This window comes from Vibrio sp. SCSIO 43009, assembly GCF_023716525.1.
GTDB lineage: Bacteria > Pseudomonadota > Gammaproteobacteria > Enterobacterales > Vibrionaceae > Vibrio > Vibrio alginolyticus.
The window spans coordinates 1,037,331-1,095,001 of sequence record NZ_CP071843.1; the positions used below are offsets into that span (position 1 = coordinate 1,037,331).

Consider the following 57,671-nt stretch of genomic DNA (forward strand, 5'->3'; position numbering starts at 1 on the left):
CCTTATGTGTTTGAAAGTTCTGGCGACCTAAAAAGGTAAACTCGTAACCATTCCACTTGTAAGCACTCGATAGCTCAAAGTGTCCCATATAGTCTTCGATATCCGGGTTATCATCACCTTTGGGATCATTAGGCGATGTCTTTTCATCTTCAGGTATACGCCACCAAGGCTGGATAGAAACCGCAAAATTGTCTTTTGCAAAGGTTAAGTTGGCATAGACACGGTTCCAACTGCGCGATAGCTCTTGTCTTTGGCCATTTGATTCATGCTCAATACCGAAACCCAGCCAAGTTGAGCCACCAAGCGGCTGCCAACTTGTAGGAGTGAAGTAAAACAGCTCAGGACGATAATTGGTTTCACGGAATGGACGAGATGCTGCACCCGTGTATACCTGCCAAAATGATTTAAGAGTCATTCCAAAAAACAGACCATCGCCATCAAACAACAAGTCATCATAGTTCATTGGTACTTTAAAACTGATTTGGAACTCCGCCTCTTCCTTACGCAGTTCATCGCCGTATTTGGTGTCGGCATACGCGCGTTTATTTACACGATCACTGTATGTAAACGGAAGAATATAGTTAACGCGATGCGCGACCAGACTAAACGGTTCGAACGCGTTTTCTCGTTCTGATTCCAAACGCTTGTCGACCAAACTTTCCTGAAGTTCTTCAGGCTCTTCAATTTCTGGATCAGCGGGCACTGTGCTGGTTACTGTGTCAAGCTCACACTGCGCGCGAATGCTCTTTATGGTTTCTTCACCTTTGCTTTGCTTTATTTTGTCTAGCAAACATAAATCATAAGCACTGGATGTTTCTCCCATCGCAACTGGCGCTGCCAATAAACTCAGTATTGATATCCCTGCCACTTTTGAAGCCATCTGAAACCCTTAATATTCTTTACGTCAAACCAGATAATTTTAGTTTTTCTTGGTAAACCGCTTGCCATTCTGACGTTAAGACAATGTTAAATGTCCGCCGACTTTACATCTTGGATAAATGCAACAGACTTTAGACATATCGGCCAACTATGAGCAAAGCGCAAAAAACAACCAAGAGTTGAGCATCATAGATAAAAACCACTCGTTTGCATGATGCTCATGTTCTCTATGCAAAATACTGGCTCGTAACTTTGATTGCAAACCCGGCTATGAATAAACCCAAACCATAACCCAAATGCGCCAATGTGCTAAGAAAACGGGCTTTCCAAGGTGTTGGGGTTTTACTCGCAGCAAAACCAAATCCTAGACAAGGTTGAATGACCAAAAATGGGAAGATCAACGTTATCACGCCTGTAATTAAGCTGGGCATTAGACTGGGCTCTACCAACCAATGATGACCAAAAACAGTAACGTGAGCCAAAGCGAAAGTAACGCCGATGGCATAATGCAAAAACCAGCCAAGTGACTTTTCTCCCGGCATCGCCTCTGACGCCATAATTGGCGCATGCATAAGCTTTCCTTGGGGCATGTACAAAACCCAGCGCGCAACCAACGCATAGTTTAATGAAGGAATACCAAACACTCTCCTTTGTAACCATGCCCATAAATCCATTATCAAAGTGGCACCAATCCCTATTAGCACCGCTTGCAATCCCATTAAAAGCAGCATTTTTCTCTCCTCATGTTTTTGATTTGTTAAGGTCTTAGTTGCATGCTACAACTTAAAGCCAACTTGAAGTCAATGGGGAATAATATGGATATTGCAGAAGTGGTTAGAAAATCAGGATTGCCGACTTCAACGCTCAGGTACTACGAACAGCTGGGGTTAATTCGCTCGATAGGAAGGAATGGATTGAGACGCCAATATTCACCAGAGGCACTCAATACACTCAATTTAATTAGTTTGGGGCGTATCGCTGGAATATCGCTTAACGAAATGGCAGAAATGTTGAATCAATCAGAAGTTTCAAAGCCATATATCGATCGTGACTTACTAACGAAAAAGGCACTTGAGATTGATGAGCAAATAAAACGTTTGAAAGCGGTGCGAGACAGCCTAAACCATGTCGCCTCCTGCCCTCATGAATCGCATATGGACTGCTCTTCATTTCAAAGGCTTATGAAGGTCGTAAAGCGTTATCTCCCCCAAAAACAGAGATAAACCGCTCTCACTACCGTCCTATTCTTGATTTAAAAGGAAGTAACTCGACATGGAGGGTTACTTCCTTTCATATTACTTAGCTTGCGATTTTACGTACTTCTTCACTTTTTTCATCGCCATTTTTTGCTTTAACGGTGAAAGGTAATCAATGAACAAGTTACCAGATAGGTGATCAATTTCGTGCTGCATCACAATCGCCAAGAACTCATCGCTCTCGATTGTAATCGGGTTGCCATCACGGTCTAGTGCAGAAACAACAACTGACGTGTAACGCTCTACATCTGCGTAGTACTCAGGAACAGAGAGGCATCCCTCTTGACCAAGTGCTTTGTTTTCTCCGCTCACCACTTCTGGGTTAACCAAGATTAAAGGATCATTGCGTTCGTCAGAGATATCGATGACAACAACCGCCTCTTTTCTGCCTACTTGGGTTGAAGCTAAACCGATACCATTGCCCGTTGCGTAAAGTGTTTCTAGCATATCGTCTATCAGCGTTTGTACTGTCGATACATCAGTGACTTTTTCTGCTTTTACTTTAAGCCTTGGGTCTGGAATGGAGAGAATTTCGAGGACTGCCATACTTACCTTTCATATCTATAAATCGTAATTCGTGGCGAATTATACACACGTTTCTCGATACATAAACCTGCTAAGCTATCTTGCGCACAAGGCATAAACCATTAACTCAAACGACAACACAATAAATGGGTTTGCCTTTTAAACAAAAAATCCTACAAACAGGAAACTAAAACGCCAGCACATTATGGCTGGCGTCTTGTCATGATCCTAATTGAATCGTTTGTTGTATTTTATCTACTGACTTTCCTTGGCTTTGAGTAACACTCTAATCGCCATTTTCTCACCACTTTTTAAAATTAAGTAGGCGATGCCAATCGTTATTAGCATTATGATAGCAATAAAAATACTTACCCCACCGAGCTCAGATAATAAATAAAACGGAGAAATATCTAACGACATTAAGATAAGAGAGAACACTACCAAACTTGCTAAAGTCCACAGTAAAACAGCATACCATCTTGTTTTTGATGGCATTACATCTCCAGTCTTGTAGCCGAAGTAATAACCAACACTCATGGCTGGGATTAACGTGCTAAGAAAGCCTGTACCACTCATTTCTATCCCAACAATATATTCAATGGCCAACAGCAATGCAGCCCAACAAACGGACGCCAGACACAACAGAGACGTAACAAGAAGTACCGATGGTGGCTGGTTTATTTCTGATTCTGAATAGTTACTTTTTAATTCCACTTTCATTTCCTTCCATTTATTTGAATAAAATAAGCGTTTTAGATCATGCTTCCGCTTGGACAACCTAGAGAAACAACACCGCCATAACTCGTTGTTGGTGTAGCTACCATGACTAAATCAACAGGAAGAAACACAACGTCCGTTGCTAACGACAAAGGAATGTCAATCAATGATAGTGGGTATAACGCGATAGAAGTAATATCAGCTCTTAAATAGCAAGGTTGTCGTGCGACTGATAACGCGGTGCCTGAAAACGGCTTTCCGTATCCGCCACCAGCATGCGCATCTATAGACGAACACCCCACCATTAAAGATGCTGACACCACAAGAAATACAACTTGTAGCTTTTTAAATAGTTTTATTTTCATTTAACCTAGATTCCAACTAACTATTATTTTTACAACTAAACCCTCTCTCAAATTGTATGTTCAATGAATTTACTCATATGGGCCAAGTGCAACCATGTTAATACGTTCTATGTATTAGAAACAATTCATTTATTTCCAATGACACTAGTGAGATCATGCGACGTGATTGGAATCTCACTTAAGTTTTCATGGATCTATCGCGCTGAAAATTGAATCCTCTACCTGTCATAGAATAAAAAGCCGTCAAAACCAGTTGGTTCTGACGGCTTTTTATTTTCTATTACACACTCGATTATTGTTGCAGATTCGCTGTGGCTTCTACTGCTTTGTAGAAGTCCAGCACTCTCTGTTTGAGGTTCGATTAAAACCCTATAAAACATTAAGCCGCAATATTAATTGAGTTGTTCTATATAGCGATTCAGCTCTACCGCATATGTTTTTTCATCAATCGCAGTGTCACCTATTTCTTCATCTAGAAATCCAAGTAGCATTTGTGCACCACCTTCACCATTATTTAACGCTTGCGTCAAGTAATAGGCTGAAAGCACCTTATTTTCAAGTAAACCACAGCCATCATCATACAAACATGATCCTAAATAAAATTGTGCACTAGCCAACCCATCATCAGCAGCCTCTGAGATTAAAGAAAAGCCCCGCTTAACATCCATGACTTTTGGCTCTTTCAGAAGGATTACCCCTAAAAGCTCTTTACTATGAACATCATCCACTTCGATAGCTTTGATCAATAAAGACTTTGCTCCTTGCACATCACCTTGTTCATAAAATTTATTTGCTTCGCTGTACAACTGCTCTGGAGCTTCTCGGGTCTTAGTTAGGAGGCTTTCTGTCGTTTTAGTTGCCTCAAACTTTGACGTAGTATCGTTACATGCCGTAACAAGGAGCACTACTAATAAAACGTTAACAATTCTCATGTTATTCCCATGTGCATTTGATAAACAAGACTGCTGTCGAGTATGAATCGTCATACTGACCGCTTACAATTTGAAACTTTGTATTGATAGGAGCTTTAGCACTAGCTTCACACATATTGGCAATTTGACCACGAACATAAGCACTCGAATCAAAGTTATACTTGTCTTCTTGAGAAATTATACTTGCTAATGAAACTCTAGATAGTTGAGGAGCTTTCCCATATTCCCTTTCAACTTTCAAATACTTCACATTAACAATCAAAATGCAGCCAGATGATTCTAGATTTGCATTGTGTACTCGATTAGCTAGTACTCTAACGTTTTGTCGGATAATATCAAAAAGAAGCATAGCTCTGCCTTTCTGTAATACCATCCCTAAGGCCATGGCTCTTCCACTATTTGCTTTCACTGCAGTAGAAGCTAGAGTTGACGACTGTATTAGAGCTAGAGACGAAAATTTACGTGAAGGAATAACAGCTTTGTTTTTCCAGTGCATTCGAACTGTTAACATACCAGACTTAACCGCCATGTTGCGATCTATCTGTTCCTTAAGCTTTTGTAACCTTTTCTCACCTGTAATATCATTTGGAAGCTTACGTAATGGTCCCGCAAGAGAAGTATCTTTTATGGTATTAACGGGAATTTTCTCATTATCTAATTTGCTTCTTAGTTCGACACAAGAGCTAAATAGTTTGTCAGCTGGATACATGTAATTAATGTAGTTTATTGATAACGGCGTATCTCTCTCGTGCGTTAGTATAGAAATAAATATACATAATGATTCTCTCAAAACCATCACTATGAACCGAATTGTATAAAGTTCCAAGCTCTAAGTTGTCCTAATTGTGAGATATACCCTAATCAATGAAAGTTAATTTATAGTTGGATATTTGTTAGAAAAAACTCAGCGGTCATTACAAATAAACATTCGTTAACTATATGTGTTGTCACCATTACATGTAAGATTATTAAAAATAAAGGCTAACCAGTTGGTTAGTCTTTATTGATATTACTGCTACAATTTTGCTTTGGCTTTTACGCGGACTTTAACTAACACATCACCATCGACCAACCTAAGGTCGAATATTGGTGAATGTCGCGCTGGTGACTCCATCACTTTGTGACGACAGCGATTTTACGTCTGCGCTAAAGTAATACGGATTAAGTGGCATTTTATTCTCTGCTGGTCGCGCGTAGTAAAGCTTGGCAGGCTGTTTTGCCATTTGTTGCGCGTACAAATACCCGACCAACGCATGTTCAAACTGGTGGTAACCATTTCCCCAATGGAACGCTTTGGTTGATTTAGGGCTTAGACCGACGCCTCCATATTGATGATCCACCCATGCATCCATAAAAGTGGGTAACGTGTATTGAAGCGTTTCTTTCATCGAACCATCAACAAGGGAAACTGTCATTGCCGCTTGATCGAGCTCTGCCCATTCCCAAGACGAGCTATAGTGCTTGTATGGTCTTGATTGCCAAGCAGGAATGCTCTCTTGCGTCCATTTACTCTGCCATTCTGGTGAGAAAAGCGCTTTGACTTGCTCAAAGTTTTGCTGGTATTGCGCTTGCTTAAGCGTGTGTTTCATTCCTTTAAAACCAAACTCTGTCCACTTTGAATTTTCCAACAACTGACCTGTCAGATACGTCATCCAATACGCCTTGATGGTGTGTCCAAAATCATTGTGTTTCGCATCTGGCATCATTACCGCTTTGTGGTGTATCGCGCCATAAAAGCGCTGCTCTTTGACGGAATGGTAGTTATCTATCATCACTTGCGTCAGCCATTGCAGATCTTGCTTCCACTTGGCTTGCGCTGGCGGTGGTAAAAGTGGCGCCGTTAACAACAGATAGCCATTGATCTGGTCAAGTTGAGCGACTAGCTCTTGCTGCTTCGAACTTTCCCCATCACCGTCTTTCAAAACCCAAGCCAGACCGCGAGCATCGCTTCGTCGGTATTGTTTAAATATAAACGCTTGCTGGTCGATAAGCGCTTGTTCGACCTTTGGATCTTGCGTCAAGTAGTAGTACATCGCCAAGCCCACCAAAGCGTAAGCTTGGTCTTGAGAAGTTCGCTGTTGCCACTCCATCCCCGGTTTTCCACTACGCGTAAAGCTCACGAAGCCGCCGTTTTTCTCATCTTGTAGATGATCAATCAGGTAATAAGCCCCTTTCTTTGCCAGCTCTAATGCTTGCTTGTCACCCGTAAGATGAAAAAGCACGCCATAAGCGTAAGTTTGGCGCGATTTCATGCGGGTGTATTCGCGATCGAAGTGCGGGCTAATCCACCCTTTGTTTAATTCTTCACACGGCTTTTGTGGGTCGAGAATGACACCGTTATCACAACGAAAAGTCGGAAAATTCCCCGCAGGTTGTCCATGCGCGCTTTCCATCATCCAATATGGGGCTAGGCCATTCGTCACATGGTTTAACCAATCATCCCCCGAAGGCAAGCCTACATCAGCAAAGCTGCTCATGCTCGTCGTTGCGAGCAATAAGGTAAGATATTTAAAAGACATAACACTCAATTAAGTTATTGAATTTTATCCAGTATAAATAACTCCCTTTACGCATATTGTTGTCGTGCTCACAATCGCCTTACGCATTTGTTTGCATCAATCATCTTTCAGCCTTGTTCGATGACTGAGCCGAGAATAAACGCTACTCTGTCTTCGACTGACATTTTGGGCACTTCGATCAATTGATAACCAAATTTGTGATAAGCGCTGGCCATCTGTTGATACGTAGCCACCGCTTCAGAAAAATCTTGCTTTCGCTCTTCGTCGTTGCTGAATATCGATGCCCAAGGTGGAAAAATGAATACTTGAGAATGATAACGAAGCATCTGGCAATGCGTGATGAGCTCATGCGAGATTGAAAGTTGTTCCAACTTACTGTAGCCATATACGTCCACAATACTGCGATCAAAAAACACGTCCCCTTGGTGGGCATTGAAAGCTCGGTAATTACTCACTTCTGCCTTCATCATTTCGTCTCGAAAAGCTTGTTTGTCATTCCAAGGTAATGCTGAACCGTGATTGGCAACCTGCGTTTGTATTATTTGACGGCCGGTTTCTGGCGCGCAGATAAAGCCTTGTGTTTTTAGCTGTTCGATTACCGAAGTTTTCCCTGCACCGGGACCACCAGTGAATACGATGAGTTTATTCAAAATTGTTTCCTTATTTTTTGTTTGAGTGAAGTAATGCGTATACAGCCAAGAAAATGGGCATCATCTGGCGTTTGAAATTGGCATTTGGCACGCCAGCGTTAAGCGAGATCGGTAGTGGGAAATTTGGGGGAATAGAACTGGGCAGTGAAGAGATATACAAAGTAAGAACCGAAACGACGTGTTCATCGGTTATGGAAAACGGAGGAATTTTGAGCGAACCAAACGTACCCAAAATATTGGGTTAGGAAATGGTGCGATTGGTTCTGCTGGTTAACACGTCAATTGGATATCTATATCAAGAAAATGGAACCTAAGCCTAAGAACGCAAAGAAACCGACGACATCGGTAACGGTCGTCAATACTACCGAGCCAGCCACGGCGGGGTCAATGTTAAACTTCTTCAACGTGAATGGTATCAACGTACCCGATGCCGCGGCCGCCAAACTATTTAGGAAAATGGCACAGCAAATAATAAGTGCCAATGGCCAAGAGTCAAACACCATGTAAACGACACCCGCGATCACCAATCCCATAATTAAACCATTAATGGTGGCGATTTTTAATTCCTTATTCACCAATAGCTTCAAGTTACTTTGGTGCAAGTGGTTTAGTGCGATACCTCGAATGGCCACCGCTAAGGTTTGGCTACCCGCGATGCCGCCCATGCTCGCCACGACAGGCATTAAGATCGCAAGCGCAACGACTTGCTCGACCACATTATCAAAAAGCCCAATGATGGCGGAGGCTACGAAAGCGGTCAGCAAGTTAATCACCAACCAAAGTGCTCTTAGCCTTGTCGCCACGCTTAATGGTGTAAACAAATCTTCTTCGCTTCGTACGTTTTCTGCCACTACAGCTTGTAGGCTGAGTTCGCGCAACGTAATCGCGATGGTCGCCATCGACAAGACGCCCATAATTTTGCCACCAGCCATGATAGGAAACCAATGTGCTCCACCATCAATCGAGACTTGTTTGCTGACGCTTTGAATCGTTTGAATATCTTCTAGAATTGGCGTAACTACGGTCAAGTCGGTAAGTTTGATATGATTTTCGTGCATCAACAGGGTTTGCGGCTCTATCGTACCAATCACACCACTCGCATCACGCACAATAATCAACCGCACTGGACTTTGCCCACGTTTTAGCAGCTCGGTTTTGATGCCTCCTACGCTGTTTTTAGGGTTTGCGACCAGAAAGTGAGGCTCGGCATAACGTCCAACTTTGTTGTCTTCATACGACAATGCTTGTTGGATATGCGCGACAGACTCTTCACTTTGATCAATAAGGTATTCATCTACAAATTCGGTCGGTAGAAAGTCCGCAAAGATGATCAGTTCTGAATCCGTTATGTACGCCAAGCGTTCATGTTGTAAGTCTTTATTGAGTGATTGATGAATGTGCTTGGCGGTGTCGTATCGGAGCAAATTTAATACCGTCCAATACTTCTCAGGCGGCACTGCTTCTATGACACGCTTACGGTAAGCAATGTTGACCGATTCCAAAATGTTCGCAATCTGTGCTTCTTGATAGTCTTTCAAAAAGCTCAAGTCTTCGGTCGATTCTATCGCTTTAATGATCTCAGCAAGCAAATGTGGCACTTTGCGGTTAATTTGCAATTGGTTGGAATCTATCATTACTTTTACCTATAGCTTTCACTACCACATTCGCCGCATTGACGATATGTGCTATCCGAAGGCATGAATTCTTGATGTTAAAATTCTAGGCGATAGTTGACTTAATTGCGGAATTTATATTTCGCTCGCAGAAACAAAACGCCTCTGCATCAGTTCATGGTATAGACTTGAATGTGTGTCAGGCTCATTCGCCTTGTTTGATAATGGAGTAATCAATGGCACCTGTATTTTTTCTGACTCAGCAGGCCGCCTTACCAAGTCGTAAGGTGCTTCGTAAAGTGATTCAATTTTCGACAGCGTTGGCTCAGCCTATTGTGGTTTTAGTGGAAGACCATCGCCGAAGTGAAGATCACGCATTCGCTCATTTTCTCAGTTTCAACTCTGACCATATAAAAAAAAGACAAGCTGAGTTTGAAGCTTGGACCTTAAAGTTCAACGCATTAATTGTCGAACTTTGTGAAGAAGAAGAGCTTGAAACACCAACGCTCTCTTACGAGCATTTCAAAGGGAGCCATTGGGTTGAGCAAGTTGCGAAACGACTTGTTGACCACACTGACTTACTGCTCGTGGGACACTTTAACAAACACGAGATTCAAACGATGCTCACAGAACTAGCACAACAAGATTGCGACTTGTTGCTACTGAGTGAGCGGTCATGGCCTTCTCACGCCAACATGCTTTGTGCAATCGACCCACTTCATCGAGGGGATGAAAAGTCGATAGTAGATAAAGCCATCGTCTCGCGAGGCTCAAAATTAGAACAAACCTTAAGCGGGAAAATGACGCTCGTTTACTGCCGATACGTCGCACCATACCTCTCTCGCTATCGTGCAGAGATATTAAGCAATCAAAAAGCAGGCATTACAGATTTTATTAGTGCGCAAAAGTTAACGCGAGTTCCATTACTATTACCGGAAGGAAACCCTGAAACGGCGTTACCAAAAGCAGTTAAGCAATCACAAGCAGCGATTTTGATTATGGGGGCATGTAAACGAAGCATGTCATCTCAATTTTGGTCTGGCAGCACTGTAGACACGTTACTTGATCAACCACCTTGTGACCTACTGTTGGTCAACAGTTCCAAGGGCTGACTAGGTATTCCCTATTAACCAACCCTTTCAATACCAAGCGCAGTTATTGGCTCTTTACATCTTCTAACTGCGCGGCTTCGTGCTCTGCGTTCAAGGCTTGTTTCTGCTGCTGTTTTATCTCATCCCAACTGCGTCCCGACTCAATCGCAGATACACGCTGATCGTATTTGTTGCAGGCTCTTTCGAGTACTTTCTCAGGATCTATGCCCTTTTCTCTTTCCAGCGCTTTTAATACGTTAAGATAGTTCCACAACACATCGCCTAACTCGTCTTCCAAATGACAAAGGCGATCCTCACGAATCTCTTCGCGGACTTCATCAACTTCTTTGCCAATGGCCTCCAGATAAGTCTCTACGCCTTTAAACCAAGTGTTGGTTTGGTCATATTGAGATTTTCTCGTCGCAATTGCATACAGCTCATCAAATTTCTTCATTGCCTCTCCGTAGAACACGTTTTTATTTATGCCTTTTTAGGACGAATAAACTTCCCTTTAGCCGTCACTCTAACTTCGCTTTCGACCCGCAATTGAGCCACCAGTTGATATATACCGCGTCGTTCACCTTCACAGTGTGCAGTAATCGTGACTCGATCATCTAACTGAATAGGTGCATGGTAGCGCACATCCAACTGCGCCGTAAGGGCTTGAATGTCTCTAGATAACAAACAATGCGTCATTGCACCATCGAGAAGCGAACTGGCAATACCACCATGCAACAGGTCTGTGTAACCTTGATGACGCGGTAAAACGTGAAACTCTCCGACAACAGAACCATCGGCTAGGTATTGGTAGTTCACGGCCAAAGAGTTCGGATTCACATTAATTGAAGAACAAACCGCACATTGATGATGAGATTCGTGAGTGTAATGACAGTAGCTGTTTGTGGACATGATAGTTACTCGGTTTCTCAAAAGATTAATTAGCATATGCCAACAATTAAAAAGAAACGGCGAGTAATCTTTGTTTGCATGTTGCAGGGCCAGCAACCTCGCTTTTCATAACACTAAATAATCATTTTCATAATTAACGATAATTTCCAGTTTATTTAGAGTGGCGATATGGTTTGCATAGTGATTACGCAACGTTATGAAAAGGCGACTTATGAAGTTTCTCCACACGATGATCCGTGTAGCTGACCTAGACAAATCTATCGAATTTTATACAAAAGTTCTGGGAATGAGTGTTTTGGATCGTTTTGAAAACCAAGAATACCGTTACTCACTGGTGTTTGTTGGTAACCCTGATCAACCAGATGGCGCGACCATCGAGCTAACTTATAACTGGGATACCGACAGTTACGACTTGGGTAACGCATTCGGACACATGGCACTGGGGTCTGAAGATATTTACGCCGCTTGCGAAAAAATTAAAGCGCTTGGTGGCAACGTTACTCGCGAGCCAGGTCCAATGAAAGGCGGAGAAACTCACATCGCGTTCATTAAAGATCCCGATGGTTACCAAATCGAACTCATCCAAACTCAAAAATAACGAGGTTTCCTATGACAGATGCATTATTTCAACCCATTCAACTTGGCTCTCTCTCATTAAAAAACCGTATCGTTATGCCTCCGATGACGCGTTCTCGTGCTTCTCAACCAGGTAATATCGCTAACGACATGATGGCGACCTACTATGCTCAACGTGCTGAAGCGGGCCTAATCGTTGCTGAAGGCACACAAATTTCGCCAATGGGTCAAGGCTATGCATGGACACCAGGCATTTACAGCCCAGAGCAAATTGCTGGCTGGAAAAAAGTAACTGATGCAGTGCACGAGAAAGGCGGCACTATCTTCGCGCAATTGTGGCACGTTGGTCGTGTGACTCACCCTGATAACATTGGCGGTGAGCAACCTATTTCTTCTTCTGCGCTAAAAGCAGAAAACGTGAAAGTATTTGTCGATAACGGCACAGACGAACCGGGCTTTGTCGACGTGGTTGAGCCACGTGAAATGACCAAACAAGACATCAAGAACGTTATTGAAGAGTACCGCCAAGCCGCACTAAACGCGATAGAAGCCGGATTCGATGGTATCGAGCTTCATGCAGCGAATGGCTACTTGGTTAACCAGTTTATCGATTCTGAAGCGAATAACCGCACCGATGAATACGGTGGCTCTATTGGAAACCGTCTGCGTTTTCTTGGTGAAGTGATAGAAGCGATGACGCAAGCCATTGGCGCTGAGCGTGTTGGTGTTCGTCTTGCGCCATTCACTTCGTTAAATGGCACCGTTGATAGTACGCCAGTCGAAACCTACACCGCCGCTGCAGCGCTGCTTGATAAACTCAATGTGGTTTACATTCACATTGCAGAAGTGGATTGGGACGACGCGCCAGACACTCCGCACAACTTTAAAACCGCAGTTCGTGAGGCGTACAAAGGTACACTGATTTATGCCGGTCGTTACAACGATGAAAAGGCGCAACACGCGATCGAAAGTGGTTTAGCTGACATGATTGGCTTTGGCCGTCCGTTTGTTGCAAACCCCGACTTACCAAGCCGCATCAAGCATGGCTATCCACTGGCAGAACATGACCCTGCCACATTGTTCGGCGGCGGTGAAAAAGGCTTAGTGGACTACCCTGCGTACCACGCGGGTTAATTCATCTACGTAAAGCTGATTCGCAACTCGCGACAAACCAATAGCGAAACCAAAAGAACCTTGCTCTTCCCCCTGTAACGCCAAGATGCAGGGTTCTTTTTAGGCAAGCCATCAGAATTAACGTCTTTGACAAGATGTACAACCTCGACACGCAGAGCGAGTCTTTTTACTGAGCAAACTGCGTTGTACTTTACAGTAAGCATTCTTTAAAGCACGACGACCTGAAAACCAATCATCCGGTTTAGTGAGGATTGAGTAGCCGTGAAACCTCTTAACCAACTCGGTTCGATTGTTTTCGATAAATCGGCTATCAAACTCGATGTCGAAGTAATTCAAAGCCTCTTCGATACAAGTAAAGCTGGCAATTTTTTCCTGAATCGTATTCTTTGTCATCGTTTCTTTAGCGTAATCATTTTCAATGAAGTCTAAGTGCCTCGCGCTTTACGTTCTTTGATTTAGCGCTTCTTAAGATCATTCTTTATGGGTTTTCCATATTGAAATTCAATTTGGGAATTCGTTAACCCACCTAGCATTTTCATTTTGACAATCACTTTAAGACACTGATTTAAATAAACATTATTTCTGGTTCATATTTTGCTCTACTTCATTAAACGGAATGTTGGAGCAACACGATATGACTTACAGAGCAGAAGTAGACGGATTAAGGGCGATTGCTGTCACGTTGGTGATTTTGTTTCATGCAGGAGTTGAGCAATTCGCTGGTGGCTTTATTGGCGTCGACGTGTTTTTTGTGATCAGCGGCTATTTGATCACCACCATCGTGATTAACGACTTAGAAAACCAGAAGTTCAGCCTTGGTGATTTTTATGAGCGACGCATTCGTCGCATACTCCCCCTCTTACTGGTGGTGATCGCCGTCAGCTATTTGATGTCTTGGTGGCTATTTTTGCCGCAAGCACACAAAGACGTTGGTCAATTTGCAGTGTCTTCCATTCTCTCTTCATCCAACATTCTTCTGTATTTGAAAGGCCACAATTACTTCGGTTTAGAAGATCAAGCCAACCCGCTGTTCCACACATGGAGCTTGGGCGTTGAAGAACAATACTACATTGTCATTCCTTTGCTACTCATGCTACTCGCTCGTGGTAAAAACGCGTTTTACCTGACTTTTTTTATCACGGTATTTGTGCTGAGTTTGATGACTATTGTCTACGCGAGCAACGATCCTGATTTCGCTTTTTACATGATCTTCTCTCGCGCTTGGGAGCTGGCAACCGGTTCATTACTCGCATTAGTGATGAGAAAAGTCCAAGTTCAATCTAACGATACTCTAGCAACCATTGGCATCGTTTTGATATTGGCTTCCGCGCTTTTATTTGAAAAATCGCAAGATGGCGCGGGCATTACGCTGCTGGTGCCGGTCATCGGTAGCGCGTTGGTGATTTTGTTTGCCTCTAAAGGCAATGTCTGCGGTAGATTACTGAGCCTAAAGTGGGTCGTGTTCGTCGGCTTAATCAGCTACAGCTTATACTTGTGGCACATTCCATTATTTGTCTTTTACCGCTACGTGTTGGACACAACACAAGACATCAATATCCCGCTTTACGTGATCGCTCTTTTTGTACTGTCTTACTTCACTTGGCGCTTTATTGAAAAGCCGTTCCGTAGCCGAAAAGCCATGAGCATGCGCACTGTGTCCGCGGTTATTGTGTTGTTGACGTTGCCCTTGCTAACACTCGGCGTTATCGGTCATCAAAACGGTGGTTTTCCAGAAAGAAGCGCATTTTTCGAGGCCATGCGCGTTAACAACGGTTATGGTTTAGATTGCAACGGCAACACCAACGTTAACGATGTGTGCTCGTCTGCGCCGCAGCCCGCCATCGCTGTGTTAGGCAATAGTCACAGCATGGTTTACGTGAAGCGTCTATCTGAAGTAACACCAACTGGCGTGGTGCAACTTACTCAAGATTCCTGTGCGGTCGGTTATGTCGACATCCTAGAAGCTGCTGGCTCAATTTCTTGCCGACAGTTCTTCAATGAGGCTGTCGATACCATTCTAAGTACCCCTTCCATTCGTCGCGTTGTTATCTCTTCTAATTTCAATAAAGAGCTTTCACAAGCCGATTATGAAGCATCATTAACCAAATTATTGAATGAACTGAAAGGAAAGGAAGTGGTCGTTTTCGGTCCAACCCCTTCTGCACCGTTTGCGGTAGGAGAATGCCTTTGGAAAGCGCGTTTGTTTGGCGAGACAGAAGAGTCTGCCTGCGACTTTTCTCCCAAACAACATCACCCTCAAAACGTGGCGAAGTTAGTGAACTACTTTGAGCAATTTGAGCACGTTGAGTTTGTCGACTTGACCGATGCCATTTGCAGAAATGGCGTATGTCGAATGAGAGTTGGAGCAAACAATGCGATGTATACGGATGACAGCCATTTATCTTACAAAGGCGCTGAGTTGGTGCTTGGGCATTACCTCAACACTACAAATGAAGCGCAACAGTTCACTTACGACCGACAATAACCAAGGAAATAAACTTTTATGCTTCAGCGCTTATCTCAGGTAAGCGCTGAATGCTTTAAAGCAAGACAAAGCTAGGCGTCTATTTGAAAATGCGCGGATCAAACGCGAAATCGAGCTTTTCGGCTTTCTTGATGATCTCTTTCATTTTGGGATGATTTGGATTCACCACGTAGTTTTTATCACGAGGTGAAATCGTTGAAGGCACTTGCAGCGCGGCAAACTCTGGATGAGGATCATTGAGAAACTGATCACCAATGTACTGCGTAGACTCGCTCGCCGGTATTGCCCGCCACGTCACAGGGAGATCTTCTTCATCTAAGGTGGCGATGAGGTATTCTGGCATTTCAATACGATATAAATCGTAAAGTTTGGTGATAGCAGGATCGTTGTTTACGTGAACAAATACTTCCAACGAGCAAAGGGATTCCGATTCAGAGAAGTAGAGGGCTTCGGTTCCTTTTGAGTTCCATCGCCCTCCAAACAACTTTGCGCCAACGGGGCTGAATGGCGTGTCAGCAAATTTCTTTTGTGTGAGACGATAGAGCTTCATATTACGAGAATACCCCGTGCTCTAAACGGCCGATCAAATCTTTTACGATTTCAAAATCCACCGTGGTCGAGACCATATCAAGTGGACGTTTTCCACCTAAGCCGTACACATTCTCTCTCATCCATTTTAACGCGCGCTCTTCGTCGTCAAACAGTTCTGTCGCGAGTTTCAATAACATCGCTAATCGATAGATTGCATCACTTTCTTGCGTATTGAAGCGCTCATCGTTTTTTAGACGACGCTTGATCGTGCTAACAGGTATCAATGTGACGTTTTGAAACTCACTCTGAGAAAGCTTCACACGCTCAACAATATTGCGATACACCTTTGGCTCAAAGCCTTTGTGAACCGCATCAGTGCGACCTGTTTCAGCGTCTTCAATACCCAACATAAACCAGAAATTGGCTTTATGAGGTTGTTTCGGTTTGAAGCTTTTTAATGCTGCAGTTGCCATATCAAGCTCCTATGGTTCATATGGTCCAGTTATTATGGTTCAAATGAGCTTAACTTTCAATCAAAGTAAAAAGATAGGTAAAGAAAAAGGCGAGCTTTTCGCCCGCCTCTCTTACTTATTCATCAACCCATTTACCGACGGGCATCGTTTCACTTATTGCAAGTCAAAACGATCCGCGTTCATGACTTTCGTCCATGCGGCGATGAAGTCATGGATGAATTTTTCCTGATTATCATCTTGCGCATACACTTCCGCATACGAACGCAGGATCGAGTTTGAACCAAAGACAAGATCCACTCGAGTAGCCGTCCACTTCACAGCGTCGGTTTTACGATCACGGATTTCATATTGATTAGCACTCACTGGTTTCCACGTATATGCCATGTCAGTAAGGTTCACGAAGAAATCATTCGACAAAGTGCCTACTCGGTCAGTAAATACGCCCTCTTTTCCACCGCCGTAGTTACTGCCTAGAACGCGCATACCACCGATAAGTACCGTCATTTCTGGCGCCGTTAGCCCCATAAGCTGAGCACGATCTAATAAAAGCTCTTCTGGCTTAACCGCGTAGTCTTTCTTCAACCAATTTCGGAAACCGTCAGCAACAGGCTCAAGTACTTCGAACGATTCCACATCCGTCATCTCTTGGGTGGCATCACCTCGGCCTGGCGCGAATGGTACGGAAACATCATGACCTGCGGCACGCGCAGCCAGTTCAATACCTACGTTACCAGCAAGCACGATAGCATCTGCAACACTACAGCCCTCTTCTGCTGCTATTTTTTCTAACACCGCAAGAACACGTCTTAGACGTTCAGGTTCGTTCCCTTGCCAATCTTTTTGCGGAGCCAAGCGAATTCTCGCGCCATTTGCACCGCCTCGGCGGTCAGAGCCACGGTAAGTACGCGCACTATCCCACGCCGTACTTACTAACTCACTAATGGATAGGCCACTTGCTTCGATTTTTGTTTTTACTAAATCAACATCGTAGTCTGTCTTACCTGCGGGCGTTGGGTCTTGCCAAATAAGATCTTCGCTTGGCACATCAGGGCCGAAATAACATGATTTTGGTCCTAGATCGCGGTGTGTCAACTTAAACCAGGCACGAGCAAAAACGTCATCAAAGTACGCAGGGTCATTTTGGAACTTTTCTGCAATCTTACGATATTCAGGGTCCATTTTGAGCGCCATATCGGCGTCGGTCATGATTGGATTGTAGCGCTTAGAACCGTCTTCAACATCGACAGGCTTGTCTTGTTCTTCAATGTCGATGGGCTCCCATTGCCACGCGCCGGCTGGGCTCTTTTTCAGTTCCCAGTCATACTTAAATAGTAGGTGGAAGTATCCGTAATCCCATTGTGTAGGGTGTGTTGTCCAAGCACCTTCAATACCACTCGTTACCGCGTCACGGCCAATGCCACGTGTTTTGTGATTAATCCAGCCAAGACCTTGCTCATGAACGTCTGCTGCTTCGGGCTCTGGGCCAAGGTTTGCGGCATCACCATTACCATGACACTTACCCACCGTGTGACCACCAGCTGTGAGCGCGACGGTTTCTTCATCGTTCATTGCCATTCGCGCAAAGGTCACTCGCATGTCATGTGCTGTTTTGAGAGGATCTGGGTTACCGTCTACCCCTTCAGGGTTCACATAGATAAGACCCATCATTACCGCAGCAAGCGGGTTTTCTAAATCTCGCTCACCAGAGTAGCGGCTGTTATCAGCGTCACTTGTGGCTAACCATTCTTGCTCAGACCCCCAGTAAGTGTCTTTTTCTGGGTGCCAGATGTCCTCTCGTCCAAACGCAAAGCCAAAGGTCTTAAAGCCCATGGATTCGTACGCCATGTTACCGGCAAGGACAATCAGGTCTGCCCAACTTAGTTTGTTGCCATATTTTTTCTTGATTGGCCATAAAAGGCGTCGAGCCTTATCGAGGTTAGCGTTATCTGGCCAAGAGTTGAGAGGAGCAAAGCGTTGGTTGCCTGTAGCAGCACCGCCACGGCCATCCGCAATACGATAACTGCCCGCTGCATGCCATGCCATTCGGATCATTAAACCACCGTAGTGTCCCCAGTCGGCAGGCCACCAGTCTTGGCTATCAGTCATTAAATCTTTTAAATCTTTTTTAAGTGCTTCGACATCTAGCTTTTTCAGTTCTTCTTTGTAATTAAAGTCCTGACCAAATGGGTTGGTTTTGGAGTCGTGTTGATGCAGGATGTCTAAGTTCAAGGCATTCGGCCACCAATCCATCACCGACTTATCTGTAGATGTTTGCCCACCATGCATAACTGGACATTTACCTACCGAACCGCCGTTTGCTTTGCTCATATAATGCTCCTTCGTGTCGTGGTTGTGGTAACCACTCTTTGTTATTCAATAAATCGAATATCCACCTCAAACAGCGTAGTTCATACACTGTTTTTTTAGTTAACGCCAAGTCAAAATTTCAAACATTTCAGCGAATAAATAATTGTTATCAAACATGTACCTATATGCAGAAAATATGGATAGAGATCAGTTTAAGTCCATACCTGAATACTTAATCCCAGACAGCCTCGCCATGTTGTGATCCCAGGTCGCTAAATCATGATGACTAAATTCACTCAGAGCGTGATGACCACAAGCCCTCGCCATGACTTTCATGAGCTCGACCGAGGATTCGAAGAAATTTTTCAGTTGCTGGGATGACTTTTCAACGTCGAGACGCTGCCTCAAATCGGCATTTTGTGTCGCAATGCCTGCCGGGCAATTATTGGTGTTGCAGATGCGAGCCGCGACACAACCGATCGATTGCATCGCACTGTTTGCTATCGCTACTCCGTCTGCTCCAAGTGCCAACGCTTTGACAAAATCCGTAGGAACTCGCAACCCACCGGTGATGATTAATGTGACGCGGTCACTTGCACCTTTTTCATCTAAGTACTTACGTGCACGAGCTAACGCAGGAATGGTGGGCACACTAATATGGTCACGGAACATAGTTGGCGCCGCACCCGTGCCACCACCGCGACCATCTAAGATGATGTAATCAGCCCCAGCATCAAGCGCAAACTGAATGTCTTGCTCAATATGGTTGGCACTGAGTTTAAATCCAATTGGAATACCGCCTGTGATGCCACGAACTCTGTCAGCAAACTTTCTGAAATCGTGAGTAGTGTGAAGATCTTTGAACGTTGGTGGTGATATCGCTGGTTGTCCCTCGGGGATGCCTCTCACCTGAGCGATCTTACCTACATTTTTATTTGCAGGCAGATGACCACCCGTGCCCGTTTTTGCTCCTTGCCCACCTTTAAAGTGAAACGCCTGAACATTAAGAAGCTTAGATTCGTCGTAGCCAAATTGAGCACTAGCAAGCTCATAGAAATACCGTGAATTAGCGGCTTGTTCTTCCGGTAACATGCCACCCTCACCAGAGCAAATCCCAGTCCCTGCCAACTCTGCACCTTTTGCTAGTGCAATTTTCGCCTCTTCAGAAAGTGCGCCAAAACTCATGTCCGACACCAACAAAGGAATGGCGAGTCTGAGCGGCTTACGCGCGTTTGGTCCCACAATCAACTCGGTAGACACAGGAACGTCTTCCAACAACGGTTGTGTCGCCATTTGCGCCACCATAATTTGTATAGCATCCCAATGTGGTAGCAAATGCCTAGGAACCCCCATTGCAGCCATCGGACCATGATGACCGAGTTTAGAGAGTCCTTCTCTCGCTAATTGGTGGATAAACTCGAGGGTTGGTTCTTCTTGAGTAGCAGACGCCGTTGGTTTGTCTCTTTTCTCTCGCTTTTGTTCCGGTCCCTCTTTACCGACTTGCTCTGCGGTAAATCGCTTGTGTGTACCATCACAAAAAGGAGCATTGGCGGTATGCTTACATTGGCAGAGATAGGCATCTTCGTCTTTTTCCGCACTAAAGCTCATTGGCTTTAAGCCGGTTCCCGAATGAGACCCATCGCAGTAAGGTTGTTTTTTAGAACGCCCACATCGGCAGAAGTAATATTCTTGCCCAGCTTTCAACTCTACTTTGATCGGCTTGTTATCAGCGATGATTGGCTTGCTCATGTTGCCCCCTATTTATTATTGTTAACCATGCTTTCTCGCTGGCTTGCAATAAGCGTAGAACAGGAGCGTAAAGAGCGTCAGTGTCGCCGAGTAAAATGCGCGATTGTCGCCCGACTAACCTATACTTTTTATGGGTCTCATACACGTGGAGGCTATATGACGATTGCAACCCGATTAGATGAATATTTGACTGAGCATAACATTCACTTTCAAACCGTGAATCACAGCCACAGTCATAGCTCGCTACAAAGTGGTGTTGCAGCAGGTGTGCCTTTAATGAATATCGCAAAAGGTGTGATTCTAGAGGATCATGAAGGGCGTCATATGATGGCGGTCTTACCTGCCAACAACAAAATCAGTTTGTCGCGATTAAACGACGAATTTAATGCCACCTTCCACTTGGTGAAAGAGCGTATGGTTTACCGACTCTTCACCGATTGTGAACACGGCGCTATTCCACCGATTGGTAGCCCTTACCACATGTCGACAGTTTGCGATGAAAGACTGGCAAACTTGGAACATGTCTACCTTGAAGCTGGCGATCATGAAACTCTGATTAAGCTGGACAGAAAGGCGTTTAAAGAACTGATGAACGACTGTAGATATCTAAGATTCAGCAGTGAAGTTCTGCATTAAACTTGCCAAAATCTCTCGACATTTCCTGAACAAGGCTCTTTCAACAAGAGCCTTTATTTGTTGTGTTGGTAGCACGCGAAGGAAGTTTCTCGAACTTTGCTGCCCAGCGTTTCAGAGCATATAGAAGTAAATTACCACCTTCTAAAGAAGGTGGCTTTGTGTGAGCCCCCTAAAAGGGGGCCTTTGTTTAGTCCAGCGCCAATTGCTGCTGCTCTACTCGCTCTTGTTTCTCTTGATGTCTTACATATCGGCGTATTATTTCTTCATTGATTCCAACACTATCGACAAAATAGCCTCTTTGCCAAAAGTGATTACCCCAAAGCCTGTTCTTCCTAAGGTGAGGAAACTTGCTAAATAGCTTTAAGGCTATTTTGCCTTTCAATACCCCCATCAACTTGGATATCGAAAGCTTTGGTGGAACCTTTACAACTAAATGTACGTGGGAAGCTTGATTGTATCTACTCATGTTATTCGTCCTCTTTGACTTCTGGAAAAATCAAAGATGCATTTAGCATGAGTAGTTTTACAGGCAAAGCCGAAGCGGATGATAACCACCTACTGAAGTAGGTGGTTTAGGGCTGAAAACAAAAAACCGCCTATTCGGGCGGTTTTTTTATCAATCAAATCATAATTATTATCGAACAAAGATCTTTTGGATCGCTTTTATCGCCATAGCCCTACGGCGCATTAATACGCTCGTTCTTGGCAACCATTTCGGTGTGTAAAGAATGGTTTTCGCATGACTAAAAGTTCTGAATCCTTCCTCTCCGTGATAATGCCCAATACCCGATTCACCAACGCCACCAAAAGGCGCATCTTCAGCGCCAACATGTAAAACCGTATCATTAACGCCGACGCCACCACTGTGGGTGTTGCGTACAATATGTTTGATGGTCGATTTGTCGTCCGACATAACATACAGCGCAAGTGGTCTTTGGTGCTGATTAATGTAGTCAATCGCTTCATCAACGGCATTGTAGGGCTTAACAGGTAGAAATGGCCCGAAGATCTCCTCTTGCATGATTCGCATATTCGGCGACACATCCGTGACCAAATGAGGATACAGAAGTCGTTCCTCTTGGGGCGACGCCTCAACAGTGTGAAGGTTAGCACCTTGCGCTTTTGCATCCTCAAGTAGCGCAGTCAAACGATCATATTGTCGTTGGTTGACAATATGGGTCAGCTTTTGATTCTTGTTGGATTTTAAATAGAGCTTTTCAAAACGTTTTAAGAATAGCGAAATGAACTCTTCGACACGTTCTTGCGGTACAAACGCGTAGTCAGGCGCGACACAAATCTGGCCTGCATTAATGCATTTACCAAACAAGACAGCATCAACGGCTTTCTTCATGTCTGCATCTTTTGCAATGATCACCGGGGACTTTCCACCCAACTCTAACGTCACCGGGGTAAGGTTTTCCGCTGCCGCTTTTGCCACTGCGCGACCAACACTCGTAGAACCCGTGAACAAAAGGTGATCGAATGGCAGTTGGCTGAATGCTTGTGCGACGTCTGCTTCACCCTCAAAAACTTCGACATACTCAGACAACCCACGGCAAATATCGACGATGACTTTATTGGTTTTTGGCGTAAATTCGCTGAGCTTCATCATCACGCGGTTGCCAGCAGCCAATGCTGTCACTAAAGGCGCAAGGCTCAAAATCACAGGAAAGTTCCACGGTGAAATGATCCCGACGACACCTAACGGTTGATACTGAACGGTGACTTTAGAAGGTGCGAGCAATAAGCCGGATTCGCGCTTGCTGGGTTTGCACCATTTTTTTAGTCGTTTGAGGGTATAATTAATATGCGAGACCGTTGGCAAAACGTCGGTCATGGCGGTATCAAATTCTGAGCGATAGCCAAAATCGTCACTTAACGCTTCAACCAAAGCTTGTTTGTTCTCAAGCAGCGATTTTTTTAACAAAACGAGGCGCTGTTTACGTTCATCCAAACTAGGATAAGGCTCGGCTGCATATGCCGCTTTTAAGCGTTCGAGGCTTTGCTGTAACAAGTTATCTACTTCAACCTCTGTGATTGCGTTCATGATGCTTCTCCTAGCCTAGTTTCTGCCAATGACGCCCCAAGTTAACACGAGCGCAACAATGTTACTATTGTAGCGCTCGTGAAGTTAGAGTTCGAACTCTGATTAAAATATTTCTGGGGTGGATACTACATCAAACGTAGTTCATAAATGCCTAGTCGTTGAGAGCGGTCAAGCATATCGAACTCATGATCAACGTATTCTTTTAATGTGGCGCCTGCACGCTCAGCAATATTGATGCTAGCGATGTTATCTTCCATACAATGGAACTGAATGAATTGTGCGTGCCCTTTCTGCTTCAAAAAAGGGATCAATACTGCGAGCACTTGATCAATCACACGATGGCCTCGCCCATTGTTGGCAAGCCAGTAGCCAATTTCAGTAACACGCGTATGTGAATCCACACCTTTAATGCCAATAACACCCGTAAGCTGCTCATCAAAATAAATTGCACACCAGTGGGAATCCAGCGCGTTACTGTTCACTCGCTGGGAAATGTAGTTCACGGCCTCTCTATGATTCGTGACAGAATCCGTCCAAGGTAGATAGCCCTCAAGGCTCTCTCGGTGAGTGTTCACAACCTCTAGTAAAGCGGACGCGTGTTTCGTGTTGAGGGGCTCAATTGAGACCCTTTGCGAGACGGAAAAACGCTTCTGTAAGTGATTTCCTTGATACGTCTCTTGGCATGTGACTTCATCCATAGATGTTATTCCTTTTTATTGTGAACGCTCAGCGCAAATCCTAACGCTTCATTTTATGAGAACAAACCTCTCTATAAAAACTAATCAAAGCCGTTGCCGTTCATTTAGCCCTTTTGATCGATCAGCGTAAATGGCGTTAGTGATGCCACATCTACATAATGTTTCCATACATGTTCATATAGGTGATGCTGATTGGCAAACGGAGCCAGCTGCTTAGCTTCTTCAAGCGTACACCAGCGATACTCTGTATGCTCTTCGTTAAGAACAACTGATTGGTTAGGCGGACAAAATAGCACAAAACATGGGATAACCATGATACGGTTATTTTTTGCTTCGTAGAACTGCTCTAGGAAGTCTGCTGTATGTAACTCAACTTGGTCAATTAGTGTCTCTTCTTTTAACTCTCTTAAAATGGTTTGCCACCCGGCTTCACCCGCTTCGATACCACCTGCAACATGGCACCAATAGCCACCTTTTACGCGTTTGAGTAACAGCATTTTTTCTATGCCATCAATTTTTGAAATGACAACGCCTGAAACATGCGTTGCTTTTATCGGGATCATGTAAGCTCCTTAAATATCGAGTTTTTATTGTTACGCTGAAGAGAGGCAGATTAATTGCTACGTATTCTACTGTTTATTCATCTTGTCGACAGAAGTGTTTGAGTTGAGAGGATTTAATCGCTAACTAAGTATGCTAAAGTGAGATCTGTCGCAACAAATGAGCAGTAAAATGTCCAATTCATTCAACACTATGATTCCCATCGGTGTGCGCTTTATGGTGCTTTCCGCGTTCGGCTTTGCTCTGATGTCGGCTACAGTAAAGCACGTCGGCAACTACGGTATCCCCGTTTTTGAAATCGTTGCAGCAAGAGCGCTCGTTTCACTTATCATTAGTTATCTCGATGTAAAGCGAAAACGAATTTCTGTATGGGGCAATAATAAGCCATTACTATTTGCACGCGGTGCTGTGGGTACGATGGCTCTGATGTGTGTATATTATTCAGTGACCACCTTACCTTTGGCAGAAGCGACGATATTCCAATATATTCATCCGGTATTTACTGCACTACTCGCCGTATTTTTCTTGAAAGAGCGCATCCAGCCGTCAACTTTCCTTTGTATTGCGTTGTGCTTACTCGGCATCTATATCATGGTAAGCCCAGAAACTGGGCAAGGCTCAGATAGCGCTTTACCAATGTTTAGCGTCATGATTGCGATCTTAGGCGCATTTGGTAGCTCAATTGCCTACGTCATTGTCAGAAAACTGAGTCAGACAGAAGACAGCTCAGTGATCATTTTCTATTTCCCGTTGGTTGCTCTCCCCGCTTCACTCTTACTGATTGGCGACGATTTTGTAATGCCCGATCTATATCTGACTTTCATGTTGGTTCTAGTTGGTGTCTTTACCCAAATTGGACAATTGGGGTTAACCAAAGCGATGCAAACTCAACAAGCGGGTAAAGCCTCCGCTTATTCGTATATCCAGATCGTATTTTCTGTGTTGTTGGGCATCATTTTCTTTGGCGAGGTTCCGATCATTTGGACGTACGTCGGTGGCGGTCTGATTGTTACAGGCGCATTAATTAATGCGTTTGGTCATCACTTACGGTTACCTTTTATTAAGCGCAACGCTTGATATACCTCGCCAGAACCGTAAACACGACATTTAGAAAAACAGCCAGAGTGACTCTGGCTGTTTTGTGTTTAGCCTAACGTTAAGCTGATATTTTTAACCCTGCGATACCAGCGACAATCATTAGCAAGCTTAAGGCTTTGATAAGTGTTGCTGGCTCATTGAACAGATAAATACTCACGACTGCCGTGCCTATTGCGCCAATCCCTACCCATACGCCATAAGCAATGCCTAAAGGCAAGGTTCTTAACGCAATGCCAAGCAACCAAAAGCTCAATAACATAAAGACAATAGTGAATGCCGAAGCACCGAATTTGGTAAACCCTTGTGAATATTTAAGACCGACAGCCCATGCGATTTCACACAAGCCCGCAATGAAGAGAATTCCCCAAGCCATGTCACATTTCCCAACGAGATGGGGTCGTCCCCGAGAAAAGATAGAGCGGTGAGGTCGTCCTCACTTCTGATTGACTGCTTATTATATACAGAAATTTAAACATAAAAAATAAAACACGGCGATAAGCATACAACTCAAACATCTCATGCACGCTTAAATTCTACGCTTTTCTTTTTAACGGTGGCGGACTCTCTATTTCGCATCAATAACGACACCGTTTTTTAACAATTTACATATAACCTTCTGGTGTTGAAAGTGTTGCATTTATTGCACAAATCACACAAAAACTAATTGAACATGTAAATATGAAAACGTTTGTGTGACTAATATCGCTTAAAACAATGACTGATGACTTTAATATTCAGCCGAATTAATTATAAGGTATGACGTACCCATGAAAGCAATCAAAACCTCTATCGCTGTCCTTGTTGGCGCCGCTCTACTATCTGGATGTAATGACGATACTGAATACGTCAATGTTCAGCCTAAAGAAGTAAAAATAGCGACTTACAACCTCTCTTTTGACCGCGCTACCTTCGAAACTTTGGTAGATGAAATGCAAATTGAACCAACGCAGCAAGCTGCGTTGGTCACCTCTTATTTAGACGGTTCAATCGCAGCCGAAGACAAAACCACTGCGGAAAAAGTCATTCAAATTCGTAACGTTGCAGCAATCATTCAAAAGAATCGTCCTGATGTTCTCATGATGGCGGAATACAACAACGATGGAACAGGTGAAAACAAAGCAGCCATTGAAGGATTCCAGAAGAACTACTTGTCTGTCGCGCAAAGTATCGATGGCGCGGGCGGTGAAGCAAACCTTGAGCCTATTGAATACCCTTATGCTGAATCTTATTCAACCAATACAGGGTTGTTGAGTGAGTTTGATCTCGACAACAACGGAACCGCAGGTCAAATGCCAGGTGATGCATGGGGCTTTGGCATGTACCATGGTCAATATGCATTTGCCCTTATGTCTAAGTATAAAATTGACACGGCAAACACACGTACATTCCAAGCATTTAAATGGAAAGATATGGAAGGTGCGAAAATTCCAACCATTACTATCTGTGACGGTTCGCAAAAGATTCCAGACGGCATGAAGTGTGGTGATGAATGGTACTCAGCGGAAGAATGGGATCAAGTGCGTCTATCTTCGAAAAATCACGTCGACGCGCCAATCATCATTCCAACTCGCAATGGCGAGGAAGTTGTACACTTGTTGATGTCTCATCCTACTCCACCAGTATTCGACACCGGTAAAAACAAAGCGCAAAACGCAGCAGAAGTGGAGTTTTGGCATCATTACATTCAAGGCAAAGACTATTTTTACGACGATGCGGGTAAAACAGGTGGCTTAACGAACGGCGCTAAATTCGTAATGATGGGTGATCAAAACCTTGATCCAGTGGCTGGTGACGGTATTAGCTCTGTAATGCAAGAGCTGCACAACGATCCATTGGTTAACCAAACCGTGATGAATGGTGAGCTTTACCCAACAAGCTTTGGTGCAGCTGAACACGCTGTTGACCGCAGTTCAACTCACCCATATCCGAATCGCATCACTTCAACGTTTGGCTTAGGGGTAGACTATGCCTTGCCTTCAGCAAATTTGAATGTAATAGACTCTGGTGTGTACTGGTCAGCGTCTTATGAAGAAGGCCATAAACTATTTAACGATGCACGTATCGGTAAGTATGGTGATGGTAAGGATGTATCTTCCGACCATCGCATGATCTGGATTAAAGCACAGTTCTAGACCGCATAAAAAAAAGCCAACCACAAGGAGTCGTGATTGGCTGTATATATTTGTGAACAAGATGGTTCACTAACAACGTCAGTTGGCTAGGTGACCCTCGGCTTAGAAAGGGTCACTCATACTAAAGCATGAGGCGTGCCAACTTTTAAGCGCATAAAAACAGGTTGTTATTTAATCACTTTCATTAAAACTTAACCAATAGCTACTGTTTGCTCACCGAATAAATTGCAATTTGCAAACTACCATTGGCATTTCGCAATAAACCTGATCTTTAGCTCTTGCTTTTATTGCTTCCTAGCTAAGTCGCGTGCAAGGATTAACGCAAGTCCGAATACTTGCAAGAAGAGTCCGATATTCTTGTACCAAGCGATCTTTTCATCCTGCTTTGCCATTACCTCATTGAGCTCTACATTCTCAATGTAGTAATTATCGATGCGGTCTCTATACGAAGCTTGTGCCTGATTTATCTTTGACATCAGTTGAGGAAGTTGATCAATTTTTATTTCATCCGACTCGTTGAGAACCCAAGAAGATAAATGCCCTGCTAATACCTCTTCTAGCTCTAAAGGTATCGCTACGCTCTGACTTATGTGCACATGCAGCAGTAAAGCTTCTCTTTTCCTTTCTAGGGTTTCCACACTGTTCCATGCGAGTTGGATGGAATACAAGTTTTCTGCTGTTTGCTCTGCGAGCTGCGAGTGCTGTTTACCCAACTTATCAAGGACTAAGCTAGTAACGATGATCGCGCCAATATTCAGTACTAATCCAATCAGAACGAGTACCCAAGGTGGTGGAATGTAACGTCGCAGACTTACCATAACTTATCGTATGGCAGGTAAATCATATTTAACACAACCAATGAAAGTATCACCAGAAATGTCACCTGCATCCCTCTAATGCGCTTTTTCAAGTCTTTTTTCAATATGCCTTTAGCATGAATAACTCGACCAATTACAAAAATAATACCGGTGAGATGTATCCATGTTGGGTAAGCACTATTAAATTCTAAAAGTGCCATTAAAATCAGGGTGATGGGGATATATTCTGTCGCATTACTCTGGGCACTACGAGCAATTTGTAGAGCCTCTACCCCACCATCGGCATAAGCAATTTGATTTAAGCGACGTTGCTTAATTACTTGAACAGCCAACCAAATAATGAGTATTGCGAGAATGTTGGCATACAGAGCTGTGATCATATGTCGTCCTTCTTGATCTGGTTTTCACTTATATAAGCGTGTCACTTGGCTATAACTATAGCGGTATCATTATGATAATGCGTCAAATAATCTCAAGTTATGATTTCTATTCGGGCAAAAAACGAAAGCCAATGCTTTATGGTATTAAAAATGCCCTCGAATGAGGGCATAAGAATAAAGAAGCTAATATGTGAGAATATTGAAACCACTATAAGGGGTGTTTGACCAGCTTTTTGCGCCGATGCCCTTTGATAATACTTTCAAAAATTGTGAACAACAGCCCTACCCAAATAAATGCAAAGGTCACCGCTTTCACTTCGTCAAACAACTCGCCAAAAAACATAACTGCCAACACAAACTGCAAGCTTGGCTCGATGTATTGCATTAGACCGACGGTTGATAAATTAGTTATACGTATTGCGATAGAATAAAATACGAGTGGTAAAAGTGTGATAGGTGCACTGCCAAAATACAAAAGCAATGTTGTGGTATCTGTGCCCGAAGCCAGTTCACCAGTTGCCCATTGTTTATAGAGCAAATAGGCGAGTGCAACTGGAGTCAGTAACAACGCCTCAACAAACAAGGTTGTACTCCAGTCATAATTTATCTTCTTCTTGTACAGCCCATACAAAGCAAAGAACAACCCCATCGTTAGTGCGATAACGGGCAGCTGACCATAGTGAATCACTTGGTACATAACACCAATTGTTGCCAGCACGATTGCAATAAGTTTGCCTTTTGAGAGCTTATCCCCAAGAATAAATACGCCCAGCGCAACAGATACTAATGGCCCAATAAAGAAGCCTAAGCTGGCATCGATGACCCGATGATGGGTCAAAGCCCAAGTGAACGCACTCCAAGAAATACACATCAAACTGCTCGCCACAAACGTGTACCACAAGGATTTTTTATCAAGCCAGATTTCTTTCCAATTCAGCCCTCGACGGGTTATCCCAAGTACAATTAGAAACCCGACAGGTACAGACCCAATGATTCGCCATGCTAGCAACTCATCCATAGAAGCATTTGGTAAATAACGATAATAAATTGGTAGCAATCCCCAGATCACAAAGGAGAATGCTGCCATAAAAGTGCCATAACGAGTGTTATTCATAAAACTATCGCCCATCTAAACGACCAATTTGGCGTAAGTAAACAAGTCCGCCATACATAAAAAGGAATGCAATCCCGCAGTGACTTTATGATGCAGATGGCATTATTGGCTCAACGCTTGTACGACGGCGGTAAAGCCACTCACAAAACACAACATAAGTGCCCCAAACCGAATCTTTTCTTTTGGTAACGACTGGGTAGTTTTCATTGCTAGCCAGTAACCAAGCGCCGCAGCAGGTAATAGAGGAATAGTAATGACCAAATGATGCAATGTGAAGAAGCCCACTGGGATTTGTACTATTAGTGAAATAATCGAACTGAAAACAAAAAAAGCCGATAAGTTGCCGCGTAACTGATTTGCTTCTTGATGCTGCAACAATAACGCCATCGGAGGGCCTCCAATCGCAGAACTGGTACCAAACAACCCAGAAAAGAAGCCAGCACATGTCATACGCGAAGGCGTAGGCTCAACCCGAAACGGTAAAACACTCACCAAGACTGCAAACAGCACCAACAAACCAATCCAAAGCGTGAGAGTTTGTGTAGATACAAAAAAGAGTAGCAAGCCACCAGCAATTGATCCCGGCACTCGCCCAATCAACGCCATCTTTAAGCCGCCGATTTCAACACTACTGCGGTGCTTCATCGCATTCATCAACGAAATAAATAACGCGACTAAACAGATTGGCGCAGGAACATATTCTGGCGCCCAAAGAATCAGTAAAGGTGCGGCAACAATAGCCAAGCCAAAACCGATTGCGGTCTGGACATAAGAGCCAAGAAATATCAAACCTATTGCAAGGAAGTTTATCGAATCGAATTCCATTTAGATTATTCTTATATTTGAAAAATAAACACAAAACCAAAGCACATTCACATGATGAATACCTCAGGCATACTGCGATATGAATTCCGCGTAGCATTCATCAAAGTGAATAAAAAGACAATCCATTTGTGCGGTTCGCCCTCATTTGCATTTTGTATTTCATTCCGCTGATGTACATGTTTGCTTACATCGAAGAGGATTCATGCTCGCCTGTTCACGCAGCATTTCTTCAGCGGAATTAATGACCTCTTAAAATCTAGCAGAATTAGACCCGTGAATTCTCCATTGCATTTAATGGATTCAGTCAATTAGTGCGGCGTCGGTATAGCACTTTACAACTCACCTCTTTATACTACTGATCGATTTATCATTACCGTACTTATTTACACAATAAACAAGTGTACGGTCAGTGTTTTTCTACCTTTAACTTGCTGTGAAAATAATATGAAAAAACAAACGGGATTTACTCTAATAGAGTTAGTCGTAGTTATTGTCGTGCTCGGTATTCTTGCTGTCACTGCCGCGCCACGCTTTTTAAACCTTCAAAGTGATGCACGTGAAGCTCGTTTGGAAGGAATGAAAGGCGCTATTGCGTCAGCATTAGGCGTCGGTTATGGGAAAATGGCGATTGCGGGATTGGAAAGCAAGCCTTACGTTTCAAACTTCGTAGACAGTGCTTTAATGGCAGATTTACCATTTGACGGCTGTAATATTGGTGGTTCAAAGCGCTGTGTTTTTTTATATGGATATCCTGATTCTGATAGCGAATCGATGAAGTTACTCGTGCAAGGACTGAACGAAGAAGACTCGGATTGGAAAACATTTCATCACCCGGCTGGTTCAACAACTCGCGAAATGGTCATTGCTGCAGCCGACGAAAAAAGAGCTAGCCTTACTCAATGCGGAATTTTATATGGGCCACCGCAGACTCCAAACGAGAGTTACACCTTAGATATTCTTCCCTGCCCTCAATAAAAATAAGGCTGCCAATCGGCAGCCTTATTTGTTTCATCTGATCGGTTTTTTACGCAAAGTTAAACACGTATTTATCCATCATATTCACCATGCGGCCAATCTCTGGCTTGGTAATCGTATCATTTGCGCCAAGAGATAGTGCTTTCGCTCGGTTATCCTCACTCATCAATGACGAGAACATAATGATCGGCATTTCATGAAACGCTTCGGTATCGCGTAGTCTCTTCACTAAGTGCATACCATCCATTCGAGGCATTTCTACGTCCGTAACCACCGCATCTAATAGCTCTTTAACTGGCAAGTTTTCTTCTTTCGCAACCTCGATCAAGCTCATCAACTTCTCATGCGCCTCACCACCGTCTTTACATGTGATCACATTGTAGCCTGAAGAAGCTAATGTATCTTGGATCAAAGAGCGAATAAATGCTGAGTCATCCACCACCATGATCGTTTTAGCATTACGCTTACCGACCATTCTCTGGTTGAGATCCACCGACTTGTCCCCTTTCACATCGTACTTTTCCATACTCAGTTCTGGGTTGATGTCTGCGATGATTTTTTCAAAGTCGAGAATCATGATCAGGTTGCCTTCTTTACGGACAACGGCCACTACACAGTCTTGTTCGCCCGCTTCCAAAAACTGACTTGGTGATTCCACATCATTCCAAGAGATACGATGAATACGCGAAATGCTGTCAATTAAGAAGCCATTGGTCATTTTGTTGAAATCCGTAACGATTACAAACTTGCGCTCCAGATCTTGTCGTGTTGGCACACCTAACCAACCAGCTAAATCCACTAAAGGCGTCAGTACATCTCTGGATGAGAACACACCAATCATATGAGGTTGTGCGTTTGGATAATCGGTTGTTTCTGGCACGCGAATCACTTCTCGTACTTTCGCAACGTTAATGCCGTAATAACAAGTTTTTGTGCTGCCATCTGGCAATGTTTTTTCTAAATGAAACTCGATGATTTCAAGCTCATTGGTACCACTTTCTGTCAAAATGGTGCTGGTTACGTTACTCATAAAGCCAATTATCCAACCAAAAATACGCATCAGAAAAAGTTTGATGCAAACGCCATGAGAAGCCATTCTCTGGCTAAAAATCCAAAAGTCCTTTTTAGTCGTTACAACAAAATTTGTAAACCATCAAAAGGACGGCTAACGCACATTTCCATACCAAACCATGTAAAATTGTCTCATTTTTGAACACGACATTATGAGTGGCCAAAGTGCGAATTAACACCTCCACTTTTAGCGGCCGAGTCAATGAAAAGTTTAGAAATAATTTGAAGTGATGTTCAGCGTCAATAGCCAAACCTATCCAACAGATATCAGTGCAAAGTTGGCTACCGTGCTCATGCCGGTGTAGAACAAGCTCTCTTCAAGTGGCTTGGTATAAAACTGCGCTTGCTAACACACGGGTTTAAATCGAAGCGCTAGAAACATCACAAGAAAATCTGAAGGCATAGAACACTGAAAGAATACTTTCAGTTTGTTAGTTTTCTGTCAGCGTAAGTTTTAAGTAATCATCCTATCACTAGGTATTTCAATACCTGACATCGCTATTCCCATAATCAAGACACTGATTTTCACTTTTGGAAAGAGTCATTTTCCTTCCTCTTAGCAAGGTTTTTCCTACAATCCTATTCATCCAATTGCGCTGTCGCCTGACAGCACACTAGTTGATGTATTAGGTGAGGTTAACTTTGAATAATGTTCTTATTATCGACGCTCAACCATTGTATAGCGAAGCACTTGCTTCTCTAGTTGAATCCGTAATCAACGCAGCTGAAGTGATTCAAACCACTGACAGTGCGGAAGTGATGGATCTTGTTCGAGGCCAAAAGATTGATTTGATTATTTTAGACGTAGTGCTTGGCGACCGCGATGGTATGCGTTTAGCCAAAAACATTTTAGCGACGGGATATCGTGGCCGACTGTTATTTGTTTCTTCACGTGACTACTCGAGTCTTTCTAAAGCCGCGTACGAAATGGGCGCAAACGGCTTCTTAAGCAAACATGAAACAAGAGAGACCATTATTGACGCAATTGTGAGTGTTTCACGCGGTTACTCAATGTTTAAGTCGACTCACACACCATCGTCGGGTAACGTAACACTTTCAAATCGCGAAGCCATGGTGTTCCATTATCTTGTACAAGGCTACTCAAATAAGAAGATTTCTGAACAACTTTCACTCAGCGCTAAAACAATCAGCACCTACAAAACGCGTATTCTGAAAAAGTACCATGCGGACACGTTGATTGAACTTCTGCATACTATCCCTCAGTCAGAAAACATTGAGTTTTGCCGCTAAGCGCTCATGTATTTTGCAATAGCACCGATTAACAACTGGTGCATTGCATCATGTCTTAAGCTTTGCTTCACCTGTACAACCACTTTTGGCCAGCCATCTGGGTAAAAATGCTCTGGCACTCTTATAAATTTATATCCATCAATTGGCGCCTGATATTCAAGTAACACGGTTGCGGCGCTTTTTTGCTTAATTAGCTTCAATACGCTGCTTACGTTGTCTAGAGCCGCAATACGGTTGATGACCATACCGTGGCTTTCCATTGCACGCTTAACGAGCTGCTCTTTCTCTTTCCAACCGATAATCTCTAACATGATAAAGGGAAGTTTGGCCGCTTCTTCTAGGGTGGTAATTCCCAGCTCTTCAGGGACAACTACCACAGCAGGCGCATAGCCGATGAACTTCTGATAAACAGATTTCGGAACATCCTCGTTGAAGTAATGTAACTGCGCATCCACTTTGCCTAGGATTATCTCTTCTATCGTATACTCTGTAATCGTTGCTATCGAAATGTGCGCCTTGGGAAACAGCACCATTAAATCCATTGCAAGTAAATGCCCAAATGAGTATTGAGCGGTTTGCGGTAAACAAATGGTGATGTCTTTTTCGTAATTTTCCGGTTCAAACTCATCTCTAATTAGACAAGTTTCAAGCTTCTCGAGTGCATCGGAAATTTTAGGTAATTGACGTTTTAAATAGTCCGTCGGTTCCATGTGATGAGGATGCCGAATAAACAATTCATCGTTTAGCTGGAGTCGCAATCGGGCAAGGTATTTGCTAATTGACGCTTCACTCTTCCCCATCGCTTTCGCAACGGGCTTGAGCTGACGGTGCTTATCCAGTAAGACAAGTATTTTAAGTAAGTTTAAGTCGAGATCTTTGTTCACGTGCGACACCAGATGTAAGGTCGAGAATAAATAGAGCAATCACTATTTGTTGACTGCTCTAATATAAAAGACCACTCATTCTGTTTGGTCAAATTAATCAAACAGTTATGTCATGGTTATGTTCCGTAACTTAACATTGAGTCAATACCAGACCTGCTTAATGGGACTTTTGTCTGTGTTTTTTCATCTCATAGAGATCTTCATCTGCACGTACAATAACGTCCTGAAGCGTTTCGTGTAATTCATTCGCCGCGATACCAGTACTCACACTAACCTCGATATCCAAGGTCTTTAGTCGGTTATCTTTAACGACACTACGAAGCTTCTTCGCCAATATTGAAGATTGACTGATACTGCAACCCGGCAGAATCGCAACAAACTCATCACCACCAGTTCGAACTAGATAATCACTATTTCGAAACACTTTAGACATAGCATCAGCAATAATTCCAATAACTTCGTCCCCTACATGGTGACCGTAATGGTCATTGATTCGCTTGATCCTATCGCCATCTATTGCAATGACGGAATATGGCGCGGTTTCCAAACGACGTTTGAACTCGCTATCTTGAAAAACTCTGCGGTTAAACAATCCCGTTAAATCATCTTTCGTCACGTTCGTCAGTGCTTTCGCGAGGCGAAGTTGGCTCTCTTTAGATTCATAAGCTTTGTTGTAATACGCTAAGGTTACGAAAAAGAAGATGATAAACAAGAACACGTAATCCAATACAATTTTGCTGAATGGGTACATGTAAACGATAAGATTGTTGTTGTCTGCGACATATGATTGGGTGTACGCGAATGATGGAAAGGGGTAGCCAGCGAAATAAATCACCATTTGTTTGTTCCCATTCGCTATTTGAACATCCACCGCTTTCCCATCATTATAAAGCGGCGAGAGGTATAATTGTTCCGAGAACTCTCCCACTAACTCACCTTGAAAGTAAACCGGACTCATGATGCTTATCGCCATGTCATCGGAGTATGTCGTTTTAAATGGTAGGGAAAACAATACCCGGTCCGTTAGTTGCTCTTTCCACGCGGCTAACACACAAGAATAGTTACTTTTACACCAATCAACATCAAATGTGGCTTTCACTCCCTCTAGCGCTTCAATCGGTCTCTCTAAGATGAGTTTGTTTCCAGTATAAGAACGAAAATACATAACGGCATTTTGTCGATTGAACGCATTTGATAAATACGCTTCAGCCTGATGAAGCGATTTCCGTGCAACAGCTTCAACGTAATTAAGTTTTTCATAACGTGACAGGGAGTAAATCGCATCTTGAAAGCTCAGCTCTGTTTGCGCTTCTACTTCACTCACGCTCATGCCTTTGTATTGCTCGAGCTGCGCTTCCGTCAATAGCCCCATGAGAATTACTTTTTGTTTTATTTTGGCTAAATTATTCGCGTAAGTGTTGAACTGCTTTACTTCATAAGAAATTAACACCGCACCAATCATTGTGACAGAAGTGACGAATAGTAATGTTGCGATGAAAAGAGACAACGCGATACTTTTAAGTGTCATGATGCGGTCTTACGCCCCCGCCACTCTTGTTAGCTCAACAATGTTCTTTACGTTAAATTTATCCAATAGACGACGTTTGTATGTGCTGACTGTTTTGTCACTTATTGATAGCACTGAAGCGATTTCTCGATTGGACTTTCCTTGTAATAAATACTTCATTACTGCGCTTTCTCTGCTTGAAAGTTGTGGCATTTCTCGAACGCTATTAACAACTTGCTTAAATTTGAAGAAGGTATACCCCTTCTCTACCGCTTCTATCGCGTCTTTAAGAATGTCGTGATTTTCCGATTTACACACATAGCCATCAGCGCCAGAACGAAAAGCCATTTGGCTGTACATTTGGCTAGTTTCAGCGGAGAAGAAAATGACTTTGCCTTCATAACCATGGGATTTGATACGTTTGTAGAAATCAAACCCATCGCAATCTGCCAAGTTCACATCTAAGATCAACAGTTGAATTTCTTCCTTTTTCAATATTTGTAATGCCATCTTCGCTGATGTTGCAGTAAATACCCCGTTTGTTTTACCTAACTCTTCCATCAACGACTTGATTGCAACACAAACGAGAGGATGATCGTCAAAGATCAAGTAATTCAATTTATTCATATCTTTCATTTAGTATGGTTATGGCTTCTAGTGGCATGGGTTTATCAATGTAAAAGCCTTGGCAAAGATCAATCCCATACTCACGTATCGCTTGCAGTGTGACTTCGTCTTCAATACCTTCCGCGACCAGTCGTATATTCAAACTTTTCGCTAACGCGCAAATAGCAACAACGATGTTGCGTTTTTTGATGTCGCATTCGACACCTTGTACAAACGAACGATCGATTTTTAACTCGTTGAATGGCAGTTGAGCCAGTTTTTCAAACGTCGATGACCCCGTGCCAAAATCATCTATTGAGACAGTGACACCGTTCATCCTCAACTTGAGTAAATTCTTGTACAGGGACGCGCTAGTCTGAAATGTATCTCGCTCTGTAATTTCAATGGTGATTTGTGATGGGTCAATCTCGCTCTCTAAACATTGCTGTAAAAAGTAATGAGAGAACGCCGTATCTTCTAAGTTTTCATGGTCTACATTGATGGATACGTTTTGCGTCAATCCGCGGTGTTTCATGTCATAGATAACATTACTCAATACAGCTTGAAACAACTCTCCAGAAAGGCGGCAACGCTCTACAATTGGCAAAAAATAATGAGGGGGTAACACACCATAAATAGGATGATTCCAACGCGCGAGCGCTTCATACCCAAGCACTTCCCCACTTTGCACATCGACTAAAGGCTGGTAATAATTTTTCACTCGCCCTTCAGCCAGAGCAAACAGGAATTCTTGATCTTCCACTTCAATAGGTTGAGCAAAGCTGACTTGTTTCGCTTTTTCATCTTTTATTTTACCCAACAAATCAACGACTTCATTTTCATCGTATGGCTTAGGCAGCTTCCCTAATACTTCAAAACTAAATCCCTCGCACATGGCTCTTACCGCAGAAATAATGGTCAATTCCATTGCACTGACCAGTACAACTTGCCCCTGGTACTGGACTTTATCGAGCATTTCCATCATATCGATGCCGTCTTTTCCGGGCATTTGGATATCACAAAAAATCACGTCAAAATATTGTTCCTGCACACTCTGAATAGCGGCATCCACACAGTTAAAAGGGATGACTTGCGCGCAATAGCGTTCCAATATTTGCGTAAGTATTGTGGTTTGTAGCGGATGGTCATCAATCACCATCACATTAAATTGTGTATTCATTTGTCTCTACCCAATAGTTTATGTTTTCGATCTCCTGCTCGATTCGTAAAATTAGCTCCGCTGTTCGCCTGTCAAACTCCGCAGCAGTAACTCGTTCTGCCTCAATACAAAGCTCAGCCAGCATGCTTACCCCTATCGTCCCAACCGCTCCTTTGATGCCATGAATGACCCGTTTTTTGTCTCGCTCAGTCGATGCGGCGTTTAAGTTTTTTATATCTGTAGACATTGATTGACTAAACACGCGCGCAATCTCTTTTGCGTCCTGAGCTTTGAACCGTTTAATCCAGCCGGGCAGCCTACCCCTCTCTTTTTCGCCAATAAATGGAATCAAAACGGTTTTTAATTGATTAAGGTCATAGGGCTTGTAGAGCACATCATCAATGCCGATATCCTGTGTACGTTCAATGGCAAGACGAGCATCTTCTGCTGTCACACCGATGATTGGAATTGCTTTAAATTCGGAGTTTTTCACGTGCCTAACAAGCTCATAGCCATCCATTTCTGGCATATGAAAATCGGTCAGCAGCAACACAACGTTTTCATCTTGGTTGATGTATTCCCATGCTTCGCGGCCGTTATTCACAATGACAGGTTCGATTCCAAGTTCATGAAGCTGCATTGCTATCACACTTTGGTTAATGGGATTATCTTCTGCGACCAGTACCGTGCCGAGAACCCAAGAAACCACTTCTTGATTTACGTCACTAAGCTTGGTTTCTTGCTGCGTTTGGCTGAGCAAATTGAACAATGTATCTGGATATTGAATCTCTCTTAGCGTAAGACTGCCAAGTACCCTTTGTTCGTCACGCAGCATTAGGCCATTAAAACTGGCATCGCTGTCGTGTATAGGGTGAAGGTTCGCCACCATTGTTTTTAACGTCGCTGGACGCATTTTCCACGCGTCACACCACTGGCGAATATTAAGTGGTAAGCTCTCGCTATACGTCCAGTTCAAACAAACGTCTGGCTCAGAGTCGCAATGCTCAATTGGCAGTCTGACGGTAATCGTCGTGCCCAAGCCAAATTGTGAATCGATGCAGAGCACGCCGCCCATGCAGTCGATCAATCGGTCAACAATGCTCAGCCCCAATCCAGTACCGCCATATTTACGCGTAATAGTGTCATCCGCTTGAACAAAAGGATTGAGAATGCCTTCGAGTTGGTCATCCGTCATGCCGATACCTGAATCCGCCACTTTCAAAATAAGCTGCTTTTCATGAAGAATGACACTGATTCCAACTTCTCCTTCGGCAGTGAATTTCATCGCATTGGAGAGTAGATTGGTGGTAATTTGCACCAATCGCAGCGCGTCGATTTCAATGAAAGCATTCGAAAATGGTTTGATTGTCACTTTGTAATCCAAACCTTTCGCAAGCGCTCGTGGTTCAAAGCTTCGAAACACATCGCACAAGGTTTTAAGCAAGTCGGTCTTAACTGGGGCGACGGTTAAGTGCCCTGCCTCTAATTTTGAATAATCCAGTACTTCGTCTACTAGCGTATTCAAATGATTGAGCGAGCGTATGGCTTGGGCAATTAACTCGCGATTTGAATCTGCCGTCACTTGGCGATTTAGCAAATCGAGGATGCCGTGTGCTGCCGACAATGGCGTTCTTAATTCGTGACTCATGGTTGCCAAAAAGTTTTCGCGCGCACGTACCGCGGTTTGCGCTTCTTTTTGCGCATCGATTAACGCCTGCTCACGTTCTTTTTGCTGGGTAATATCTTGAATAACAGTCAGTACAAACTTGTTCTTACCGCTAGGAGAAGCGATGACTTTGCGTTCTCGATATACATGTTTAATATCAAGTTCACAGCCCGACGAGGCAACCTCTTCTGAAATACGCTTTCCAGCGATAACAGTGGTCAGTTCATCAAAATTATTCACCAGAGGAGCGTGCGCAGAATCACTTTTCAACTTACATTGTTGGCACTGTTTACTGTTGTAGTTGGCACAATTGCTCATCTCCATATGGTTATTTTCACTATGGATAAAAACCAAGCTATTGATCTCTTTGATGATGTCCATCAGCCATTGCTTTTCCGCTTCCTCATTGTCAGCATTAAATTCGGCTAACCTCACTTTAAGTCGCATGTGAGATAAGATGAAATACGCCGCAATTAACATGAGACAGAATATGAATGAACCAGCAACAACAAATGTAGCGATCTGCTCCGCGTCATAGCCATAAGTCAGTTTGAAGCTTCGGTGAGAACGCAGCAGTTTTTCGATCTCGTTAGAATCAATGGTTTCGATGATGCTGTTCAACATGTGTTGAAGTTGTGTATTGTGGTTTGCAACCGCAAATGCATTAGAGAACGTCAAAACGTCCTCCGCATTGATCACCAAGCCATCGACTTGATCTTGTGCAATCATGTTGTGAACGATGTCGTCAGGAATGTAAGCCACATCCAAAACGCCCGATTTCAAATCGGTAAGCAGCTTTTTCAAATCATCATAATGATCAACTTGGCCTTGTTGCCAAGTGCCCAAATGAACTAACCCTTGCTTTTTCAAAGTGAGCAGAATACCCGCTTCTTTCAGTGCAGATTTATCGCGCTTGCTCTGCTCCGTTTGGATAGCCACGTAATTACTGTGCATGAATGGTTTAGTGAACAACCAATCTGACTTAGGTAGCTCACCCACATAAGAGATGGGGACTATATCGGCATCAAATGCCGTTAATCCATTAGAAAGGCTCGACGTCGGCTTCACATACTTAAAGCTCAAGCCAGTACGAGACTGCAATAAGTCGACAAAATCTGGAAAGAAGCCATCTAACTCGCCCGTTTGCGAATCTCGGTAGAGAAACGGATAAGCTTCGTCACTGCTGCTGTAAGTTATCACTAGTTTGTTTTGATGATTACGTCGGTAATCTACCAATAACTTATCACTGATATGGTAAGGATTTTTCGAGGCGACGGAGCGAATGTTTTTTCCATTTTGCTCCCACTGAAGGATTTTGTTGATGTCATCGATCAGACTTTGTTTGTCCAACGAAGCGATAAAACTCACCTCTTCGTTTTTCAACCAACTGGGAATATCGACAACCCCTTTTACAATGTCATTCAAATCCAAATATTGGGTAATACCAACATAAGTGTAAATCAGCGCGTTCGCTTTACCTCGCTTAACTTCATTAAACGCCTCTAAACGTGTTTTAACGTAATGTATCTTATCGATACCACGTTCAGTGAGGTTGTCACAATACACACTGCCCTCAACACACACCCATTTAAGATCACGCGCATCACTATCTCGGTAAGTGGCATTCCGATACCAAACAGCGATAGTGCTCGAAAAAAAAGGCATCGAAAACAAGAAACGCTTTTCTCTTGCTGCTGTTTTACTAAATCCAACCGCACCATCAATCCTCTTGCTTTCGACATCCGCAAGTAAAGACGGAATATGCTTGTAAGTCCGAAGTTCTAACTCATAATCCAGAGCTTTAGTAATGTTAGACAAATACTCAAGACTAATTCCGTACGAAGGACCAACGCTACCGTCAAACGAGTCTTTAGCTTCGTCTTGCGCAATAACACCAACGATGACCTTCGGTTTAGGACTCTGTTTGGCAGTTGAGCAAAAAGAACTCGCTAAAAAAATTAAGGCGACGGACGATACCGTAATACTTCTAAGAATACTGAGCATGACTGCTTCCTCTGAATGGAAGCTCAGACTAGTTTTTGTCAGATAAAAGTCAAACTTAGCTCAATAGTGAAATAAAAATAACACTCTGATATAAAAGTAAAAAACCAAAATTCGTCAGAACAATCTGACAACACAATCCACCTTTGACTACACAGCGTTTGCGTTCGGTCTCTCACCCAGACGGATATTCACTGCGAGTCGGTATACATAAGGGATGTGTGCTTTTAGGTTTGCACGCCATAGCTTTTTACTTTCATCTTGAATGATTCATCATCATTCCATGATAAACTGGCGTATTAACATGAAAGAAAGCTCAACTCCGCGGTTTCGAGCAGCTTGAAGTAAACACAGTTTTAGAAAATGCGTTCTAGTATTGTATTACTCAAGACTCACATTGCTACTTTTACAACCGCTGGAGCATTAGAAAAATTAAGGTATTAAATTCAAATGGTTAATAACTCAATCCAGTGGTTTCCTGGCCACATGCACAAAGCACGTAAAGAGATCGAAGAAGCAATCCCTCAAGTGGATGTGATCATCGAAGTACTGGATGCTCGTATTCCTTTCAGTAGTGAAAACCCTTTGATTTCTCAAATCCGTGGTGACAAACCTGTCGTTAAAGTTTTGAACAAACGTGATTTGGCCGATCCAGAGTTAACTCAACTGTGGATTGAGCACTTGGAGCAAGAGCAACATGTAAAAGCAATGGCGATCACGACTTCTGAACCACAAGAAGTGCATCGAATCATGGAGCTTTGTCGCAAACTTGCCCCACACCGAGAAGAAATTGGTAAAAACATTCGCACCATGATCATGGGCATCCCAAACGTTGGAAAGTCGACGATCATTAACACCCTCGCAGGTCGAACAATCGCTGTAACAGGTAACCAACCCGCGGTTACACGTCGTCAACAACGTATCAACCTGCAAAATGGCATCGTATTATCTGATACTCCAGGAATTTTATGGCCAAAAGTGGAAAATCCACACAGTGGCTTCCGCCTTGCGGCTACTGGCGCGGTAAAAGACACAGCGATGGAATATGACGAAGTCGCATTCTATACCATTGAATACCTAGCAGCTCATTATGCAGACAAGCTTAAAGAGCGTTATCAAATTGAAGAGCTTCCAGAATCAGATATCGAGATCATGGAAGAAATTGGCCGTCGCCGCGGTGCACTACGTGCAGGTGGACGTGTTGACTTACACAAAGTATCAGAGATCTTATTGCACGAACTTCGCCAAGGCACTTTGGGCCAAATTACATTAGAACGCCCAGAAATGATCACTCAAGAACTGATTGAAGTCGAGATTGAAACCGCCCGTAAAGAAGAAGAAAAAGCGAAGCGTAAAGAAGAGCGTCGTAAGCGCTATTTACGTAATAAGCGATAAGCTTGTCTCTTATCTACTCATGTTTCAAGGCGCGATTTTCGCGCCTTTTTTGTTATCTAATGCGCCCATTTTTTTCACTTTTCAAACTTTATATTCCTCATCCAAAATCCCAGATATGAAGCACGAAAAAACACCGCAAAATCGCCGTATAAACTTTAAGCACAAACTAGTTTAGACCCCGGGCCCCTATAGAGTTACAGCCACCATCCAACCCTCAAATGTCGAGTTTGCAAGGGTCTGCAAACTTATGCAACCTGGTTAGTGACACTCTCCCCAAAATCCGCAATATGAATAAGTGTCAGCGCTGGCGTTTTTCCATATGAAGAAGAGATTTATTATGAGTGAAACTATACAAAGCAAACCACTTCCCTCCTTTATCGAGGAACGCCTAGATTTTTATATTCAAGATCTAATCGAACCGAATGAGAACAAAAAACACCTTGTTCTTGGTAAACGCCCACCGTGTAATGCCGTTGTCCTGCAAAGCAATGATTACCTTGCACTGTCTCATAACAAGGAGATTCAAAACGCGCATCGTGATGCGATTTCCCAGCACGATGACAACGTCGTGATGTCCGCGATTTTCTTACAAGATGATGAATCGAAACCTGCATTTGAAACGCAACTAGCCAGTTTCGTTGGTATGCCTAGTTGTCTACTTTCTCAATCTGGTTGGGCTGCGAATGTCGGTTTATTGCAGACTATTTGTGCACCGAACATACCTGTGTACATTGATTTCTTTGCACATATGTCTTTGTGGGAAGGCGCACGTATTGCCGGAGCACAAATTCATCCGTTCATGCATAACAACACCAGTCACCTAAGAAAACAGATTTCACGTCACGGTTCAGGGATCATTGTTGTGGATTCGGTTTACAGCACTATCGGGACCATCGCTCCTCTACGTGATATCTACGAAATAGCACAGGAGTTTGACTGCGGCCTGGTTGTAGATGAATCACACTCTTTAGGTACACACGGTCCACAAGGTGCGGGGATACTGCAGGGTCTTGGCTTAACTCATAAGGTAGATTTTATTACCGTTAGTCTTGCCAAGACATTTGCTTATCGTGCTGGCGCGATTTTAGGCCCAGAAAAACTGGCGAAGACGCTTCCATTTGTGGCGTACCCTGCAATATTTAGTTCTACCGTATTACCGCAAGAGATCATTCGGCTAGAGAAAACACTGGACGTCATAAGAAAATCAGATGATAAGCGAGATATTCTGTTTGAAAGAGCCAAGTCTTTAGCCGTTGGTTTAAAACGCATTGGATTTACTATTCGCAGTGAATCACAAATTATCGCATTAGAATGCGGCAACGAGAGAAACACTGAGCGAGTCCGCGACTTTCTCGAAGAGCGAAATGTTTACGGCGCAGTGTTTTGCCGCCCTGCAACTGGAAGGAACAAAAACATCATCCGTTTTTCAGTCAATGCAGACATGACAGCTGCTGAAGTTGATCATGTACTCACTGTCTGCCAACAAGCATTTGCACACCCTGACTTAGAGTTTGTGTAAGTTAGTGTGTAGATAAAACTAAAGAGCTCAACAGTTTTGCTGAGCTCTTTATTCGTGTTATTCGTTGTGAGCAACTCGCCTCAAGAAAACAAGTCGCGAATGATTAGATCCAGTTTGCGATTTTATCGAACAAACGATTTTTATCCGCCGGTTTTACGATGAAGTCAGACATACCCGAAGACCCAATTTTGTCCAACGTGACAGGTGAACTATCCCCTGTATGCGCAATAATAGGTACCGACGCATAGTTTTTATCCGAGCTTCGAATTCGCCTAGACGCTTCTACACCATCCATAATTGGCATTTCGATATCCATCAGAATGAGATCAACATCTTCTTGCTCTAGTGTATCCAGAGCCTGCTGCCCGTCTTCTTTCTGAATCACTTCAAAGCCTTGCTTTTCAAGTAACATTGCCGTGAATTTACGCAAAGATTCATTATCATCCACGACCATAATTGTGCGCTTATTTGAATTATCTAACGTCACCGAGGCCGTTGGTGTCGATACATAGCTTGAATCATATAAGAGACGCTCAATAGTTGGTTTAGTATTCAATAACCAGGCTTGCGTTTCGATCCAAATAGGTTCATATGCAGCCTTACGTGCTCTCTGAGTCGGATGATGCTCAAAAAGATAAACGATGCGTGCTTCAGTGAAAGACAAGAGAGATTCTAATCTATCCAATTGGTTTGCTCTTGGATCTAAGCTCTCAAGATCGATAAAAATCAGATCGAATTCGAACTCGTACTCTTTCTTTTTGAGTACTTGGTTGACATCTAAAATTGTCGAGTCAAAGCCCATAAAACGGCTAATATCTGTTACTTTAGACACCAAGATATCTTGGCTAGTCACCGTTAGAATGGTTTTGAGTTTAGTCAGATCGTTTTTGATTTCAGTAACGGTATCAGATGTCGTTAGTGGGAAAGTTAACGTAAATTGAGACCACTCCCCTAACTGAGATTGACACTCAATGTTCCCCCCAAATGAACGCATGACTTTTTTACAAAACGGTAGGCCCAAACCATAACTTCCTGATTTGCCGGTGGTGTAAAAGTCTTGAAAGATATTGCGTAGAACATCAGGAGCAATACCAGCACCATTATCGGTTACAACAATTTGATTAAAGCGTTCTGAACTTATCATGGATACATGTATGTGAAAATCTTCAGATTTACGGTGATGGAAGGCATTCTTGAAAAGATTATACATAACGTATTTAAGCAGCGTATCACTACCTAGAAACTCAAACTCACTTCTCGCATCCAACGATATGGCAAATCGATCAGTGGCACGTTTATAACTGAAGCTTTCAATTGCCTGTTCAACGACCGAGTGAGCTGAATATTTTTTGAAGCTAGAACGAGAAACTCGATTTTCATCAATCGAAGTCAGCAATAAATCGATGGTTTCATTACCCGATTGGATAATGTTCATTGCATCCTGACTCACTTCACGTAATAAGGTGACATCTTCTACACTCATGACGTACTGCTCTTTTCCTGCCTCTTTCATGTTGGGCAAGATCGACTGGATAACATCTATTGAAGTGCAAAGCCCACTCAACGGGTTACGCATTTCATGTGCAATCCCTGCCCCGAATGATTTTGCCAGCGAGACTTTCGCTTCATGTTCAACTTGGTTACGAAAATAGAACAAATTACCGAAGACATAAATAAACAGAAAGATTGGCACATGAGTCCAATCCATGGTCAAGTCAAGATGGAACCCTTTTGCAACCCAAGCGAAGAATGTTGCTAAACCTATCCCAGCAAAGGTTTGAGCAAACATGACCCTAGTAACATGAACCAGTAAAATGTGTAAGAAAATTGCAGACATAAACGACATAACCCATACATTGGACCAGTCATTCATCAGTAACATATAAAAAAAGAAAAACGGTAAGCACAGCGTTATCGTCACTTGGTAGTAAATAGGAACATAATCTCTCCAAGTCGATGATAAGCGGTTTCTAAAAATGATGCCGAAAAACAATAACGAGCAAAACAATCTAAGAGGTAAATTTTCATAAGCCTGTGGAAAGGCAAACTCCCAGACAAAGTAGTACAGCGGAAAGCCAAGAAACCCCATCCAGCCAACGAGAGTTAGGTTTGGTTCTGCATATTGATAAACCTTACGTATCGAGTCCATATAATCTGTTTTGCTTACTCCGCCTGACGCACAACAATGTGATTTTGATTCACTTTTATCATTTTATTATTAACTAATTATATATTAATCATCATTTATAAGCAGCGCGAAATGACGTAAACAGCTCGCAATACTTATCTTTAGTTTCAATCTTTTAAGACAGCTGCACTTGATTTACAACCAAATAAACAAAGTTGCATATAGTTTAGTGTAATTTTGCGATAATCGCTCTGTATCCAATTGGATGTTAATCTCATTTTGTGCAAGAAACTTAAGTCGCGCCTTTGGCACGACTTTCCAACGATTCAAAAACAGTACTCACCGCATATAGCGTGGTGAAGAACAATTGGCTTGGGATGTGTTATGAATTCTGTCCAGATAAAAAATGTCATTTTTGATGTAGGTAATGTATTGGTACGCTGGTCTCCAGTAGAAATCGTTCGCTTAACATTTGGTGGTTCCGTAGAGTCAGAGAAAATGGCTCAGATGCTATTTTCATCACAAATCTGGAAAGATTTAAATAAAGGGACGATCTCCGAAAGGGAAGCAAAACAGCGTTATCAACGTGAACACCAAGTAACGACGGAAGAAATGGGCCGCTTCTTTTATTATGTAAAACACACTCAAATATTACTTTACGGCAGTATAGAGCTGTTAAAACGAGTAAAAAGAGCCGGATATGGCGTATATGCGCTCACAGACAACATCAACGAAATTGTGGAACACCTTCGTACTACTTATGAGTTTTGGCCACTGTTTGATGGAGCAATCATCTCTTCTGAAGTTCAATTACTAAAACCACAAGCGGAGATCTACCAAACTCTACTTTCAAAGTATCAGCTTAACCCCGAAGAGACAGTATTTCTTGATGACATGCCTTACAATGTTGAAGGTGCCCGAGCAGTTGGCATGGCTGCTATTCAGTTTGAAAATGCTCAGCAATGTGAGCTCGAACTAAAAGCCATGGGGGTTAACTTCTAGAAAGCTTTTAATAAAAACATAACGTTAGGGTGCATAAACAAAAAAGAGCAGTGTTGAGACTGCTCTTATCTAATGTTTTAGAACGCTAGGTTAGGAGTAAATCACGTTTTCCTCAATCCCACTAACTAATGACTGGGCGTTCTTCCAACGGAATACTTTTTCTAACACCTCTTTGCCATCAGGTGCGCGCCAAGTTCGCTCTTGATCCTCTTGTCCACCAATGTGGCGATAGAATTCAATCGCAGAAATGTTTTGCGACACAACTTCTAAATAAAGACCTGTGTCTTTAAAGTACTGCTGTTGCCATTCTGCGACAGCAAGTAATAGCTGCTTACCAATACCACGACCACGGTAACTGTCATCAACATGCAATGCGTCAATAAAGGTTCCACGCTCGAAATCATGGTTGCCGAACACACAAACAAAGCCAAGTAGCAAACCTCCCTCCTCCGCCAAGACAATGTGCTGATTGAATGGTGGGTTGGTCAAACGGGTTTGCCAAATCAGTAGTTTGTCGTCAATCGCTTCTTTCTCAAGATAGTTATCACTAAGAATGCCACGGTAATGACGCTTCCAGCTATCCGCATGAAGATGCGCAATGCGCTCGTAGTCCTTATATTCCGCTAATCGTAAATCCATTACGTATTCCTATTTTCTTACATTTTTGCTTCTTTATAGAGTCTCGGTATATTCCACCTTTATAACACTTGTTTCTTGGCAGATTTTATACACCTTAAGCCAGAGCTCATTTTTTAATACTACTCATTATTCAATTAAAAGCAAAATATCCCATCAAGTTCCTTAATCTACACCCAAAGGAATAGTCACATTTGTCTAACTTTAATTTGACTTACATGTGTACGCTGATATTCTGGCGAACAGTTGTTAGCTCAAAGTTAGGGATACACCTGTGACTCAAAACAAACCACCTGTTATCTGGTTGAATACATTGATATTTTCTGCCAGTTTTGTTCTGACTTTTATTGTAATGCCTTGGTATGCATATCATTTTGGACTGGGTTGGGAACATCTAATTTGGGGAGTGATTGCATTTAGTTTTACTAACCTTTCTATTACAGCAGGCTATCATCGTCTCTGGAGCCACAAAACGTACGAAGCTCATCCTATTTTGCGCGCCATTTTTGCGATTGGAGGAGCATTTTCTTTGCAAAATAGTGCATTACATTGGTCTTCTGATCATCGTGTGCATCACAAACATGTCGACAATAACGATAAAGATCCGTACTCAGCCAAGCGGGGTTTTTGGTATTCTCACATTGGGTGGATGTTACGTGATTACAATAAATCAAAGGAAAACGAATATACAAACTGCCGTGACCTAAAGCGCGACAAAATCGTCATGTGGCAGCATAAGTATTATGTTCCACTTGCCCTACTGACTAATATTGGTTTCCCAGTCATGCTCGGACTGATCTACGGTGATATCTGGGGGATGTTATTGGTCGTTGGTGCGGCTCGACTCTTTATGAGTCACCATACGACTTTTTTCATTAACTCCCTCGCACATATTTGGGGTAAGCAAACTTTCACAGACAAAAACACTGCTCGCGATAATGGTGTACTCGCCTTTTTCACATTTGGAGAGGGTTACCATAATTTCCATCATATTTTCGAGAATGACTATCGCAATGGCGTGTATTGGTGGCATTACGACCCAACGAAGTGGTTGATAAAGTCATGTTCTTGGCTAGGACTCACATCTAAGTTGCGCACAACGCCTACATTTAGAATTGAAAAGGCCCGTGCGAGTCAACTTTTGAAGAAAGCAAGAGAAAAGCTAGAATCGAAACCGAACACGCAAACGATCCTCGATCAGCTACAGCACGAGTTTGATACTCTAGTTCATCACATGCAGGAATACTACGAGATGCGCAAAGAAGTACTCGGTGCCAAAACTGCCAGTGTGGTAAAGAAATACGAATGTTCTGTAACGAAAATGAAGTACCAGCAAATTAAAGCAGAGTTCGAACGGCAGCAACGTAGTTGGAACCTTATGGTTCGTCGATACGCATAGTTTATCCTCATTCTTACGATTACTTAGCTTCGCTTCGGCGAAGCTTTTTTGTTGTGAAGAGTGTTTTCCAATAATTGCTTACTGAGTAAAGTCTTTTTCCTATTGTGAATCAATTCACTCTTTATTCATTCACTTTCCTAGTCATATTTTCCTTCCTATAAATAGCTTCAAACCAGCACATAACACTTAGAAAACCAAATTCCAACAATACAATCTAACGAAATTATTTATTAAATTATTATTTGTCTCAGATCATGCAAGCCCCATATTTGTCTCGTGCCACAGCTAAGAATTCTGTAAATTCCTTGTCATAAACTGAAACAGTTTCTTTCTTTTTTACATAACATTCGGAGATCCCTATGTTAGAGCTCTTAATTGGCTTAGTGGTTACCATTGCGGTGGGTTACTTTATTGTCAAAGGCTATAAAGCTGCGGGCGTGTTACTGACAGCTGGTATTGCTTTACTTCTTATGACTGGCGTTTTGGGGCACGACGTGCTGCCGTCAAAAATCACCTCAACTGGTAACATGGTGACAGATGCGCTTGAATACGTGAAATACATGCTTCAATACCGCGGTGGCGGTCTTGGTATGCAAATCATGCTGCTTTGTGGTTTTGCGTCATACATGACTCATATCGGCGCGAACAACGTGGTAGTGAAACAGTTCTCTAAACCGCTTTCTGTCATCAAGTCTCCTTACGTCCTTTTGGTAGCGGCTTACATTGTGGCGTGTTTAATGTCTCTTGCGGTAAGTTCTGCAACAGGCCTTGGCGTACTATTAATGGCGACACTATTCCCTATGATGGTCGCGATGGGCATTTCTCGTCCAGCAGCCGTTGCAGTGTGTGCCTCTCCAGCGGCAATCATTCTTTCTCCTACTTCTGGTGATGTTGTTATCGCAGCAGAAAAGTCTGGTTTAGAGCTTGATGTGTTTGCGGTACAAACTGTGTTGCCTGTTTCTATTTGCGCAATCATCGTCATGGCAGCGGCAGCGTTCTTCTGGAACAAATACTTAGATAAGAAAGAAAATACACCAATGGAAAAAATTGATGTATCAGAGATCAAAGCTGACGCACCAGCGTTTTATGCAGCTCTTCCATTTCTACCTATCATCGGCGTTTTCCTATTCAACGGTCGTACCATTCCAGGACTTAGTCTAGACATCTACACTATTGTGGTTGGTTCGATTTTCCTTGGAGCTCTGATCCATTATGTTGTAAATAAGTTCGATGGTAAGAAATCACTAGAAGATTTAGATTCTTGCTACGCAGGCATGGCTGACGCGTTCAAAGGCGTTGTGATGCTTTTGGTTGCCGCTGGGGTTTTTGCACAAGGTCTGATGTCTATCGGTGCTATCGATAACCTACTTCATCTAGCAGATAATGCTGGTGCAGGCGGCGTTGCTTTAATGCTTATTCTAACTGCATTGACAGTTGCAGCAGCAATTGCAACGGGTTCGGGTAACGCGCCTTTCTATGCGTTCGTGGAGTTAGCACCATCTTTAGCTGCTAAAATGGGATTAAACCCTGCGTTCCTAATTATCCCGATGCTTCAAGCATCAAACCTAGGCCGTACTATCTCACCAGTATCTGGCGTAATCGTTGCGACATCAGGTATGGCAAACATCAGCCCGTTTGAGGTTGTAAAACGCACATCCGTTCCAGTTCTAGCAGGCCTTATCACGGTGATTATTGGTACTATTGTGCTTGTTCCAATGAGTGCCTAACGGTATTGCCACGATCAAACTAAAAGCAATATCCGAACAAAATTACGTTTAATTAAAAACGCCAGCAAATGTGCTGGCGTTTTTTTATTCTAATGTGATGATTTACGCTGACTTAAATCGGTCAGGAATCTTAGTGATGCTCTCTCTGTAGCTAAACCATAAGTAGGTAACGGCAAGCGAAAAGAATAAATATGAAAGTGCGAATACGATTGGAGACGTGATTAATTCCGCGGACATTCCCCACATCACACCGACTACGGTTATCGTCAACTTAGAAAGCATACCGCAAATGAGTAGGAATAAAGCAAGCTGTGGAAAGCGCGAGCTGCGAAATGCGAAGAAATAACAGCTACCTACAGCTAAAGAAGCAATAGATAAGCCCAACATAAATGAATGGATGTGGTCTGCTGATGCGATACCAGCGGATACCGAAGCCATGAGTAATAGGAACAGTTTCATAAGTCACCTCACAACAAATCTAAAAAGCATCCCTTCATAAATGAAAACTCATTTTTCACTATATTCTGCGCCTAAAATCAGCAATTACAAGTTACTTTTTTGCTCACTTAATGTACATAAAAGCTAATCAGCTTCAATTATTACAAAAGGTTAACAATTAAGAATTAAGAAACCCTTTGCATCTGATACTTACGACAGTCAGATGATAAGTTCGCCATTTTTGTTACAGATGGTTAACATGGAAACATTTAGAAATTTTTTATTTGAAATGTGAACTGTGCACTCAACAGCGTAAAACCTCTCTCTCTTGACTCATCATTCGTTATTAGTGAACAAAAAAATGTCACTTTTTTACAACGTTCTTACTACATACAAAACCATGAATTCACATCCACTTTTAATGTTGCAAATTATTTTATCAGTAACCGTAAAAAGAGATTCCAATCACATATTTATTGGTTATAATCCGCGCTCATTGCGTTAAACGTTGAAAAACGCAAACTAATTTTGAGAAAAAACATCTTTAAACCAACCTTCTTTGCGGCATTGCCAATAAGAGGAAAAACTGAGAATAAAAATGAGCAAGATTGATAAAGCTATGCGCATCCTGTTAGCAGGGTTCTGTATCAACCTTTGTCTTGGCATCCTGTATGCTTGGAGTGTATTCAACAAGGCACTGGTAACTGAATCAGGCTGGAGTGCTGCAGAAGCTTCTGCACCTTACGCAACTGCAACCATCACTTTCTCTATCTGTCTTCTTATTGCAGGTATTCTTCAAGACCGCATGGGCCCTCGAATGATCCTTATCCTAGGTACTGTTCTTACAGGTCTGGGCATGATCGCTTCTGGCTTTGTGAACTCTCCACTAATGTTGAACATTACATTCGGCGTGATCACAGGTGCAGGTATCGGTTTTGGTTACGCATGCCTATCACCTTCTGCGATGAAGTGGTTCCACGCTTCGAAGAAAGGTATGGTTAACGGCATTATTGCGGCAGGTTTTGGTCTAGCGGCTATTTACCTTGCGCCAGTAACTTCTGCGCTAATAGACAGCATGGGCATTCAAACTAGCTTTATGGTTCTTGGTGTTGGTATCCTAGCGATTGCGGTTCCTCTTGCAGCAACCATCAACAACCCACCAGCAGACTACACACCTGCGGAGCCTAAAGTAAAAGAAGGCCAAGCACCTAAAGCGGTGAAAAAGTCAGATGACTTAACTTGGAAAGCAATGTTGAAAACGCCACAGTTCTACTCTCTATGGATCATGTACGCGTTTGCAGCTTCTGTTGGTCTAATGATCATTGGTAACATCACGACAATCGCAAGCGTTCAAGCAAACTTGCCAAACGCGGTTTACCTAGCGTCTATTCTTGCTGTATTTAACTCTGGCGGTCGTGTTGCCGCGGGTATGCTTGCAGATAAAATCGGCGGTGTTCGTACGCTTCTACTTGCGTTCGTTCTACAAGGCGTAAACATGGTGCTGTTCGCGACGTTCGACTCTGAGTTTACACTGATCATCGGTACAGCAATCGCAGCGGTAGGTTACGGCACACTTCTAGCGGTATTCCCTACTCTAACGGCTGAGTTCTACGGTCTGAAAAACTACGGCACTAACTACGGCGTGCTTTACACAGCATGGGGTATCGGTGGTGCAATCGGCGCAGCGGTTGTTGGTTTCTCGATGACAAATGGCGACGGCTACACCTTGGCTTACACAATTTCTTCAGCAATGATGGCAGTATGTATCGTACTTGCGTTCATCACTAAGCCATTGTCTGATGCGAAAGTAGCACAGCTAAAAAACGCATAATTGCGAATTGATTTGATAGCAAAAAGGCTTAACCTATGGGTTAAGCCTTTTTGTTATCGGTCGTTTATGGAAAGCCCTATCGAACTTGCACCAGACTACTATCTAGAGAACTTCTTTAAGCTGACTCATCACGCAGTAACTTGGTACAGCGATTTACTGACCAAGGAAGAACACGCATGGCTTTGCTCGTTTGATTCTTTGAGCAAACACGCCCAGTGCCTTTTGGTACGTTTATACAGCCGAAAGGGATGTTGGTTTCGAAGTGATAAGCTGAGTTATCAAGAAATACCTTCTATCAATGAAGCGCTGGCGGAATTGAGTCAACATGAGTTTGTAGCCCTTTCCCCACCCCTTTCTCATCAAGAGTTAGCGGCCAATTTACTGACCAAACCAGAAATCTCTGCGCTTTATCCCGAACTGCCGAAATCACTCAAGAAAGACGCCCTTGTCGAACGTTTGAGTAATACGGAATTTGATCGTATAGAGAAGCTTGAGTTTACGATCGTCAAACTCAATTCAGCTCATATGATCGACGTGTTGCTCACTCTGTTTTTTGCCAACACCCATCAAGACTTAAGTCAGTTTGTGCTTGATGACTTAGGTTTGCATCAGTTCGAGCAATATCAATTGAGTAAAGTGCGCCGTTTCTTTGATTCACGTGAGCAAATAGACCGTTTAATTGAACTGAGCCAGTTGGCCAACCTGTACTGGCAATTTGACCGAAAAGACAAAGCCAATCTCGACTTATTAATTGAGGCAATGCCTCAGCCCGTTAAACACCGTTACGTAGATCGTAAACGCGAGCACATGTTGAATGACATAGCACGTGATTACGAACGGCTTAATGATCTAGAGACCGCCCTATCTCTATTTGGCCAAACTCAACTCACACCGAGCCGAGAACGACGCGCACGTATCTATGACAAATTAAACCATGATGATTTATTTGGTGACATTGTCACAGATATGCTTAACTCACCGATCGATGTGTCTGAGCTCGAAGTTGCACAAAAACTTGAGCAACGGTTAAAACGAAAACAAGGCGAGAAAGTGCCAAGAGTGACGAAGCCAACCTGTACGGAATACCGCCTTGAACTGGATTTATCTCAACAGAGAGTCGAACTCGCCAGCAAAGCGTATTTTGAGTCCTTAGGCTGGACTGTATTTTACGCCGAAAATGCACTGCTTAATGCATTACTTGGTCTCACTTTTTGGGATGCGATTTTTGCTCCTATTGAAGGGGCATTCATTAACGCTTATCAACACCGTCCTTTAGATTTATATCACTCGGATTTTGTTACCAAGCGCCAAGCTTTGATAGACACCGCTTTTGCCGAACTAGAAGCGGGCAACACCCAGATGTTATTGACAAAATACGATGAGAAGTTTGGCATCAGTAATCCATTTGTACATTGGAATTTAATAAGTAAAGAGCTACTCGAAACGGCACTCGATACAATCCCAACTAGCATGTTGGTGGCGCTATTTAAAATACAATTGAGTGACCTAAAGCTTTACCGCAATGGGATGCCTGATCTGATTGCTTTCAAAGGAAACGAGTTCGAATGGATTGAAGTAAAAGGCCCAGGAGATAAACTCCAAGACAACCAATGGCGTTGGATTAAAGAGTTTACTCGCCTTAATGTGCCATTTGCGGTGTGTTACGTCGCCGCAAGTTAACTCTCTTTATATAAAGAGCTTGGCGCATATTCATTAAAACAATTTCTTTTTTACCGCACCTTGCTCTTTTTCTGAAATATTTTTGTTTCTTCACGATCACTTCACGCTTCATCACACACAATGCGCTTCTACTCATTAAGTTGATTTGAAGAGGCAAAATAAAATGAACAAAACCATTCTTGCGTTACTCGTTACCTGCTCAGTTTCGGTATCTGCGGCTCCTTATGTAGGTCTGGAATATGGACTAGGCACCACTGACCATGACTTGGAACCTCACTTTTCAGCTGAAAATGTAACACTTAACCCAGAACTTGAGGATGGTATTTTCTCAGGATTTATCGGTTACTCGTTTAATGACAATTGGGCAATTGAGCTAGGTTACAGCCAGTTTGACCTTGATGACGGCCGTTCTAAGGACCTTGGTATCAAGACAATTGATGGCAAAGATTACAATCATGAAATGGATTGGGATTCCTCTATCACAGCCAAACAAGTCTCGCTAGCACCAGTGTTTAGCTATGCATTAAGTGACAAATGGACAACAAAATTCAAAGCGGGTTTAACTTACACAATACGACGCCAAGGTTGCTCAACATCAAGAATATGAGCTTGTCGTGAATGACGATGTGGAAATAAGCAACACGCTTTTCCATAGCTCAGAGAAAAACAACGAGTTAGGCGCAATGTTCTCTGTGGGCGCGGAATACCAAGTGTTGCCAAAGCTCACCATTGGCGCAAACGCAAAATACCAACTAGACAGCTACGCAAACACTGCATCCTTTAATGTAGGCACAACTTATTACTTCTAATATCAGGAGAGGATAATGAAAAGAGTATTGTTAACATCCATGCTTGCCCTACTTTCAAGCTCGGTTTTCGCCGCGTTTAATGGTCCAGAAGTCAGTGCAATCAATACGGTGAAAGAGGCGCGCAACGCAACCGACGACAGCGCTGTAGTGCTAACCGGGCATATTGTTCAATCATTTGGTAACGAGACTTACTTGTTCAAAGACAACACTGGTGAGATCGAAGTAGAGATCGACAACGAAGATTGGATGGGTCAAGAAGTGACACCAAAAGATACCGTAATGATTCGAGGAGAGGTTGATTCAGATTGGACAACTACGCAAATAGACGTTGAGACCATTCAAAAACGTTAAGAAGTTGACTAATACCTCAACACAAATAACACAGCCACATTTTAGTGGCTGTGTTACGCAATAATCATGGAAAACGCTCGTTTAGCTAGTCAAGCAAGGGCAATCTTGCGGTACGACTAATCGTATACTCTTAGGCTGAACATCAAATCTAATGGTTCTCGAATGATAAGGTTCTCCATCTAAATTAAGAGGCAATGGATTCGGAAAATCTATCTCCAACCAGCTTGCTTTAGTGTACTTCACAAACTCTCCTTTCTCACTCGGGTTATTGATCTCGTCGATTACTTTAGGCAGCTCATGAGGTAAAAATGGGCGCACCAATGTTAGATCCATCATCCCATCATTAATCATCGCTTTTGGAGCTAACTCTTGCCCACCTCCAGCAAGGCGCCCATTACAAAACGCACCGAGCAACATTTCTCCCTGATACGCGCCACCTTCAATCTTTATTGTTCCGTCATATGGTTTAAAGCCAAGTGCTTTTATAACACCAGTTAACGTGTAAGCTCCGCCGCCAAGAAAGTTTTTGAGTTCAACAGGCGTTTCTGCTGTAACTTCTGCACCAAACCCTGCTGTTGCCACGTTAATAAAGCAGCGATCGTTCGCTTTGACGCAA

Annotated in this window: 53 protein-coding genes and 2 pseudogenes (2 of these 55 cut by a window edge); 19 read left to right on the forward strand and 36 right to left on the reverse strand. The window is 43.0% G+C overall.

Going from position 1 to position 57,671, the window contains the following annotated elements; all coding sequences use genetic code 11:
- Positions 1-880, reverse strand: the 5' portion of a protein-coding gene (locus J4N43_RS20260; protein ID WP_062731006.1) for a phospholipase A. 149 nt of this gene lie to the left of the window's left edge; the window shows 880 of its 1,029 coding nt (coding positions 1-880); its start codon is at positions 878-880; its stop codon lies off the left edge, out of view.
- A 226-nt stretch (positions 881-1,106) separates the two neighbouring features.
- Positions 1,107-1,610 (reverse strand): DUF2938 domain-containing protein, encoded by a 504-nt coding sequence (locus tag J4N43_RS20265; protein ID WP_062731007.1) that lies wholly within the window; start codon positions 1,608-1,610, stop codon positions 1,107-1,109.
- An 84-nt stretch (positions 1,611-1,694) separates the two neighbouring features.
- Between J4N43_RS20265 and J4N43_RS20270 the strand changes: the two genes are divergently transcribed.
- Positions 1,695-2,102 (forward strand): helix-turn-helix domain-containing protein, encoded by a 408-nt coding sequence (locus J4N43_RS20270; RefSeq protein ID WP_062731089.1) that lies wholly within the window; start codon positions 1,695-1,697, stop codon positions 2,100-2,102.
- 72 nt (positions 2,103-2,174) lie between these two features.
- Here the strand turns inward: J4N43_RS20270 and def are convergent, their stop codons facing one another.
- The 8 genes from def to J4N43_RS20310 form a co-directional block, all read right to left on the reverse strand.
- A complete protein-coding gene (gene def / locus J4N43_RS20275; RefSeq protein WP_005388756.1) occupies positions 2,175-2,681 on the reverse strand; it encodes a peptide deformylase in 507 nt (168 codons plus the stop codon).
- Positions 2,682-2,915: 234 nt separating this feature from the next.
- Positions 2,916-3,380 (reverse strand): ABZJ_00895 family protein, encoded by a 465-nt coding sequence (locus J4N43_RS20280; protein ID WP_017820978.1) that lies wholly within the window; start codon positions 3,378-3,380, stop codon positions 2,916-2,918.
- 32 nt (positions 3,381-3,412) lie between these two features.
- The gene (locus tag J4N43_RS20285) at positions 3,413-3,742 is read right to left on the reverse strand and encodes a YceK/YidQ family lipoprotein (RefSeq protein WP_053349143.1); all 330 of its coding nucleotides are present in this window, start codon (positions 3,740-3,742) and stop codon (positions 3,413-3,415) included.
- 392 nt (positions 3,743-4,134) lie between these two features.
- Positions 4,135-4,674: a tetratricopeptide repeat protein gene (locus J4N43_RS20290; protein ID WP_053349144.1), complete on the reverse strand. Its 540-nt coding sequence runs from the start codon at positions 4,672-4,674 to the stop codon at positions 4,135-4,137.
- A 1-nt stretch (position 4,675) separates the two neighbouring features.
- A complete protein-coding gene (locus tag J4N43_RS20295; protein WP_053349145.1) occupies positions 4,676-5,383 on the reverse strand; it encodes a hypothetical protein in 708 nt (235 codons plus the stop codon).
- Positions 5,384-5,747: 364 nt separating this feature from the next.
- Complete coding sequence (locus J4N43_RS20300; RefSeq protein WP_053349146.1) at positions 5,748-7,193, reverse strand: AGE family epimerase/isomerase; 1,446 nt, start codon at positions 7,191-7,193, stop codon at positions 5,748-5,750.
- Positions 7,194-7,300: 107 nt separating this feature from the next.
- Positions 7,301-7,843 carry an AAA family ATPase gene (locus J4N43_RS20305; protein WP_053349147.1) on the reverse strand — a complete coding sequence of 181 codons (543 nt, stop codon included), beginning with the start codon at positions 7,841-7,843 and terminating at the stop codon, positions 7,301-7,303.
- Positions 7,844-8,133: 290 nt separating this feature from the next.
- Entirely contained in the window at positions 8,134-9,477 is a 1,344-nt protein-coding gene (locus J4N43_RS20310) for a magnesium transporter (RefSeq protein WP_053349148.1), read from the reverse strand.
- A 215-nt stretch (positions 9,478-9,692) separates the two neighbouring features.
- Here J4N43_RS20310 and J4N43_RS20315 point away from each other — a divergent pair, with 215 nt between their 5' ends.
- The gene (locus tag J4N43_RS20315) at positions 9,693-10,568 is read left to right on the forward strand and encodes a universal stress protein (RefSeq protein WP_053349149.1); all 876 of its coding nucleotides are present in this window, start codon (positions 9,693-9,695) and stop codon (positions 10,566-10,568) included.
- A 43-nt stretch (positions 10,569-10,611) separates the two neighbouring features.
- On the opposite strand, the gene J4N43_RS20320 is transcribed toward J4N43_RS20315, so the two are convergent.
- A complete protein-coding gene (locus J4N43_RS20320; protein WP_005376487.1) occupies positions 10,612-11,001 on the reverse strand; it encodes a MazG nucleotide pyrophosphohydrolase domain-containing protein in 390 nt (129 codons plus the stop codon).
- A gap of 26 nt (positions 11,002-11,027) precedes the next feature.
- Positions 11,028-11,456, reverse strand: coding sequence for a PaaI family thioesterase (locus J4N43_RS20325; protein ID WP_031781242.1), 429 nt, complete (start codon positions 11,454-11,456; stop codon positions 11,028-11,030).
- 211 nt (positions 11,457-11,667) lie between these two features.
- Here J4N43_RS20325 and gloA point away from each other — a divergent pair, with 211 nt between their 5' ends.
- The gene (gloA, locus tag J4N43_RS20330; RefSeq protein ID WP_005376490.1) at positions 11,668-12,054 is read left to right on the forward strand and encodes a lactoylglutathione lyase; all 387 of its coding nucleotides are present in this window, start codon (positions 11,668-11,670) and stop codon (positions 12,052-12,054) included.
- An 11-nt stretch (positions 12,055-12,065) separates the two neighbouring features.
- On the forward strand, positions 12,066-13,166 hold the full coding sequence (locus J4N43_RS20335; RefSeq protein WP_104976130.1) for an alkene reductase: 1,101 nt from the start codon (positions 12,066-12,068) through the stop codon (positions 13,164-13,166).
- Between the two features lie 117 nt (positions 13,167-13,283).
- Here J4N43_RS20335 and nifW read toward each other — a convergent pair whose 3' ends face one another.
- Positions 13,284-13,559, reverse strand: a complete 276-nt coding sequence (gene nifW, locus J4N43_RS20340; protein ID WP_158159344.1) for a nitrogenase-stabilizing/protective NifW family protein — start codon at positions 13,557-13,559, stop codon at positions 13,284-13,286.
- Positions 13,560-13,800: 241 nt separating this feature from the next.
- Between nifW and J4N43_RS20345 the strand changes: the two genes are divergently transcribed.
- Entirely contained in the window at positions 13,801-15,651 is a 1,851-nt protein-coding gene (locus J4N43_RS20345; protein WP_158159343.1) for an acyltransferase family protein, read from the forward strand.
- 79 nt (positions 15,652-15,730) lie between these two features.
- Here J4N43_RS20345 and J4N43_RS20350 read toward each other — a convergent pair whose 3' ends face one another.
- The 4 genes from J4N43_RS20350 to J4N43_RS20365 all read right to left on the reverse strand — a co-directional run bounded on the left by J4N43_RS20350 (position 15,731) and on the right by J4N43_RS20365 (position 20,711).
- Positions 15,731-16,201, reverse strand: coding sequence for an RES family NAD+ phosphorylase (locus J4N43_RS20350; RefSeq protein WP_005376497.1), 471 nt, complete (start codon positions 16,199-16,201; stop codon positions 15,731-15,733).
- A gap of 1 nt (position 16,202) precedes the next feature.
- Positions 16,203-16,655 carry an Xre family toxin-antitoxin system antitoxin gene (locus tag J4N43_RS20355; RefSeq protein ID WP_017820987.1) on the reverse strand — a complete coding sequence of 151 codons (453 nt, stop codon included), beginning with the start codon at positions 16,653-16,655 and terminating at the stop codon, positions 16,203-16,205.
- A 153-nt stretch (positions 16,656-16,808) separates the two neighbouring features.
- Entirely contained in the window at positions 16,809-18,983 is a 2,175-nt protein-coding gene (katG, locus tag J4N43_RS20360; protein WP_158159342.1) for a catalase/peroxidase HPI, read from the reverse strand.
- Positions 18,984-19,169: 186 nt separating this feature from the next.
- On the reverse strand, positions 19,170-20,711 hold the full coding sequence (locus tag J4N43_RS20365; protein WP_158159341.1) for a glutamate synthase-related protein: 1,542 nt from the start codon (positions 20,709-20,711) through the stop codon (positions 19,170-19,172).
- 156 nt (positions 20,712-20,867) lie between these two features.
- Here J4N43_RS20365 and J4N43_RS20370 point away from each other — a divergent pair, with 156 nt between their 5' ends.
- Positions 20,868-21,347: an aminoacyl-tRNA deacylase gene (locus J4N43_RS20370; protein WP_005376501.1), complete on the forward strand. Its 480-nt coding sequence runs from the start codon at positions 20,868-20,870 to the stop codon at positions 21,345-21,347.
- A gap of 187 nt (positions 21,348-21,534) precedes the next feature.
- On the opposite strand, the pseudogene tnpA reads toward J4N43_RS20370, so the two are convergent.
- The 4 genes and pseudogenes from tnpA to J4N43_RS20390 form a co-directional block, all read right to left on the reverse strand.
- Positions 21,535-21,798 (reverse strand): annotated as a pseudogene (gene tnpA / locus J4N43_RS20375) (IS200/IS605 family transposase); the annotation flags it as partial.
- 183 nt (positions 21,799-21,981) lie between these two features.
- Entirely contained in the window at positions 21,982-23,394 is a 1,413-nt protein-coding gene (locus J4N43_RS20380) for a coniferyl aldehyde dehydrogenase (RefSeq protein ID WP_151515627.1), read from the reverse strand.
- A 125-nt stretch (positions 23,395-23,519) separates the two neighbouring features.
- Entirely contained in the window at positions 23,520-24,092 is a 573-nt protein-coding gene (locus J4N43_RS20385; RefSeq protein WP_047101443.1) for a GNAT family N-acetyltransferase, read from the reverse strand.
- 104 nt (positions 24,093-24,196) lie between these two features.
- Complete coding sequence (locus J4N43_RS20390; protein ID WP_005376504.1) at positions 24,197-24,655, reverse strand: NUDIX hydrolase; 459 nt, start codon at positions 24,653-24,655, stop codon at positions 24,197-24,199.
- Between the two features lie 169 nt (positions 24,656-24,824).
- On the opposite strand from J4N43_RS20390, the gene J4N43_RS20395 reads away from it, so the two are divergent.
- On the forward strand, positions 24,825-25,730 hold the full coding sequence (locus J4N43_RS20395; RefSeq protein WP_199266785.1) for a DMT family transporter: 906 nt from the start codon (positions 24,825-24,827) through the stop codon (positions 25,728-25,730).
- A 79-nt stretch (positions 25,731-25,809) separates the two neighbouring features.
- Here J4N43_RS20395 and J4N43_RS20400 read toward each other — a convergent pair whose 3' ends face one another.
- Positions 25,810-26,124 (reverse strand): DMT family transporter, encoded by a 315-nt coding sequence (locus J4N43_RS20400; RefSeq protein WP_005376506.1) that lies wholly within the window; start codon positions 26,122-26,124, stop codon positions 25,810-25,812.
- Positions 26,125-26,518: 394 nt separating this feature from the next.
- Between J4N43_RS20400 and J4N43_RS20405 the strand changes: the two genes are divergently transcribed.
- Positions 26,519-27,883, forward strand: a complete 1,365-nt coding sequence (locus J4N43_RS20405) for an endonuclease/exonuclease/phosphatase family protein (RefSeq protein WP_158159340.1) — start codon at positions 26,519-26,521, stop codon at positions 27,881-27,883.
- Positions 27,884-28,167: 284 nt separating this feature from the next.
- On the opposite strand, the gene J4N43_RS20410 is transcribed toward J4N43_RS20405, so the two are convergent.
- The 4 genes from J4N43_RS20410 to J4N43_RS20425 form a co-directional block, all read right to left on the reverse strand.
- Positions 28,168-28,701, reverse strand: a complete 534-nt coding sequence (locus J4N43_RS20410; protein ID WP_033906497.1) for a hypothetical protein — start codon at positions 28,699-28,701, stop codon at positions 28,168-28,170.
- The gene (locus J4N43_RS20415) at positions 28,695-29,081 is read right to left on the reverse strand and encodes an MAPEG family protein (RefSeq protein WP_005376510.1); all 387 of its coding nucleotides are present in this window, start codon (positions 29,079-29,081) and stop codon (positions 28,695-28,697) included. Before J4N43_RS20415 ends, J4N43_RS20410 begins: the two co-directional genes overlap by 7 nt.
- A 208-nt stretch (positions 29,082-29,289) precedes the next feature.
- A complete protein-coding gene (gene rarD / locus J4N43_RS20420) occupies positions 29,290-30,195 on the reverse strand; it encodes an EamA family transporter RarD (RefSeq protein ID WP_104976592.1) in 906 nt (301 codons plus the stop codon).
- Positions 30,196-30,297: 102 nt separating this feature from the next.
- Entirely contained in the window at positions 30,298-31,020 is a 723-nt protein-coding gene (locus J4N43_RS20425; protein WP_005390054.1) for a sulfite exporter TauE/SafE family protein, read from the reverse strand.
- Positions 31,021-31,464: 444 nt separating this feature from the next.
- On the opposite strand from J4N43_RS20425, the gene J4N43_RS20430 reads away from it, so the two are divergent.
- Entirely contained in the window at positions 31,465-31,995 is a 531-nt protein-coding gene (locus J4N43_RS20430; RefSeq protein ID WP_005376513.1) for a prepilin-type N-terminal cleavage/methylation domain-containing protein, read from the forward strand.
- 49 nt (positions 31,996-32,044) lie between these two features.
- On the opposite strand, the gene J4N43_RS20435 is transcribed toward J4N43_RS20430, so the two are convergent.
- On the reverse strand, positions 32,045-33,025 hold the full coding sequence (locus J4N43_RS20435) for a chemotaxis protein (protein WP_025998672.1): 981 nt from the start codon (positions 33,023-33,025) through the stop codon (positions 32,045-32,047).
- A gap of 683 nt (positions 33,026-33,708) precedes the next feature.
- Between J4N43_RS20435 and J4N43_RS20440 the strand changes: the two genes are divergently transcribed.
- A complete protein-coding gene (locus tag J4N43_RS20440) occupies positions 33,709-34,317 on the forward strand; it encodes a response regulator transcription factor (RefSeq protein WP_017821556.1) in 609 nt (202 codons plus the stop codon).
- On the opposite strand, the gene J4N43_RS20445 is transcribed toward J4N43_RS20440, so the two are convergent.
- From J4N43_RS20445 to J4N43_RS20465, 5 genes are all read right to left on the reverse strand, one after another.
- Positions 34,314-35,201: a LysR family transcriptional regulator gene (locus J4N43_RS20445; RefSeq protein WP_033906494.1), complete on the reverse strand. Its 888-nt coding sequence runs from the start codon at positions 35,199-35,201 to the stop codon at positions 34,314-34,316. The two genes, J4N43_RS20440 and J4N43_RS20445, sit on opposite strands and share 4 nt — an antisense overlap.
- Before the next feature lie 157 nt (positions 35,202-35,358).
- The gene (locus J4N43_RS20450) at positions 35,359-36,729 is read right to left on the reverse strand and encodes a GGDEF domain-containing protein (RefSeq protein ID WP_053307630.1); all 1,371 of its coding nucleotides are present in this window, start codon (positions 36,727-36,729) and stop codon (positions 35,359-35,361) included.
- Positions 36,730-36,738: 9 nt separating this feature from the next.
- Positions 36,739-37,335, reverse strand: coding sequence for a response regulator transcription factor (locus J4N43_RS20455; protein ID WP_158159339.1), 597 nt, complete (start codon positions 37,333-37,335; stop codon positions 36,739-36,741).
- Positions 37,328-38,494, reverse strand: coding sequence for an EAL domain-containing response regulator (locus J4N43_RS20460; protein ID WP_054576033.1), 1,167 nt, complete (start codon positions 38,492-38,494; stop codon positions 37,328-37,330). The genes J4N43_RS20455 and J4N43_RS20460 overlap by 8 nt, the downstream gene beginning before the upstream one ends.
- On the reverse strand, positions 38,478-42,143 hold the full coding sequence (locus J4N43_RS20465; protein WP_158159338.1) for an ATP-binding protein: 3,666 nt from the start codon (positions 42,141-42,143) through the stop codon (positions 38,478-38,480). The genes J4N43_RS20460 and J4N43_RS20465 overlap by 17 nt, the downstream gene beginning before the upstream one ends.
- Before the next feature lie 447 nt (positions 42,144-42,590).
- Here J4N43_RS20465 and ylqF point away from each other — a divergent pair, with 447 nt between their 5' ends.
- Positions 42,591-43,535 carry a ribosome biogenesis GTPase YlqF gene (ylqF, locus tag J4N43_RS20470; protein ID WP_005376521.1) on the forward strand — a complete coding sequence of 315 codons (945 nt, stop codon included), beginning with the start codon at positions 42,591-42,593 and terminating at the stop codon, positions 43,533-43,535.
- Positions 43,536-43,872: 337 nt separating this feature from the next.
- Positions 43,873-45,054: an alpha-hydroxyketone-type quorum-sensing autoinducer synthase gene (cqsA, locus tag J4N43_RS20475; protein ID WP_053349163.1), complete on the forward strand. Its 1,182-nt coding sequence runs from the start codon at positions 43,873-43,875 to the stop codon at positions 45,052-45,054.
- Positions 45,055-45,157: 103 nt separating this feature from the next.
- Here the strand turns inward: cqsA and J4N43_RS20480 are convergent, their stop codons facing one another.
- Positions 45,158-47,203 carry a response regulator gene (locus tag J4N43_RS20480; protein ID WP_053303516.1) on the reverse strand — a complete coding sequence of 682 codons (2,046 nt, stop codon included), beginning with the start codon at positions 47,201-47,203 and terminating at the stop codon, positions 45,158-45,160.
- Between the two features lie 363 nt (positions 47,204-47,566).
- On the opposite strand from J4N43_RS20480, the gene J4N43_RS20485 reads away from it, so the two are divergent.
- Positions 47,567-48,184 carry an HAD family hydrolase gene (locus tag J4N43_RS20485; protein WP_025767847.1) on the forward strand — a complete coding sequence of 206 codons (618 nt, stop codon included), beginning with the start codon at positions 47,567-47,569 and terminating at the stop codon, positions 48,182-48,184.
- Between the two features lie 90 nt (positions 48,185-48,274).
- Here the strand turns inward: J4N43_RS20485 and J4N43_RS20490 are convergent, their stop codons facing one another.
- On the reverse strand, positions 48,275-48,823 hold the full coding sequence (locus J4N43_RS20490; RefSeq protein WP_005376525.1) for a GNAT family N-acetyltransferase: 549 nt from the start codon (positions 48,821-48,823) through the stop codon (positions 48,275-48,277).
- 271 nt (positions 48,824-49,094) lie between these two features.
- On the opposite strand from J4N43_RS20490, the gene J4N43_RS20495 reads away from it, so the two are divergent.
- Together J4N43_RS20495 and dcuC are read left to right on the forward strand one after the other, a co-directional pair.
- Positions 49,095-50,219 carry an acyl-CoA desaturase gene (locus tag J4N43_RS20495; protein ID WP_017821552.1) on the forward strand — a complete coding sequence of 375 codons (1,125 nt, stop codon included), beginning with the start codon at positions 49,095-49,097 and terminating at the stop codon, positions 50,217-50,219.
- Positions 50,220-50,578: 359 nt separating this feature from the next.
- Positions 50,579-51,946 carry an anaerobic C4-dicarboxylate transporter DcuC gene (dcuC, locus tag J4N43_RS20500; protein ID WP_053349164.1) on the forward strand — a complete coding sequence of 456 codons (1,368 nt, stop codon included), beginning with the start codon at positions 50,579-50,581 and terminating at the stop codon, positions 51,944-51,946.
- 102 nt (positions 51,947-52,048) lie between these two features.
- Here the strand turns inward: dcuC and J4N43_RS20505 are convergent, their stop codons facing one another.
- Positions 52,049-52,405, reverse strand: coding sequence for a hypothetical protein (locus tag J4N43_RS20505; RefSeq protein WP_005376535.1), 357 nt, complete (start codon positions 52,403-52,405; stop codon positions 52,049-52,051).
- A 577-nt stretch (positions 52,406-52,982) separates the two neighbouring features.
- Between J4N43_RS20505 and J4N43_RS20510 the strand changes: the two genes are divergently transcribed.
- From J4N43_RS20510 to J4N43_RS20525, 4 genes and pseudogenes are all read left to right on the forward strand, one after another.
- Positions 52,983-54,215, forward strand: coding sequence for an L-lactate MFS transporter (locus J4N43_RS20510; protein ID WP_053349165.1), 1,233 nt, complete (start codon positions 52,983-52,985; stop codon positions 54,213-54,215).
- A 66-nt stretch (positions 54,216-54,281) separates the two neighbouring features.
- Entirely contained in the window at positions 54,282-55,895 is a 1,614-nt protein-coding gene (locus J4N43_RS20515) for a VRR-NUC domain-containing protein (protein ID WP_053349166.1), read from the forward strand.
- 163 nt (positions 55,896-56,058) lie between these two features.
- A pseudogene (locus J4N43_RS20520) lies at positions 56,059-56,704 on the forward strand (AcfA family outer membrane beta-barrel protein).
- A 15-nt stretch (positions 56,705-56,719) separates the two neighbouring features.
- Positions 56,720-57,055 carry a YgiW/YdeI family stress tolerance OB fold protein gene (locus J4N43_RS20525; protein ID WP_005376539.1) on the forward strand — a complete coding sequence of 112 codons (336 nt, stop codon included), beginning with the start codon at positions 56,720-56,722 and terminating at the stop codon, positions 57,053-57,055.
- Positions 57,056-57,136: 81 nt separating this feature from the next.
- On the opposite strand, the gene yegS is transcribed toward J4N43_RS20525, so the two are convergent.
- A protein-coding gene (yegS, locus tag J4N43_RS20530) for a lipid kinase YegS (RefSeq protein ID WP_053349168.1) crosses the window boundary here: on the reverse strand, positions 57,137-57,671 show its 3' portion. The gene runs 368 nt beyond the window's last position; the window shows 535 of its 903 coding nt (coding positions 369-903); the start codon falls outside the window, past its right edge; the stop codon is at positions 57,137-57,139.

Coding starts and splice junctions, on each gene's coding strand:
- J4N43_RS20265 (WP_062731007.1), bottom strand. CDS start 1,610: ATGCTGCTTTTAATGGGATTGCAAGCGGTGCTAATAGGGATTGGTGCC.
- J4N43_RS20270 (WP_062731089.1), top strand. CDS start 1,695: ATGGATATTGCAGAAGTGGTTAGAAAATCAGGATTGCCGACTTCAACG.
- def (WP_005388756.1), bottom strand. CDS start 2,681: ATGGCAGTCCTCGAAATTCTCTCCATTCCAGACCCAAGGCTTAAAGTA.
- J4N43_RS20280 (WP_017820978.1), bottom strand. CDS start 3,380: ATGAAAGTGGAATTAAAAAGTAACTATTCAGAATCAGAAATAAACCAG.
- J4N43_RS20285 (WP_053349143.1), bottom strand. CDS start 3,742: ATGAAAATAAAACTATTTAAAAAGCTACAAGTTGTATTTCTTGTGGTG.
- J4N43_RS20290 (WP_053349144.1), bottom strand. CDS start 4,674: ATGAGAATTGTTAACGTTTTATTAGTAGTGCTCCTTGTTACGGCATGT.
- J4N43_RS20295 (WP_053349145.1), bottom strand. CDS start 5,383: ATGTATCCAGCTGACAAACTATTTAGCTCTTGTGTCGAACTAAGAAGC.
- J4N43_RS20300 (WP_053349146.1), bottom strand. CDS start 7,193: ATGTCTTTTAAATATCTTACCTTATTGCTCGCAACGACGAGCATGAGC.
- J4N43_RS20310 (WP_053349148.1), bottom strand. CDS start 9,477: ATGATAGATTCCAACCAATTGCAAATTAACCGCAAAGTGCCACATTTG.
- J4N43_RS20315 (WP_053349149.1), top strand. CDS start 9,693: ATGGCACCTGTATTTTTTCTGACTCAGCAGGCCGCCTTACCAAGTCGT.
- J4N43_RS20320 (WP_005376487.1), bottom strand. CDS start 11,001: ATGAAGAAATTTGATGAGCTGTATGCAATTGCGACGAGAAAATCTCAA.
- J4N43_RS20325 (WP_031781242.1), bottom strand. CDS start 11,456: ATGTCCACAAACAGCTACTGTCATTACACTCACGAATCTCATCATCAA.
- gloA (WP_005376490.1), top strand. CDS start 11,668: ATGAAGTTTCTCCACACGATGATCCGTGTAGCTGACCTAGACAAATCT.
- J4N43_RS20335 (WP_104976130.1), top strand. CDS start 12,066: ATGACAGATGCATTATTTCAACCCATTCAACTTGGCTCTCTCTCATTA.
- nifW (WP_158159344.1), bottom strand. CDS start 13,559: ATGACAAAGAATACGATTCAGGAAAAAATTGCCAGCTTTACTTGTATC.
- J4N43_RS20345 (WP_158159343.1), top strand. CDS start 13,801: ATGACTTACAGAGCAGAAGTAGACGGATTAAGGGCGATTGCTGTCACG.
- J4N43_RS20350 (WP_005376497.1), bottom strand. CDS start 16,201: ATGAAGCTCTATCGTCTCACACAAAAGAAATTTGCTGACACGCCATTC.
- J4N43_RS20355 (WP_017820987.1), bottom strand. CDS start 16,655: ATGGCAACTGCAGCATTAAAAAGCTTCAAACCGAAACAACCTCATAAA.
- katG (WP_158159342.1), bottom strand. CDS start 18,983: ATGAGCAAAGCAAACGGCGGTTCGGTAGGTAAATGTCCAGTTATGCAT.
- J4N43_RS20365 (WP_158159341.1), bottom strand. CDS start 20,711: ATGAGCAAGCCAATCATCGCTGATAACAAGCCGATCAAAGTAGAGTTG.
- J4N43_RS20370 (WP_005376501.1), top strand. CDS start 20,868: ATGACGATTGCAACCCGATTAGATGAATATTTGACTGAGCATAACATT.
- J4N43_RS20380 (WP_151515627.1), bottom strand. CDS start 23,394: ATGAACGCAATCACAGAGGTTGAAGTAGATAACTTGTTACAGCAAAGC.
- J4N43_RS20385 (WP_047101443.1), bottom strand. CDS start 24,092: ATGGATGAAGTCACATGCCAAGAGACGTATCAAGGAAATCACTTACAG.
- J4N43_RS20390 (WP_005376504.1), bottom strand. CDS start 24,655: ATGATCCCGATAAAAGCAACGCATGTTTCAGGCGTTGTCATTTCAAAA.
- J4N43_RS20395 (WP_199266785.1), top strand. CDS start 24,825: ATGTCCAATTCATTCAACACTATGATTCCCATCGGTGTGCGCTTTATG.
- J4N43_RS20400 (WP_005376506.1), bottom strand. CDS start 26,124: ATGGCTTGGGGAATTCTCTTCATTGCGGGCTTGTGTGAAATCGCATGG.
- J4N43_RS20405 (WP_158159340.1), top strand. CDS start 26,519: ATGAAAGCAATCAAAACCTCTATCGCTGTCCTTGTTGGCGCCGCTCTA.
- J4N43_RS20410 (WP_033906497.1), bottom strand. CDS start 28,701: ATGGTAAGTCTGCGACGTTACATTCCACCACCTTGGGTACTCGTTCTG.
- J4N43_RS20415 (WP_005376510.1), bottom strand. CDS start 29,081: ATGATCACAGCTCTGTATGCCAACATTCTCGCAATACTCATTATTTGG.
- rarD (WP_104976592.1), bottom strand. CDS start 30,195: ATGAATAACACTCGTTATGGCACTTTTATGGCAGCATTCTCCTTTGTG.
- J4N43_RS20425 (WP_005390054.1), bottom strand. CDS start 31,020: ATGGAATTCGATTCGATAAACTTCCTTGCAATAGGTTTGATATTTCTT.
- J4N43_RS20430 (WP_005376513.1), top strand. CDS start 31,465: ATGAAAAAACAAACGGGATTTACTCTAATAGAGTTAGTCGTAGTTATT.
- J4N43_RS20435 (WP_025998672.1), bottom strand. CDS start 33,025: ATGAGTAACGTAACCAGCACCATTTTGACAGAAAGTGGTACCAATGAG.
- J4N43_RS20450 (WP_053307630.1), bottom strand. CDS start 36,729: ATGACACTTAAAAGTATCGCGTTGTCTCTTTTCATCGCAACATTACTA.
- J4N43_RS20455 (WP_158159339.1), bottom strand. CDS start 37,335: ATGAATAAATTGAATTACTTGATCTTTGACGATCATCCTCTCGTTTGT.
- J4N43_RS20460 (WP_054576033.1), bottom strand. CDS start 38,494: ATGAATACACAATTTAATGTGATGGTGATTGATGACCATCCGCTACAA.
- J4N43_RS20465 (WP_158159338.1), bottom strand. CDS start 42,143: ATGCTCAGTATTCTTAGAAGTATTACGGTATCGTCCGTCGCCTTAATT.
- ylqF (WP_005376521.1), top strand. CDS start 42,591: ATGGTTAATAACTCAATCCAGTGGTTTCCTGGCCACATGCACAAAGCA.
- cqsA (WP_053349163.1), top strand. CDS start 43,873: ATGAGTGAAACTATACAAAGCAAACCACTTCCCTCCTTTATCGAGGAA.
- J4N43_RS20480 (WP_053303516.1), bottom strand. CDS start 47,203: ATGGACTCGATACGTAAGGTTTATCAATATGCAGAACCAAACCTAACT.
- J4N43_RS20485 (WP_025767847.1), top strand. CDS start 47,567: ATGAATTCTGTCCAGATAAAAAATGTCATTTTTGATGTAGGTAATGTA.
- J4N43_RS20490 (WP_005376525.1), bottom strand. CDS start 48,823: ATGGATTTACGATTAGCGGAATATAAGGACTACGAGCGCATTGCGCAT.
- dcuC (WP_053349164.1), top strand. CDS start 50,579: ATGTTAGAGCTCTTAATTGGCTTAGTGGTTACCATTGCGGTGGGTTAC.
- J4N43_RS20505 (WP_005376535.1), bottom strand. CDS start 52,405: ATGAAACTGTTCCTATTACTCATGGCTTCGGTATCCGCTGGTATCGCA.
- J4N43_RS20510 (WP_053349165.1), top strand. CDS start 52,983: ATGAGCAAGATTGATAAAGCTATGCGCATCCTGTTAGCAGGGTTCTGT.
- J4N43_RS20515 (WP_053349166.1), top strand. CDS start 54,282: ATGGAAAGCCCTATCGAACTTGCACCAGACTACTATCTAGAGAACTTC.
- J4N43_RS20525 (WP_005376539.1), top strand. CDS start 56,720: ATGAAAAGAGTATTGTTAACATCCATGCTTGCCCTACTTTCAAGCTCG.